The following is a 40,516-nucleotide window of genomic DNA, read 5'->3' as shown; positions in this document are numbered from 1 at the left end:
TCGCCGCCGTCAAATTGGCAGCAGTAAGAATTTGGATCAGATCGTTATGAGTCCACGGCCTAGGCAGCCCGCAGCAATCGGCGCGCCAAAAACCCGACTCCAGCCACCATTCCGACCAAAACAGCTAGACCGATGATTTCGTTCGGGACGAAGCGCCGTGGTTGTCCAAGGCCGCGGCTCGAGAGTTCCGCCACCTTCCCACGAAGGTGTGTAACATAAGCAGTTAGCCGACGGGCTTGTTCCATCTCGCTCAGCCGGGACGTACCGTTTTTTGGTCCATCGACTTGATCAGAATCAAGTTCCCCGGCTTCTAGCTCAGCAAAATATTCCTCCAGCTCATTTTCAGAGCCTGAGAGATTTCTCGTTCCCGTTTTTTTGAATGTGCCGCGCATTGTGATTCTGGCTCCCATGTGTTGCAGGCACTCAACGCAACCAGCAGCCAAAAGATGCAGAGGGCCGAACAAAAAGCCGCCACCCTTGGGATGACGGCTTGCGATCGGCTGCGCTGGTGCGCCGAGGTGGTGACTGATCGTACTGGGGCTGGTGAAGCCGCCTCGTAAAAGCCCCGCCACCATGAGGAGACAGCGACGGGGGGAACCTGCCGGACATGCGGGAACGACAGGCGGAACGCGGTAGGGCTAAGCCGCTACCCTCATAATGTCCTGGCCAATCGCGTTCCGGATAGTGACGTCAGCAATGACGAGTGCGAGCGGGCTGGGATTGAAGCGATCAACGTCCACGCTGTAATCCGTCTGCGTCGGATTATCGCGCCAGACATGGATGTTCCTGCACGGCGCCCGCAGCATCTTCGAACTGGATGAGATCGACGGCTTTGAACAATGTGGCCGGCGCGTTATGGATCGCAGGGAGAGGTCGGCAACAGCGCTTACCTGTCTTCTCGGAAGTGCAAGATGGCTCACGTTGCTATCGATCTTGATTTCCGTGATCTCGCAAAGTTAGCCAAGTTAGCTCCCGGAACCGTATCCCGCTTTGAGGTAGAGGAAGAATTGAAGGAGACCGTGGATGCGCTTCAGGCAGCCCTTGCGGCAGCGGGCGTTACATCGACGCGCACGGGAACGGCCCCGGAGTGCGCTTGCGGGTCGAACGCCGTGACCGACCTTCTAAATAAGTTGCCCCTCTTCGCCACCGACAAGGAGATCGCTTTAGCGGTGGTTGGCAAAGAGCGTGCCCAAATGTGGATTAAGAATGCAGATTTCCGCACCGACACACGAGCCAGGAGAGATGCAGCGCACCATGGAGTCCGAAGAAATTATCCATCCTCTGATCGACATGATCGTCTCTGCTGCCGTAGCTTCTGGCTGGGCCATCGATGATGGCGCTGATTGCTCTTGAAGACGCCGTCAAAGATATCAGGGCGGCTAAGCCGGCCAGCTAGCCAAAAAAAATGCCGCCACTCCCGGCAGGAAATGGCGGCGTAATATGGCTCACAATATAAAACCTGCAATATGGAATGCACTGCCTCACTCTCCCAAGAGTGTTCATATACCACTACTAATTTAGGGGGTTTGCAAGTACTATTACAGGGTTCTTGGCCTCTGCGAGCATGATGTCACGGCCATGTCACGTCATAGTCACGTAACCTTCTAGTTTCCTCATGGTGTCTGCGGCTAGGTAAGCCCTATCTACAAAATAGTGGGCGTCGAGAACTGCGTCCACGTCGGAGAGCTTAAGGTCTGTTAGAGAACCGATCTCAGCTGTAGTGCAGCCAGTGAGGCCTCTCCGAGTTCCTGCAGTTCCTCTTGGATTATGAAATGTCAGCCCGACGATGTCGGCCTTTTGGCAATCCGCCAAGATGCTCTGAACCCTTCTAAGGCCCACGGCTTCCCACGCGCATTTACCAAAATAGTCGGGGCGACTCTAACTGTCCTGGCCAATGGCTCACGAAGTGGCTGCCCGATGGCACTGCTACCCTCACGCCAGTCTTATCTTGTCGCAGCTTCAGCTTCTCACCATCATAGGCGTTCCATAGGGCGTGCAGGGGCGCCCTGGCGCTGTCCGGTCCAAAACGCCATCCTCAACGCGAGACGGAGTTCTTTCGGAGCAGCTGCCTCAAACTTGGCAATTCGCGGAGATCGAGTTTAGCGCTTGGACGAATGACGGGAAGCTAAGACACGCCTCTTTTTAGAGGGCTAGAGATAAGGCGACGCTACCCGAATCTAATCCACCGAATGACCAGAAAATCGCCCGGAACAAACATGCGCCGTCAAGTTGACCGCTGCTGGCACTGTTGCCAATCCCCAGCCAGCACAAGCCAACTTGGCCCGCGGTGCGCGGTCATTTGGACCGGTTGGAGGCACTGCATGCCGCACTACTTTTTCCACCTGATTACCGCCGACGGCACTGAACGGGATGATGAAGGCATAAACTTCCCCGATCTGGAAAAAGCGAAGGCCGACGCACAGTCAAGCCTTTCGGAAATGGCGTCTGACGATATGGCCGGCGGTCGTGCCACCAAGTACAAGGGCGTTGAGATTGCCGACAGCCAAGGCAACGTTGTCGCCAAGGTGAACGTCAACAACTCCGTTAACTGACCGCATTCATTTGGACGGCCAACCTGGCGACGATTCCCAACCTATTAAAATATTTTATTGCCAAAAATCGGATCCGGTAGTTCGATAGTCTCCTGCGATACATCCTACGGTGTTGGAAGGAGGCGCTATGAGCACCAGCGTAAGTAAATCAATCCTCATACTCGAAGACGAGCCGCTCATCGCGATGGACCATGAGCATTACGCTGAGCGGGCTGGGTTTACGCAGATTACAGTTATATCAAGCCGTGCCGCCGCTGAGGAATGGCTTCAATCGCAAACCCCTGCCGTTGCCCTTTTAGATATTCAGTTAAAGGACGGACCGTCTTCAAGTGTGGCAACGCTTCTGAGGAACAAAGGTGTGCCGTTCGTCATTTGCTCTGGCTCAGGCAAGGAGGACGCCGATCCCAACTTCCACGATGGTATCTGGTTGCCAAAGCCCTGCATCCCAGAAGAACTAATCACTGCACTCACACAGGCCAAAGCGAAGGTGGCCAAATAAAGCACAGGAGGCATGAAATGGAAGAATCGAGACAGAGACGCAAGCGCGGACCATCGGCACTCGGAAACTTCGACCAATCAAAAGCTGTAGCCCAGGAAGCGATTAGGGAGCGTCGCGAAGCCGATCAGCAGAAAACTCAGCGCCTGCGGGAGTTGCGCATGGCTGAGAAGCCAGATTCTCCGCCAAAGAGATAGCCGGATCAATCCAAACCCGGTCAGGGTCTCCATGTTGGAGGAGCCTGCGATGGTCGACAAACAGAAATATCCAGTATCTAACAAGGACCGTCATCTGGTCTGCCAGGAAGAAGTTGACGGTCCTTTGCAAATGATCTTGGAGGAAGCGACCGCGACGGCTGGGAAACGCTTGAAACAATCAGAGGTTTTGAGAAATCTGCGGGTGTGTACGCCCATGCGCATGACGACCCGAAAGACAGGAACGAAGAGCGCCTTTATTCACGAGCGCGTAGGCAAGGAGAATCCGAGACCATCTACGCTTGGACGATTAACGTGCGTGGGCGCCAGGACGTTCAGCACGTCACCACTTTGGATGAGCTTCGAGACTATTCGCGCGTCATGGATTTGCCCGGCATGGCCCGCCCGAATTTACCACTCTGGAGGCCAAAGTGCATAACCACGGCCTCTATACCCACACCGAGGGCAGCGAGCATGAATGGTCGCTAACTTGGATGAAGGTTGACGGGGCAGCGAGGTGAAATGACTAGGCGTCAGGTCGCTGTCCCATCAGATCGCGCACTTATGTCATGGTCGGAGCTGTTCGATTCTGGCCGCTAACCAAGAGATCGGTCCCGGTCTGACTGCCCGGATCTCGTTCGTTAGGTAAGGCTCTTCCGGACCCGATGTCGTGGCCGCCATCGACTACTCGCGGGAGCGATCTCTTTCCGTTTCGTCGAAATTGACGTCCCAATCTTTGTCTGGTGCCGTTTCGCCCGGCGGAGTGCGATGGCCGGTTACGTCTTCTGATCCTGTCACCACAGTCGGCTTGGCACTGGCAACTCCCGTGCTATCTCCATCAGCGCGAGATTTCGCGTATTGGCCCTTGGCGTCTTCCTTGATCTTGAGGGCATCGGAGGGGGTATTGCGCTCGGGGTCCTGATTGTTTTCGCCCAAAGCATCCCGATCCACATCGGGATTATCTTTCGCGGGAAGATAGCCCCGTGGCCGCGTTTCCTCCGGACCTTCCCAACGTGGTGACTGATCGGTTGTTCCGGGTGCGCCGTCTGTCGGTAGGGTATTGCCCATGGTCTTTCTCCGTTGAATGGAGGAAGAACCAGTCAGGAGGGCAGAAGTTCCTTGTTAAACTTGCCTAGCCAGAGCTTGGTCGAATGAACACCGTTGCGGAACTGCTGTAGGCGTAACCAAGTATTTTCGGATAAGCCAGGATACTCCAACCTTGTTCAAACCTCGACCGGCCATAAGCGACGTGCCAAAGAACCCAGAAATCTCTGGTTACGTGTTTCACTTAATTTCGGGACAGCGATTCCGCTAATTCCGGGACAGTCTTGGATGTGGATTTAAGGTCGATTTTCGCAAGCGCCGTTCTGGCAGATTGGCTCCTCATCATCGTTTGAGAGGGGCCATGCCAAGACAAAAGCAATATGACGATCTGGCACATCCACCAGTCGTGAATTTGGCGGGTAACTCAATGCGTACTGAAGTCAATTCGGTTTGGTGCAAAAAATCTACACGAGCTGTATTGACTGGCTTCAGCCCTGCAACATCTCTCGGTCGAGAGGTGAAAAAATGCAAAACAAATCACTAAAAAACCGTCCGACGAGAGGCAGGTCGCTGACAATTGATGAGTTTGCGTTCAAGTACGGGCTATCATCAGCAGACGCACGCAGGCTTTTCGAGGTTTCTGGGCCATCCGAGAACGACCTTGACATCTTGATGGCCGCCAAAGGCATTCTACCGACACAGTGCAAAGATTAATCCCCTATAGAGTCACAAAATTAGGGCCAGCCAGTTCCTCAGCCGCTGGAACGACACGCCTGTGTCTCCCTCCCGCGCCATCAGGTGGCTGGCCGCGCTCCAGCGGGTCTTTTTCCCTCGGAGAAAGATCGTATGCCGGATTATGGACGTTCGACACCAAGAGCTCAGGTATAAGGACGCCGACGGCGCCAATCATGTAGCTCAATGCTCCGTTGGATCGGTCCTTTCTCGACTATCTTTGGCTGATGAATCAGGCAATTAATGTACCCGCCATAGGGAGATTTTAAACGCCCGAGCAAGGTCGCGCAATAAAGTCAAACATTCTTCCAGGGATGAACGGCGTGGCGGGTTCGACGTCCCTTTTGTTGCCGTCTGATTTATGTTTGGTTTTCACATTTCAAAGCGCTGTGGGTTTCCTCACTGACGTTTCCGCCATTGCCAGATATGCGCCAATCAGCATGACGATGATGCCGACCACGTCGAAGACGGTAACCTGTTCGGAAAAGAAGAGCACACCGAGTGCGACGGCGATCACCGGCGACACGAAGGCATAGCTGCCGGCACGCGATGCGCCGATATCCCTCAGCAGCCGCATATAGGTCGTATAGCCGATGAGCGAGCCGAAGATGACCAGGAAGAACCAGCCGGTCCAGGCGATCTTGCCCCAGTTGCCTGAAAGCGCGGAAAGTGCACCAGGCTCTGACAGCAGTGCTGCGGCCAGCAAGGCGATGCCGCCGACCAACGTCGTGATGCCCGCCACGAACAGGGCCGGATAGGATCGCAGCAGTGGCCGTGCCAGCACTGAGCCGTATCCATAAGTGAACGCCGCCGATGCGACCGCCAATCCGCCCCAGAGGCTCGCGCCAGCAAAGGCCTCCGGCTTCGATACATGTTCATCTGGCGCCGATGGCCAGAAGAGAATGATCAGCCCCGAGACCCCAAGCAAGATCGCCAGAATCCTCCTTACGTCGAGACTCTCCTCGCGCAACAACAGAGCGAAGCACAAAAGAGCGATAGGCGTCAGCGACATCTCGAGGACGGCGGCAGTGCCAGTATCGATATACTGCATGCCCCAAAACAACGGAGCGTAACACAGGGTGATCATCAACATACTGACGGCGACGAAACGGATGCTGTCCCCAACTTTGAAGGTCGCTGCCTCGCCCCGGGCCCACCCATATAGCAGCAGCAATACGCCTGCCGCAGTGAAACGGGTCCCGGCAAATAAGAGGGGCGGCACAATTTCGATGCCTGCCTTGGTTCCGATCCATGTGCTTCCCCAGATAATGCACAGCATCAGAAAGCGAAGCTGGTTTTTGTTGAGGTCCAGGGTCATGGCAGTTCCAATCTTTGTAACGGATAAATAGTATATAGACCGTTACAACCCCCTCTTGCCCAAATCGTTCCCTCATCCGATATTGAAGAAATGACAAATCAGAAGACCATCGCCGATATCAGTCTACTTGGCGGCCACCCAGCCCTCGACTTCGTCAACACGGTCGACTGCCGCAGTGAGCGCTGGGGTCCCGATTTCTTGAACACTCCCAATGATCTGGTCACCTGGGCGCGGCGCGTCGATCTGATCGACGAGGACGAGCGCACCGTTCTGCGGTCGAACGCAATGAAATCGCCCTCCAAAGCTCAAAAAGAACTGATCCACGCAAGAGCACTGCGAGAGGCCCTGCATCGCATTTTTCTGACGGAATCGGAGGAGAGCTCGGTCGGCGAGGCAGATCTGGCACTCCTCAACAATGTGGTACAGAGCGCTCAGACGAAACGAAAATTGTTCAGTGTGGCAGGCAGGATCGAATGGCAGCATTCACCTGCAGAGCATTTGGATGCGACCGCCGACCGTATCGGCTGGGTAGCCGCAGAGTTGCTGACATCCAAGGGTGAGCGTCGCCCCATCCGGGCATGTCAGGGTCCAAATTGCGGATGGCTGTTTCTGGACCTTTCCCGCAATGGCCATCGGCGGTGGTGTTCCGATCAGACATGTGGATCGCACGCAAGAGTGAGAAAGTTCCGCGCCGTGCGATCCGCGTGACAGGCGCTTAACAGATCGCTTTACGCCGCCGCGGCTGCAGTGTCATGATCGGCTCCAAATCGCGTCAATAGTGCATGCGGACATCATCAATGGGGATCTTGCCGAATTTCATTTGAAGCTGATGTAGCGTTGAATTTCGATACTTTATCGCCGTGCATCGAGAAAGCAACAGTCGCTCTCGGTGCACACGGGACAAAATCATTTCCGAAACGGAGGTTAAGAACTGATTCAGCGACCCCAAAGGTATTAAAACGGCCGTTTTTTCACACAACGGAATGGTCACACCCAAAGGCATTGTGAAGGCGACGTACGCTTCGAAATCGCAAGGGGAATGCGGCGAGAATGCGTTTACTTTTTGAGCGAAGCATCGATCATAAGCTGGGGTATAAAGGCGGGAATCTCACGAGCCAAGAATCCAAGCGGGGCAACCGACTTGGCGAGCTTTGAGCCTGCTTCGCCATGAAGGAAAACGCCCCATATGGCCGCAGCTGCGGGTTTGGTTCCGCGCGCTAATAATCCTGCAATAATGCCAGCAAGGACATCGCCTGAGCCAGACGTGGCCAGCCCGACGCCACCGCCCGTGTAACGCCAGTTCCCGTCCGGTGCAGTGACGATGGTCTGGCTACCTTTCATCACAACCACCAATCCAAACTCTTGCGTCAATCGTAAAGCAGCTGAGGCGGGATCGGCTTCGACGACCTCTTTGTCTAAACTTAGCAGGTTCGCCATCTCTCCGGCATGCGGGGTGATGATGATGCGCCCCACCCTTTTGCACAGACTGTCGCCGAGTTCGGTGATTCGGGGAAAAGCCCCGGCATCCACGACAATGTTGGCTGCGTTGGCAGTGTCAAGCAGACATTTCAGTATCTCGTGACAATCAGGCTCCTCTACCATTCCAGGGCCCACAAGCAGCGCATTCGCGTCGGCCCACCTGGAAGCGCTGGACTGGAAGGGCGCACACTGGAGACCCCCATTTGGCGTTTCTGGCAGGCTGATGACCAACGCTTCAGGCATAGCAACTGCGAGAGCTCCGGCCCGACTTTCTGCGGAGACGATCTGAAGTTTTCCAGCCCCGGCGCGCATTGCGCCCAGGGCAGCCAAAAGGACAGCTCCCGGCACTTCCGTGCTTCCACCGATAATGCAGACCCGACCGCGCTCTTCCTTGCTTCCTTCCGCTGGTTGCGGCAGCGGAAGGGACGTGAGCATGTTGGAGTCGATGATTTGAAAGTTCATCATCGAGCAGCCACGTTAGCATCTGTCTCAGCCGTTACCGGCGCTCCAGCCTCGATCAGCGGCGCCACGAAATTGTAGCGCTTCAAGATCAGGCTCCCCCCGACTTCCTTGCCGGTTTCAGCGACATATTCGGTAACCCCGCAATTCGACACGTCGCCTTGCCTATCAATCTCCAGAATTTGCTCTTCAGACAGATTCTCAATGATATAACGCATGCACAAAACGACCACCTGATGAGCGACGATCAAGACGCGTTGATCGGCGTAATGCAAGCTGATCGTATCGAGCATGCTTCGTAGTCGAAGAATCACATCACACCAACTCTCGCCCGCCGGCGGCCTGTGATAGAATTTTCCCATGATCCGCCGAAACTCAGCCTGATCTGGATGAAGCTCTTCGATCCCACGACGTGTCAATCGATCGAGGATGCCGAACTCCTTCTCCTGCAGCCGCTCGTCCAGGCTCACGGCGAGCTTTGCCGGCTCTGAAAGCTGCTGGGCGATGGTTTCGGCGGTCCGCAGTGCCCGTTTATAGGGTGATGCCAATATAACATCTGGCTGTTCTGATATCTTTAGGCCGCCGAACCATGCTGCTAGCGCGTCAGATTGCTGTTGGCCAAGCGTACTTAGCGGTACATCGACATCCCGTTCGGTGATATCGATGTGTGCATGTCCAGCAAAATCTGCGGCGTCGCGGGCAACATTCCCGGCACTTTCACCATGACGAACAATCCAGATTTGTTTCGGCCAATTCTGTTTCATGTCGCTCCGGTTTATCTATCTGTTACGAATATCCCTGCCACCCGCACTCATGCTCTACAAATGCTAGGCTCAAACCCGAGAGCCGGTTTTATTGGAAATGGTTCCACAGCAAAGGTAACGCCGTGGGTAAGACACTGCGGCCTCGAAAGCTGCCAGTTCACCTGGTAGACCGGCCTCCTCGACAGCCAACTTGCGCAGCGGGTAACCAGACAAGCTAAACGGCCATTCTGCGGATTTTAAGGACCAGCCCCTAGTCGGGAAGCTCACAGCTAACCATGGCGGTAGGAGTGGCCATTGGCGCGGCACATCGCCACACTCATGATGGGTAAGACACAGCTATGATGCACAAGTTTTTCCGGTTTCCAAGTTTGTACTGTCGCTGCCTCCCCACCTGAAACTACGTGCAGGTCTGGCGGTTCCGAGGGGAACAATTTTACGCAAGCGTGGTTGAGTCCTGCATTTCAAGCTCGCCGCTAAAAGGAGATCCACATGGCTGAGAAGACACTTGACGATCTGTTCCTCGACACGCTCAAGGACATTTACTTCGCTGAAAAGCAGATCCTGAAAGCACTTCCGAAAATGGCTCGCGCCGCGCAGTCGGAAGAAGGCAAGGCCGCGTTCTTGAAGCATCGCGACGAAACCGACGGCCAAATCCAACGCCTGCAGCAGGTGTTCGAAATCATCGGCAAGGCTGCCCGCGGCAAGACCTGCGAAGCCATCCAGGGCATCATCGCCGAAGGCGAGGAAATTATGGAAGAATACAAGGGCTCGGTCGCCCTCGATGCTGGGCTGATCTCGTCAGCACAAGCTGTCGAGCATTACGAGATCGCGCGTTACGGTACCCTGAAGTCCTGGGCTGAACAGCTTGGATACACAGAAGCCGTTGCCTTGCTCGACGCCAATCTCCAAGAGGAAATCACCACCGACGAGCTGCTCACCCAGCTTGGTGAGGCTTCGGCAAACCCTAAGGCTGGCAAGAAGAAGGTTGCTTGATAACCCTCCGCATGATGAAATACGAGGCCCGCTCCGGCGGGCCTTCCAGTGCTAACAGAGTTACGGATGACAATCGAAAGCCGCCGGGCCAAAATTCAGAACCTGATCGACTTTAAAAGCGTCGCGGGCCGATCCATCGCGGACGATGCAGACTTCTTAGCGCTGGCCGAACGCTGGGTAAATCACGAGATAGACATGGCTGAAATGCGTCGGCTCTATCAGGCAGTCCGGGAGGAGCGGCGCAGGCAAAAACTGAAGCCGAATTCAGCCCTCACGGCAGGATCCGTCCGCGAAGAGCCGACCACGTCGTCCGACGAGTTCCTCGCCGAAATGGCCCGAATGACACGATCTGATTTCAACGATTAAATATCTAAATCGTAGCTTTTTTCAGAGTGACGGCATCTATGCCAAAATAGATACACTTCACCGGTGCATGGACAATACGCCCGGCATAAACCCGCGCATCGACCAAAATCGGGACTATTTTGCTTTCTATTGTTGCCCCTTTTTTCGAGGAGCGCCTTGGGGTCCGTGCTGCTACAAACGCGCGACATCTGAATAGCCCCGAGATTTGTAGACGCCTTCTTTCCTAATTTTGAGGCAAGAGGATCACCATGAGCAAATCGAATTTCAGCGAAGAGTTTAAGCGCGACGCGGTGCGTCAGATCACGGAACGGGGCTATCCGGTTGCGGAGGTTTCGCAGCGGCTGGGTGTGAGCCCGCACTCGCTTTATGAGTGGAAGAAGAAGTTCTCCTTGGCGTCTGGCAACCCGGGCAACGACCATGCCGAGGAGATCAGGCAGCTCAAAAAGGAGCTGGCGCGTGTCACCGAGGAGCGCGACATATTAAAAAAAGCGACCGCGTATTTCGCCAGGGATGCAAAGTGAAGTACGCGTTCGTTGCAAAGCATCAGGCGCTGTTTTCGGTGCGCACGATGTGCCGCCTGTTGCGCATCCATCCCAACGGGTTTTATGCTTGGCTTCGGATGCCCTTGAGCAAGCGTGCCTTTGAGGACAAGCGGCAGATCGATCTGCTCCAGACGGCTTGGGAAGAGAGCGGCAAGGTCTACGGGTATCGCAAGCTTCATGACGACCTGCTCCATCACGGCGAGACATGCTGCCCCAACCGGGTTGCGCGTCTGACGCGGATTGCCGGGATAAAAGCTCAGATCGGCTACAAGCGCCGTCCCGGAGTTTACGGCGGCAGGCCTTCCATTGTCATCGACAACACTCTGGACCGTCAATTCGACGTTGCTGCTCCCGACAAGGCGTCGGTCACCGACATCACCTACATCCGGACCAACGAAGGCTTCGCCTATCTCGCGGTGGTGATCGATCTCTATTCCCGCCGTGTTATCGGCTGGTCGATGCAGAGCCGTCAGACAACGGATGTCGTGCTTCAGGCACTGCTGATGGCTGTCTGGAGGCGAAAGCCAAAGGAAAAGGTTCTGGTGCATTCGGATCAGGGATCGCAGTTCACCAGCATGGACTGGGCATCGTTCCTGAAGCACCACAGCCTGGTTCACTCGATGAGCCGACGCGGTAATTGCCATGATAATGCGGTAGCAGAAAGCTTCTTCAATCTGCTGAAGCGCGAGCGGATACGGCGAAAAGTCTATCGGTCACGAGACGAAGCCAGGCAGGACGTGTTCGACTACATCGAGATGTTCTACAACCCGAAACGCAAACATGTCAGAAACGGAATGCTGTCACCTGTTGAGTTCGAAAAACAGCAGAAAACCTAACCCGAGGGTGTCCACGAAACTCGGGGCTATTCAATCGCTATCGCAGCGGGGTCCCGTCATATTCAGGTGGTAAAGCTTAGATTCGCATCCGAGCGGTGAAATCGAGCCATTACTTTATTTCAACGTTACCCCCGCGACATTGTCCTGTAGTCCTGGTTTGGAACCGAACCCGAGTAGCATCTGATCCCAGCCTACATACTGGAACCGGACAGGGGAACGGATAAGCGCAGTTCCAATCCGTTGTCTGTCCATGTCCTGTGCACGCGACCCTTCAACTGTGTCTCTATCATCGCCGTGACAAGAATAGACCCAAAACCGGGTCTGCGCTCCGCCGACTCCAAAGGCGGCCCAGCCTCCACCCATTCGAGTTCGAAGCCAGACTCGTCCGGCAACGGCTCCCACTGGATGGCGACGGTACCTTCCTGCGCCCGTAAGCACCCGTGACGGGTCGCGTTGACAGCAAGTTCGTGCAAAACAAGGCCAAGTGGCTGAACCAACGGCGACGGCAGCATGACAGGTGGACCAAAAACCGTCAGCCTCTTTTCGGCGAACGGTGCTACTTGCTGACGAACAACTTCTTCCAGCCTGACCGCGCTCCAGCCAGACTCCGCGAGCATAGTGTGAACCTGCGCCAGCGCTTGGACGCGCATCTGTATGGCGGCGGCATACCTCTTGGGATCTTCAGCATTGCTGAGTCTGACGATGCTATCGACGATTGCCATGACGTTCTTGGCGCGATGGTCCACTTCTTTCAGAAGCCGGTGTTCGGACGCCTCCAGCCGCTCGATGCGGCGGCGCTCCGTGACGTCGATCTGCGATGCAAAGATGTAGTCGACCGTTCCATCATCGGCCCGCAGAGGGCTGGTGTGTAGTTGATTCCAGAACGGTGCCCCGCCTTTTCTGTAGTTGAGAATTTCAACAGTGACCTCCCGCTCCTCCCGAATGGCGGAGCGTATCGCTGCAATGGCAAGGGGCGATGTGCCCTGTCCCTGCAAAAAGCGGCAGTTTCGACCGATCACCTCGTCGGCCGTGTATCCAGTCAGTTTGAGAAACGCAGAGTTGGCGAGTACAATCGGTTGGTCCGGCGCTCTGGCATCCACAACCACCATCGGCATTCGGGTTCGCTCAAATGCAAACGACGCAAGTTCTTTGCGGTCCGCGAACCCCTTAGTTGAAAAGGCAGATGGGGTATCCCCGTGAAGATCCGCGGTCGATTGGTCGTGCAATGCCATTTGCGCTCCTCGCTGTGTGCGACACAACGCGGAGAAAAGTCTTTAGTTCAATATGAGAATATTATCGAACCCCGGAAACCGCCGATCAGGCCAAAGCAAGCTTTGGAAGTGTTTCAAAGCTTAGGCGCGCCAGCACGTAGCCTGGATGTATCGTGCCCCGAGTTCCTTAAGCGTGGCAAGCTCGCGTTTTCTCGACGCCTTCGCAGGTGGCCGCGACGCCAAGTTCGTCCAGCATGGCAAGGCACGGCGAGCTTCGCTTGATCCTGGTCAATGCCCCGGATAACTCCATCTCTAGCTGGACGATATCAGGCTGAAACTTCGCATACAGATTGAGCCGCGCGTGGCCTACCCCAAAACCGTCGATTGCCGATTTGAATAAATCGCCTGGTAAGTGTTCAAAAGGGTTAGGACATGACCAATGTCCAGTTTTTCATCTTGTGAAATCGAAGATGATGCGGCCGGCCGGGACACCGTGCGCGCACGCGGCGAAAAGCGTCCTTCGTATGAAAGTGCGTAGCTCGTAGACGGCGTGTCGGGATGATCAGATGCCTTCAAACAGTTCCTCGAAAAAGGCTATCCTTTCCAGACTACTGTTCGTTTTCAGTGTGTAAATCAGACGGCCTTCCCGAAGCACTGCCGGATGTGACCGCGTTAGCAACTTGAACATCTTCTGAGTGGGCCGTTGGACAAAGCTTATCGCCATCGCCAGCGGTCCTCCATCAAGCTTGCCCATATGAAAACCGTTCGCGCCAATCCGCAGCTTGGTCAGGCGAAACAGAATCGATACCTCCTCAGGTAGTTCACCGAAACGATCCTCGAACTCCTCCGCAAATCCATCTACCTCGCTAGTTTGCGAGGCTCGGAGCAGTCTAGCGTAAAGATTGAGCCTCACTTCCCCATCCGCCACATAGTCGGCCGGGATTACTCCGGCGATGCCGAGATTGAGAACAACCGGCCTCGCGGTAATCACTGTTTCTTTCCTTGCTGCATTCATCGCCCGTTCTAACAGCTTTTGATACAGACTAACGCCGATCAACTTCATGTGGCCTGCTTGGTCGGAACCAGCAATGTCTCCAGCTCCGCGAAGGTCAAGATCTTGCATGCTGATCGCCAACCCAGCGCCGAGACGATCGTTTTCCACCATGGTCGATAGCCGCAGTCTTGTTTGCTCGGAAATGTCGTCATTATTCGCCGTAAGAAAATACGCCATTCCTTGGGCCTTACCTCTCCCAACACGTCCGCGGAGTTGATGCAGTTGCGCCAGCCCGAATCTATCGGCGCGCCAGATGAAGATCGTGTTCGCCCGGGGAACGTCGAGACCGCTCTCGATGATGTTCGTGGACAGAAGGACATCGCCAATGCCATTGGCAAACCCGACCATTACCTCATCCATTAACTCGGCTTTCATCTTGCCATGAGCAACACGTATAGAAAGTTCCGGAGCGATCTCACCCAGCATCTCCTCGACCGGCCCAATGTCCTCAATTTGTGGAACGACGAGAAAACTCTGACCGCCCCGGCGATATTCCCGCATCAGGGTGACCCGCATCGAGGCTCGATCAGCCGTGCTTAGGGTTGTCCGGACTGGCCGGCGTTTGGAAGGAGGCGTCGCAAGAATGCTGACATCCTGAACGCCGATCATCGCAGCCTGCAATGTCCGGGGGATCGGCGTCGCTGACATGGTGAGCGTGTGCAATAGCGGTGCCATCTCCTTCATTATTTGCTTTTCTCGGGCCCCGAACCGGTGTTCCTCGTCGACAATCAAAAGCCCGAGATGTCTGAAGGAAATATCTTTGGCCAGTATTGCTTGCGTCGCGACAATGATTCCGATGTCACCATCAGCGATGCCTGCTTTCACCTGCTCGGCTTTTTTCGGCTCAACCACTCGGGACAACATTGCCACCTGGATTCCAGTACCAGCGAACCGGCGCTCGAATGTGGTAAAATGCTGTCGGACGAGCACTGTGGTCGGTGCAATGATGACGACCTGGCCGGCAGCCAGTGCCACTGCCGCTGCAGCACGTAGCGCTATTTCTGTTTTTCCAAATCCAACATCACCGCAAATCAACCGGCTCATGACGGTCCCGGAGGCCAGATCCTTGAGAACGGCTTCGATCGCCGCAGCTTGATCAACTGTCTCCGCATACGGAAAGCGGCGAACGAATTTGCTATAGTCTCCCCGAGGCGGCACGAATAGCTCCGCCTTCTCCTCCTGCCGCTTCTTCGCAAGTTTCAATAGGTGCCGGCCGACAGCGCGAATGTGCTTGTCAATGACAGCCCGTCTCTTAGACCATGCTTCAGTATGTAACCGGTCGAGAGTCACGGCGTCCGGCTCTGATCCATACCGCCAAAGTTTTCCAAACTCGTCGATCGGTACGAGAAGTGAGGCGCCGCCGCGATATTCGAGCCGGGCAGCGTCTCGCGTGATCCCGTCGACTGTGACGCTTTCCAAGGACTTGAAGATGCCAATTCCATGCTCTTCATGCACGACAACATCGTCCAGCCGCAGTTGGGGCTCCGTAAGCCGTGCCACGCTATCGGTGGTCCCGGCGAGGGCACCAAGGACGTCCTTCACGGTAACGACGTTGAGAGTGGCTGATGCGAAACCATTATCCAAAGGGCAATCCAGCACCAACAGCGCACCGGGTTCGGCAACCTGGACATCTGTCCAGGTGCTGATCCGCCTAAAAATGGTCTCTGTCTCACGTTCTAGCCGACGCTTGATACCGTCAAACGTTTGGCCGCCCCCGGCGAAAACAAAGGAGCGGCCCGCTCGTTTTTCTGATTTCACAAAATCGATCAACGCTCTATGGGGATTTGAAGCGTCAGCAAACCTTGGAAGCGAGCGCGCCTGTCCCAGATCAAGTTCTATCCTAGCAATGGTTTCCAACGCATCAGCCCATTCGGACGGCCCAAGATAAAGTGAGTGCACTCGTTCAACGGCCTCGCCATCAAAACGCTGGCGCGCTTGGCGGGCGTCCTCGATAATATCGAGGTAGCTGCTTAACCGCTCGTCAGCCCCGTCTTCAAAGGCGATGTCAACTTTACCCAACATTTCAAAGACTGACTGCAATTTTCCGTAAAGCTGAAGAAGGTTCTGCTCCGAAACTTCGGGCTGTGGATCTTGGCTATTGAGGTGATCGTCTCGGGAAATCGCTTCCGTCGCCGGGCCGAAGACCATTTCCTCGACAGTGCTCGTGGTTCTTTGCGTGATGGGATCATACCACCGAAGTTCGGCCACTTTCGAATCTTCTGTGAGAGCGATACGCATAGGTTTCGATGCGCCTGCAGGGAAAATGTCGATCACATCATCCCGGAATACAAGTTCGCCGGGTTCATCGACAATGCCGTCTTCTAGATATCCAGTTTGGCGGACGAAACGTTCGAACGAGTCCCGATCGAAAGCGCCTCCGGCTGCAAGCTTGAACGAGCTGTTCTGTATGAAGGGCATGGGTGGAACGCGCTGAAGCACAGAATCTAATGAAGTGATAAATAGCCTGGGGTTTTCGGATGGCTGTAACCAGACTCTAAGCGCGTCCATGCGCCGTCCCATTGCTTGCCTGGATGGAGGCACGCGGTCGTAAGGAAGGCAATCCCAGGGGGGAAGAACCACGATTTCGAGTTCGGGATCGAGACAGCGAACAGCGGCGGCAACCTTAGTGGCGCCGTTTTCACTCAATGAAACATATCCGCGAGATCTGTTCGAATGCACAATTAGGTCGATGAGTGCGGCTGCTGTCTGTGCTGCAGTAGGTCGGAGGACTGGGTTTACATCATCGGCATCGACCGAACTTGTGTACTCAATGACACGCAACGCAATCTCCAACTATCTCGCCTGAGAGAAGGCCTCAATAGGCGTCGGCTGATCCGCCGCGCCAATAAACCCGAGTTGTAGCAGATAGTTCCAGCGACATCCGGTGCTTCCGTCTTAAGCGATCCGGGATCGGAACATAAAGTAAATTGAGGCCCGTTATATCATTGGCTTAATCTGAATTCGAAACTCTGGCACGCGCGGTGGAGGAAAATTTCTCCGCGCCGTGCCGTCACATATCAGTGTTCTCGAAGGGATACGAACCGGCGAGTGAGACTTCGATGAACACTGGTACATTGAAATTTGAAATCTTTAAGGTGACGGCATAGCCCAATTATGGACGAGGCTTGCGATTGTAATGGCGTGTCGAATGATTTGCGCGTGTGCGAACGCCGGGGAACCTCTTTTGGTTTGGGTCGTTCTCCGATGCCAATCAATCAGGAGATCGCCATGCCTCAAGACAATCGCCCAATGCCGCCTCAGCCCAAACAAGAGCAGGCACCTCCAGGCGAGACCAAGCTCATGCAGCCGGTGCCTGATCATGGCGAGCAATCATACAAAGGATCAGGGCGTCTTGAAGGCAAAGTGGCGTTGATCACAGGTGGAGATTCCGGTATCGGCCGAGCGGTAGCGATCGCTTTTGCCCGCGAGGGCGCAGATATCCTGGTGTCGTATCTGAGCGAGCACGAAGACGCGGAAGAGACGGCCCGCTGGGTACGGAAGGCTGGTCGCCAAGCTGCGGTCGCCCCTGGTGATATCAAGAGCGAGGCCTTCTGCAATGCCTTGGTGGAGAGGGCCGTCGAAGAACTGGGAAGCATTGACGTCCTCGTTAACAATGCCGCCTTTCAACGAACCTATAATTCCATCGAGGACATCCCTGCCGACGAATGGGATGAGACCTTCCGGACGAATATCTACGCCCCCTTTTATCTCTCAAGGGCCGCAGTACGCCACATGAAGCCAGGCAGCTCCATTATCAACACGACATCGATCCAATCACGGCAGCCTTCATCATCCTTGCTTGCCTATGCTTCAACAAAAGGGGCCGTTTCAAATTTCACAGCCGGCCTCGCGGAAATGGTTGCCGACAAGGGGATCCGGGTCAATGCGGTTGCCCCTGGCCCGATTTGGACGCCGCTTATCCCATCAACGATGCCGCCCGAAAAGTCTGCATCGTTCGGCAAGCAGACGCTCATCGGCCGTGCCGGACAGCCAGCGGAACTTGCAGGGGCTTATGTACTCCTCGCATCCGATCTTGGTAGCTATATGACGGGCGCTGTCATCCCAGTGACAGGGGGGGAGATCATGATCTAGATCGGCCGACTGTATACCAAATGACGCCTGTTCATCGGCAAGGCCGCCGCTAGTTTCCTGAAGTTCAATGCATGCAAGTCTTGTCAGCCGCATCGGAAGTTTATCCGCTCATGAAAACTGGCTGATTGGCAGACGTGACTGGTGCGCTTCCGAAAGCGTTGACCTCGTACGGCATCTACACCCGGACAATCATGCCCGGCTATGCGGGTACTCTCGAAAAACTGGTCGACGTGCGCAACGAGGCTGACGTGGAGCTGCTAGGCGAGACTGCAAGGTTTTATTCAGGTCGCCATGACGGGATGGCTGTGATCATTGTGACTGCCCGGTTCTCTTCTACCGCGATGGCGGCCCCTATTTGGATCGCGAAGGAGCGGACTACAGTGACAACTGGAGACGCTTTGCCGCCCTGTCGTCTGCGACGGCACAGATCGCCGCGAATGGCCTTGGTGGTTGGCGGCCGGACGTCGTGCACATGATTGGCAAAGTGGCCTTGCGGCTGCGTATTTGAAGGCGATCGGGGCAGTGCCTGTCGTGCTTTCAATCCACAACCTCGCGTTTCAAGGTCAATTTTCGCAAGAAATCTTCGGCGAGCTTCAGCTGCCGAGTGAATTCTTCTCGACAGAAATAATTGAATCCTATGGGGCATCGGCTTTCTCAAAGCTGGCGTCACCTTGGCCGACGCGGTCACGACGGTAAGCCCCACCTACGCGCGCGAAATCCTTACCGAGGATTTGGGGATGGGCCTCCAGGGTATCTTATCGGCGCGGCGTGACAATTTAATAGGTATAGTCAACGGGATTGACATGGATGTTTGGAATCCGGAAACGGATCCTTACATTCCGGCGAACTACGATACCCGCAGTCTCGGCCGCCGCGCCGCCAATCGTGCTAAGCTGGAAGAGCGCTTCGGGGTGGAAGAAGGAAGTGGGCCGGTCATGTCAGTGGTCAGCCGCCTGGGAACAAAAATCAAATGACTCAGTTTTATGCCCCGTCACGTCTTACAAAATGTACGGAGAATTCCATGTCGGCCAAATGGCACGAGCCCGTAAATATCCAAGTCCCAAAAAGCGGCGATGTCCGGGTCGACGGCCCGTTCGAGGCACTGGTAGTAATGATGGACGAATGGCCAAACCTGCGTGGAGCAGGTTATGTAAAAGCTCGCAGTCTATGCCGCGCTGCGATCGCAGGTCGCAAGGATGCGGAAGAGGCCCGGGAGATTTTCGTGGTCGCAGCGAAGGAAGCAAACCTGTTGCATTGAAAGCGCGACAATAATCTGGTGTCGTTACAGATGCGGTGGAGAATCGATGAGTATTTCCTGGAACATACCCGTTGAGCTGCAGTTCCCTAGCAGCGGCAGGGTATCCGTGAGCGGGCCGCAAGAAGCATTGGATTATCTTTTGGCAATTTGGCCCACGGAAGACGGTGAGCTCTACATGAAGTGTAAGGCGGCCTGCATGGAAGCTCTGGAGGGCGTCACGCCGGTTGAAGAGGCCCGTACGATTTTCCAATCCGCCGCAGCAGAAGTTGGGATTGGTCTTGGACCCAATCAGGTTAGACCTTCATAGAGCGAAAGTGTGATGTGAAAAAAAATCGCGTAGGATCTGCAAATGCACCCAGTGAAACCCCCAGTTTTTGATGGCCAGTATGCAGCGCGCGACTCAGACTGCGTGGAGGCGTTGGACGGTAAGGTGCAACAACTATTTGAAGAAGCGTTTCGTGCAAGTTGGGCAAGAGAAGAAACGGCGGCGGCCTTGTTTGAGATTGCCGAGCGTCATGCAAAGATCGTGTCACGTCAAAATGAGGCGTAGCGGCCTGACGCGTTAGTTCCATATTGGATAGATCCGCACTCAACAAGTCGTGGAATAGCCACAGTCACGGGCATCGCTGTTGACCGCCACGAAAATAATGGCAGAGTCGATTGCCGCCTCCAATCCGGACACCAATATTCCCCTGGAATTCTTTGGGTCGGGGATGGCCTTCTGCGATGGGGTGATCGATTCAAACCCCCAACCTCCCGCAGCCCCTGTCTAGGCTCGGATCGTAGCCCGACGTGTCGGTTTTGCGATCGTAATCGTGCCCTCGTTGGGTCAATCGTCAGCTCTTGTTTAACTCTGTCTGATTTTTCTCATTGACGACTTTCCGGAGCATTTCAAGTGCGTGATGGCAAGAACCCATTGCTCGTCAGCCCCCAGGTGCTTTGTGTTCCTCAATGCTCCAGCGGACGCTCCAAGCTCCGATCTGCTCACGATCAACTTCGCCTTGGTTAAAAAGAGCAACTCCCTGCTCCCCTACGGAATTCGTCACCGGAGTGGAAGAGAGGTTAGCAAGAAGGTGCAGTATGTTGTCTCGGAACCGCCAGCTTACCGCGATCGCATGGCCAACCGTCTGATAGGATGCCTGTCGACCCGCACCATGGGCTAGCAACGGAACAATCGATTTCCGCCTTATCGATAGCAAGTCGCGGTACAATTCCAGGTACTCGTTCACACCGCTGGTTTCTTCCCAGTTCAATTTGGCATTGCGGAAGGTGGCTTCATCCGTCGGATCCAGTGCGTCATCGCCGTCGAAACACGGCAGCCGCGAAAGCTCCTCTCGCCTTCCTTGCCGAACCTTTTCGTTCAGCTCAGGAGCAAAGTCGCAAAAATACGGAAATGGTGCGCGAGCACCCCACTCCTCTCCCATGAAGATCATCGGGATCTGAGGCGCAAGCAAGTAGACCGCGGCGAGCGCTTTAAGCCTTTCGCGAGACTGAGCGGCGACGACCCTGTCCCCCTCTGCGCGGTTGCCAATCTGGTCGTGGTTCTGAATAAAGGAAATAAATGCCGTCGGGGGCAAATCGGCACTCGGCGTGCCCCTCTCTTTCCCCCGGTAATTCATGTGCTGCCCCTGGAAGACAAAACCCTCGGCCAAAGCCTTGCCCAGTTTGGCAGGGTCGTCCTTTGCGTAGTCCTTGTAGTACCCAAAGGTCTCCCCGGTACCATCAACGTGCAGCACGTGATGAATGTCGTCGTTCCACTGCGCCGTATAGAGGAAGGGGCGTCCATCGTCGTTTCTTTCGAGCAGCGTCGCGTCGTTGTCCTCATTTTCCACGATCAGATGAATGTGCCGTTCGGGCGCTGCTGCCCTCGCGCGATCTGCGATCTCATGAAGAATGTGCCGCGCGCTGTCATCGTCGATCGCGTGTACCGCATCGAGCCGTAAGCCATCCATCTTGAACTCTCGAATCCAGTATTCTGCGTTCTGGACGATGAATTCACGCACCAATTTCGATTGCTCTCCGTCAAAGTTGAGCCCATTGCCCCACGGTGTCCGATGCTTGTTCGTGAACAGCGGCGCATAGGAAGGCATGTAGTTTCCATCTGGACCGAAGTGATTATAGACCACGTCCAGGAAAACACAGATGCCGCGCAGGTGCGCCTCGTCGATCAGCTGCTGCAGATCTTCCGGTCGGCCGTACGCGCTGTCGGGAGCGTAGGGTAAAACGCCGTCGTAGCCCCAGTTCAAGCGGCCAGGAAAATCGCTGATGGGCATTATCTGGATCGCCGTGACGCCGAGATCCCTGAGATGGTCGAGACGATCGATCGCGGAGAGGAAGGTCCCCTCCTGCGTAAACGTACCTACGTGCAATTCATAGATGACCGTTTCTTCCCATGGACGACCATACCACTGGGTACATTTCCACTGATAATGGAGATCGGCCAGTTCGCTCGGGCCATGAACGTCGTCAGGCTGATGGCGAGACCCCGGATCCGGAACGACGAGGCCGTCGGCCAGGACGAAGCCGTACTGTGTGCCCGGTCCCGCATCTGACACCTGTACGATATGCCATCCTTCGTAGCGCTGGTTCATGACAAGGTCACCGCGGTCCACGATGCGCAAAGTTACCTGCTCCTGAAGTGGTGCCCACAGCCTAAAAACGGTTGTGTTTTCTGTTGTGACCGGCCCGAAGTCGAACCTTGCCATGTCGGCCTCCTGGAAAGTTTCGAGATAAGGTGCGCCCATGAACTATCGCGTCGTCGATCTGTTCCACTGCTCATAACGGCTCCGGAACAGATATCGATGCCAAGAGTTACAGGGCGGCACGGCCCCCCCCAGGAGAAACATATGATCCCTTCCGCCACTTATCGCCTGCAGTTTCGAAACGGTGTGACATTCGATACAGCGATTGATCTCATCCCGCATCTACAGAACCTCGGCATCAGCCACCTTTATGCCTCGCCGATTTTTGCCGCGGTTGAAGGCTCGACACATGGTTACGACGTCGTGGACCCCAATGTGATTGATCCGGCAATAGGCGGTCGCGAAGGATTCGAGCGGATGTCGAGCAGGCTGAAGGAAGCCGGCCTGGATTTGATCCTGGACATTGTGCCCAATCACATGGCGGCATCGGTTGAGAACGCATGGTGGCGCGATGTACTTCGTCATGGAGAGCACAGCCTGTACGCACGACATTTCGACATCGATTGGTCGAATAAGTTGACGCTACCTGTCCTTGGCAAAGATCTCGGGCCGGCGATCGCCGCCAACGAGGTTCGACTCGTTCGCGATCCTCGAGATCGCTCGCTGGCCGTCGCGTATTTCGAGACCATGTTTCCCATAAGCGACGAAACCGCAGCCATGGTCTCTGCAATGGTGAACCGAGACGACTCCAAACTGGATGAGATTTCGAGCCGCCCCGAGAAAATGCAAGCGCTTCTTGCAGCACAACACTGGATGCTGATGAACTACAAAGAGGCGGCATCGAACCTGAGCTACAGACGGTTTTTTGAAGTCGCGGGCCTCGTTGGAATGAAGGTCGAAGACGAACGGGTGTTTCAGGATACCCACCGCCTGATTCTGGATCTAGTAGAAGCTGGGCGAGTACAAGGGCTGCGGATCGACCACGTGGATGGCCTTGCCGACCCGACCGGTTATCTCGACACTCTTCGAGACGCGGTCGGACCGCAGACATACATCACGGTCGAGAAAATTTTGGGACCTAGCGAGTGGCTACCCACATCGTGGCCAGTTTCGGGAACGACGGGATATGAATTCATCTCCGCCCTATCGGACCTCTACATTGATGACGATGGCGTGAAAACGCTGCAAAATGCCTATGCAGCGATCGCGCCTGAAAGAGCAGACTTCCAGCGTGAACTACGCAAAGCCAAGCGAGAAATGGTCGAGCGAAACTTCGCAGGCGAAGTCGACAGGCTGGTTAATCTGGCTTCTGCAACTGGTACGGGGATCGACCCAGCCGCTTTGCTAGAAGCTATCCGCGAAATGCTGATCGCATTTCCGGTCTACCGCACGTACGGTTTCGAAGGCATTCTTCCAGCTGAGGACAGCCAAGTCCTGCACAAAGTCGTTGATGACGCACGCCGAATGACGCGCCATGGGAACGGCGTCGACCTCATCGAGAAGATTGTTCTGGGAGAGCTTAAAGGCGATGCAGCCTTCGAGTTCCGCGTCCGCTTCCAGCAATTGAGCGGTCCGATCATGGCAAAAGCTCTGGAAGACACGCTATTCTATCGGTTCAACAGACTGATCGCCGCAAACGAGGTGGGTGGAGAGCCAGAAAAGGCCCCAGGCGGCGTCTCAGCTTTCCATTCCAAAATGACGATCCGCTCAAAAACGCAGGCCACCGCGCTTTCCGCCACAGCGACACACGACACCAAACGAGGCGAAGACGCGCGTGCACGGCTCTATACTCTTTCGGAAGCGCCGTCTCGGTGGATCGAAGGGGTCAGCCGATGGCGCGAGATGAACCGATCCGCTCTTGCCACTCTGCCTGATGGGAGCGCTCCAGAGTCCAACATCGAATGGATGTTGTACCAGGCGCTGGCAGGCGTCTGGATGGAGGGAGGCGCTGACGGGCAGCCGACCAATCTGCGGGAACGGTTTGTGGGTTACGTGGAGAAAGCGGTCAGGGAAGCAAAGCTTCGCACGGAATGGGCAGGGCCAAACGAAAATTACGAGAAGGCTGTGCTGGCTTACGCGGACCGATTGGTTTCGCCGGAAAACAAGGTCTTTCTCGATGATTTCAGCCGCACGATAGGGCCGTTTATCGACGCAGGGTTCATCAACAGTCTTTCCCAGACTCTCATCAAACTGACCGCGCCCGGCGTCCCGGATATCTACCAGGGAACAGAAGGTCTGGATTTCAGCTTGGTTGACCCGGACAACCGCAGACCCGTTGATTTTGCGGCGCTTGCCGCCCTCGCCGCTAACGACGGTGATAAACTGGACGCCGAAACCAAGCGGATCGACATACGGCATCAAAAGGCTCAGCTGATACGAAAGGTGGTGAACTTTCGTAGGCAAAATGCTGAGCTTTTCAACTTGGGCATTTATCTCCCTATAGAGGCTTTCGGCCGACGTAGGGAAAACCTCATGGCCTTCGCGCGCATTTTGGATGGAAAATTGGCAATCACCGCTGCGCCACGAATGGTCTACGGGCATGTCTTACCGCAGACCTTACAGATACCTCAAGAATTTTGGGAAGATACGGTTTTGCGAATACCCGCATTGTTCAGATCGCCCGTTCAAGACATCTTATCCAACCGGGTCTGGACGGCAGATGAAATACCGCTTTGGGAGATTTTTAAGGAATGTCCTGTTGGGTTAATCATCAATAAGTCGGACAAATGGGATACGTGATGGATTTACTTGGGTGAACGAAGGCAAATCCCATGGTTGAAAGAGGACCGTTGGATACAGCAGAAGGGGAAATGGCGCGCTACTGGAACTCTTGCCGTTGACACACAACCCTCGAAATATTCTCGGACGCGATACCGCAGCCCCATTAGACCGCTCCAGTTACAACGAGGCTTGCCGCCCGTAAGGACCGGCCGCTCATGAGGAAGTGCGCCTAGGGCGCGCACGTTGACAATCCGGTTTCGGTTTTAAACTTTGATTACTTTTTCCGACACCCAACATCAGCCAAGGTGTGGGGAACTGACACGATCTGTCCAATCGCTTGCCAACTTCCCTTTTTTTAAATTCTATATCAGCAATTGGCGCAATACCGTGCCGGCAAGCCGCTTTGCATTCTTTTAGTCCGCCGGCGAGTAAATCATGTGCGCGGTTCTAGCCAGTTATTTTCATCCGAACCGCACGCCACGTCGTAACATAAATACGTCCGATAATGTTGCATTATCGGACATTATGCTCATTATAGAGAAATGGCCCAAATCATCGAGCAAAACACCGAAATTCACGTCGAGAAGACCTCGGCGCTGTCTCTCAGCACGGCGTCTGGGCGTGATGTTTCCTCGCCGGAGGTGTCGGGCGACAGCCCCCTCCCCTCTCTCGCCGGTCCGGATCAGACGCTGGCCCATCTCGCAGGCCTGGCTGACCGCGCCCGGGGGTATGTCGAGGCGGCGAGTTCCGCCAATACCCGCAAGGCTTACGCCTCGGACTGGAAGCATTTTTCTGCCTGGTGCCGGCGATCCGGCCTCTCTCCCCTCCCCCCGCATCCACACACCGTCGGGCTTTACATCACTGCCTGCGCTTCGGGGGCGGCAGAGCGAGGTGTAAAGCCGAACTCCGTTTCCACAATCGAACGTCGCCTCTCGTCACTATCCTGGAACTACGCGCAGCGCGGGCTGACGCTTGACCGCAAAGACCGGCATATCGCCACCGTGATGGCCGGCATTCGCAACAGCCACGCCCGCCCTCCTGTTCAGAAGGAAGCAGTCATGGCCGAAGATATCATCTCCATGGTCGAGACGCTCGACCGCGGTTCGCTGCGCGGCCTGCGCGACCGCGCCATGTTGCTGGTCGGCTTTGCCGGCGGTCTTCGTCGCTCCGAAATCGTCGGTCTTGATCTGAAGGCGGAGCAAACCGAAGACGGCCGCGGTTGGATCGAGATTCTCAACAAGGGTATGCTTGTGACCCTGCGCGGTAAAACGGGCTGGCGGGAGGTCGAAATTGGCCGTGGCTCTTCAAACTCCACGTGTCCGATTGTGGCCGTCGAAACCTGGATCAAGTTTGCCAAGCTGGCGCATGGCCCCCTCTTTCGCCGCGTGACGGGGCAAGGAAAGGCTGTTGGCTCGGAGCGACTGAACGGCAAGGAAGTCGCCCGGCTGGTGAAGCGGACTGCGATGGCGGCCGGTGTTCGCGGCGATCTCAGCGAGATCGAGCGCGCCTTCAAGTTCTCCGGGCATTCCCTGCGGGCGGGTCTCGCGTCCTCGGCGGACGTTGACGAACGTTATGTGCAGAAACAGCTTGGCCACGCCAGTGCCGAAATGACCCGACGATATCAGCGCCGGCGCGACCGCTTCCGGGTCAATCTCACCAAGGCGTCCGGACTTTGATTTTCAGCATGAAATAACACTCCGGGAATCTGTTGCAGAAATAAGGCTTTTGCGGCATCGCAGATGTCAGGCGAAAAATCGAACAACGCCTCGGAGTTCCGCGACAAGGTAGGAAAGTATGGCGGTCCCCACAAACAAAGACGAATTGCTTAAAGCGATAAATACAAACTTCGATAAGCTTATCATCGACTTGCGCGGCGTCCCGCTGTCAGTGGTCGGCGAATGCAGCTTGGAGGGCCATGCCAAGGGAACGCAGATGAGCGTTGCAAATCTGGTCGCCTATCTGGTCGGATGGAATGAGCTGGTCCTGAAATGGCTCGACCGGGAAGCGGAAGGCAAGTCGGTGGATTTCCCCGAAACCGGCTTCAAATGGGACGAGTTGGGCCGCCTCGCTCAGAAGTTCTATCGCGACTATGAGGGCATTCCCTATCTCGATCTCATTGAGCGTATGGGAGTGGCAAAGGCACGGATCGTGTCGTTGGTCGAAGCCCGTAGTAACGACAATCTATACAGCCGTTCTTGGTATGAGAAATGGACGATGGGTCGAATGATCTAGTTCAACACAGCATCGCCCTATGCCAATGCACGCAGGCGCCTGCGAAAGTGGCTCATTGTAAAAGTGAAGGATATATGATGGAATCGACGCGTATCAGTGACGCCTTTCAGGTGTTCATGAAGGAAGCGCCTGCCTATCAGGAGGCGTGGTTAGACGCTGTAAAGAAAGTGGGAGCGGCCTCGCAGCTGGACCCGAAAACTGAGGCGCTTGTGTATATTGGGATACTCGCAGCCGCACGGCTGGACAGCGGTCTCCCGTTTCATGTGTCGGAGGCGAAAAAACATGGCGCTAGTCGTGATGAGGTGATCAGCGCCATTCTCACTGGGCCTCCGAGTGGATCGAGATGCTGGTGGCGCTGCAAGGTGTGACCATAATCCCGGACTATCGCAACGCCATCTCCAGGCAGTTGGCGCTGATGGCAGAATCGCGGGGCCGCTCGCTCTCAGACTTTGTCTCCGGCGTGCAGATGCGCGAGTTCAAGGACGCGCTGCATCATTACACCGTCGATGGTCCGATGGGCCAGTTGCTCGATGCCGAGCAGGACGGTCTGACTCTTGGCGCGTTCCAGTGCTTCGAGATCGAGGAGCTGATGAACATGGGCGAGCGCAATCTCGTCCCCGTTCTCACCTACCTGTTTCGGCGCATCGAGAAACGACTTACCGGCGCACCCAGCCTGATCATCCTCGATGAGGCTTGGCTGATGCTCGGTCACCCGGTGTTTCGGGACAAGATCCGCGAATGGTTGAAGGTGCTGAGAAAGGCCAACTGCGCCGTTGTTCTTGCCACCCAATCGATCTCGGACGCGGAGCGCTCCGGGATCGTCGACGTCCTGAAGGAATCCTGCCCGACCAAGATCTGCCTGCCGAACGGCGCCGCAATCGGATATAACGTCCCGATTGCGATACATAATCCCTGTGGCGCCACCAGCCCGTCATCGTGATGAAAGCCCGGAAACTCTAATCCCCGGCGATCCAAGGTTTGGGCTCAGAGCAAGAAAACTCGAGACTCTTCCGACAGTTGGAGGGAACAAGGGTCTCAGGTCAAGAGCAATCGTTTTTTTGGTCGCTATTCAACTTAGCTATGAGCTATTTGTCAGGTCGGCTTGTATAACCAGTATCGGGCTGCCATCGCGCACACGCCCTTTGGCATCCGCGACCGGAGAATTTGCAGACCGACGGCTCCGATCTTTGTAGAGAATCGTCCTGCGTGGTGACGCGTCTTTGAAGATGCAAATGGTAGTGACCATAACTTCGCAACATGGCCGGATAACCTGCTACGGAAACAGGTTTACGAACCGAATAGGATCAGCGTTGTACATGTACAACTTTGCGCATGAGCTTGCGGAAAAAGGCGATGAGTGGAGGCGTCAGAACCTGCGCTGCCAAGACCGCGAAAACTGATACCCATTTAGTAGTCTATGGCATTTCGCAAACGATGCACTCAAAATACGTCAGCTAGCTTTGCGCGCAGTCTGCCAGACACGACATCGGTAAATCGCCGATTTGACCATGATACTATCGTTATCTGATTCCGCCCCTCACCTGCTAACTTTACCACCCTGAGCTAAGCCCTATTCACGCAACGCGCGGACTGAAAATTACAGGCCACAAAATGTCTGCTTATTACGCTGATCGCCGCTCTCGCAAACGGCCTGTGGCGCACCATTCACGCCATGGCCGTGAAACCGAAGGTATCGGTCAGCGCGCGATGAAGGGAGGGATAAAGAGCAGCTGTTTCGGAGGTAACGGATTACCAAAAATAGCAAAACCGTTCGGAGGCTGGACGCTTAAGTCGAGTTGACCCTGAACTGGTCACGCCCACACTAATAATTGCGTGTCATTTCGTCGGACGAATACTCAAGTTGTTTTGCACATAACGCTCGTCGACCTCCGCAGAAGACGCAAGTCCTGCGCGCAGCGACTGACCCGAAAATTTGAGCGCGCGCTCGCGTTCCGTCAGATCTCCACGCACACCGGCCGCAAGGGCGGTCCGTTTGACCAGGCGCATAACCTCCTGATCATTCAGCCTGTCGGCTCCTACAGATTTGCCTTGTCCCGTCACGCGCCGGAATAAGGGGCCATGCGTAATCCGGGCCAGCGTCAGCCATGTATCCAATGCTGCGACAGGACAGGTGGTCTCCGACGAACCCCGGCCGATCTCGACCTCACGCCATCCGGTTTTCCCTCGCAAGGTGACAACCAGCCCCTGGTCCAGCACGTCGATCCACCCAAGGCCATCCTCCGTCTGGTCCTTCTTGACATCGAGCCCGACAATCTCCGAGCGGCGCAGACCACCGGCAAAGCCGATCAGCAACATCGCCCGATCCCGCAAGCCGCGCAGCGTCCCCCGGTCGAGCGTCTCCAGCATGGCAATGATGTCCTGCGGCATCACAGCTTCTTTCTGCACAGGTGGCCTCGCGTGACTGTTGCGGATACCGGCCATGACCGCGGCAATGTGCCGGTCCTTGCGATCGAGCGGCAGCCCGCGCTGGGCGTAGTTCCAGCTCAGCGACGAAAGCCGGCGCTCAATGGTGGAAACCGAGTTCGGTTTTTTATCGCCGCCAACAGCGCCAGACGCGCAGGCCGTCACATAAAGCCCGACAATCTGCGGCTCCGGGGGGAGGGGAGAGAGAGCTTGGCGCCGGCACCAGGCGGTAAAATGTTTCCAGTCGCTCTCATAGGCCCGCCGGGTGTTGGCGGAACTGGCGGCCTTTACACCACCACGTGCACGACTGGCAAGGCTATCGCGATGCGCAGGAAGATTGCCTGCCTGTTCAGCCTGATCGGTATCAGCGACTTCAGGCAGCGAGGAGGGGACAACGTCCGGCAGAGGTGAAGTTCGATCTTTATCGACAGTCATATCCAACATCTTCCGCTTCATCCGATGGCCTATGAGTTAACGCCGATAAGCCCATGCCGGAAAACACACCACTATTGCGTGGGGCAACCATACGTTCATGAACAATAGCCGTCGTGTAAACCCGTTAATGGGCATCTGTCGGACGTCCAAGATATCAGACGTTTACACTCTGGAAGCGCTCCAGTCGAAATAATACGCGAACGCTTGAAAGGGTCAGTTAACGCGACGGTCGTCTAGGCTCAACCAATGGCGATACACGTGTGTAGCTGAAAAATTATCAATCGTAATGCAACGTTGGTTAAATGTGCGGTTTTAAGCTAACGTAAGCGGTTTAACTGCACGTGTGATTCAGGCTTCCATATCATGGAGCGGTTCGCGGCCGCACGCTTTAAGGCTGGATCCGGCCAACTCCCCGACCGGACCACGTAAACGTCATCCAGTGAGGCTGCCGCACTTCTAATGCGGCTACTCTTATGAAATTGCTGGACGATCTGAAGCTCGCCATCTGCCCTGTGGTGAATTATAAAGCGGTGGGTGCCACGTATTCCGACGCAAAAAGCGCTCTCGGTGCGGAGCTTTCACAGTGTCGCGGCTCCCCAACGAGGTGATGGCGCTCTATCCCTATCAGGTTTCAGGGGGAATGCAGCAACGCGTTACGATCGCGACGGAGCTCGCCTTGAGACCCGCACTTGTTATCCTGGTCGAGCCGCCCACAGCGGTGGATGCCAGAGTGAAACGGGAGATCGTCTCCATCCTGCAAACGATGCGCAACAAAGCACAACACAAGTTATCTGCTCATAAGTCACGACATCCACCTTGTACGCAGCCTTGCCGACCGGGTGGGGGTCCTGCAGGCGGGTAGAATTGGGGAAACCGGAGAGACTGAGCGGGTCCTTGTACGGCCCTCACACGCCTGTACCCGCAGCCTAATGGACAGCATTCCGCGCCCGCACGCTCCAACCGCTAAAAAAGCCTGTCCGTCAGGAAAGCCCTGTCTCGGCCCTGCGCTGAGCCGATATCGGGCGGAAAATACAGGACGAAAACGATTCTGCATGACATTGTGCTCGAGATTGGCCCAGGAGAGACGTTCGGGCTAATCGGGGAGTCGGGGTTGGGGAAATCCACACTGACCAAAATCATCGCCGGATTGCAAACAGCCAATAGCGGCACAATCGAACTTCCGGCAAGCTTTTGTCTTGCGCGGCCGAACGCCGCTCCGCCGCAGAAAAACGTCCATTGCAAATGGTCTTCCAGTCTCCGGACATGACCCTCAACTCGCGCCACCTTATTCGCCGTATCCTCGCTGGACCGCTTCGCCGCGCCGGCGGACTATCTACAAAGGGAGCCGAAACGAAGATCGAACAGCTTCTGCAAGAGGTTGGGCTCTACGCGGATTATGCAGATCGTTTTCCAGGCCAGCTTTCCGGCGGACAACGGCAGCGCATCGCTATTGCCTGCGCCTTTGCCACCAATCCGCGCCTGATCGTGCTGGATGAGCCGACGTCAGAGTGCAGGCTCGCATCCTGGCCTTGCTCGATACGCTGCAATGGAAGAACGGCACCGTATATTTGTTCATCAGCCATGATTTACAGGTCATCCGGAACATGGCCCATCGCGTGGGCGTCAACTACCGGGCCGAACTGGTTCAAGCCGGTTCCACAAAGCATGTCTTCGCGCATCCGCGCCATGCGTATACCAAGCAACTTCTGGGCGCGATGCACCTGCCGGTAGCCCTAGCGGATTATGCTGCCAAAGCTGGCGAATGATACGTCGATGATATCGAGCGCTTCCCCCCTTGAAGCGGCAGCCCGGAGAGGGCGGGCCACTCCGGAGGAGCGTGTCATACGGCTTGCGCCCAAAACCAACCTTTACTGCACCTAAGGTTGAGTTTCCCGACCCTCGTCATTGCAACCGTCATTGTAAAGCTGTCCGCCCTCATCACATCGGAGGATAGGATAACCCTCACGGATACTCCCGATTGGTGCGGTTCGCAGCGGCGAGAAAGTTGGCAAGATGGGGTTTCCATAAGTCAGTCTCACACGGCGATCGGGGCGGTGCCAAATGCTGAGAATTAATATTAAGAATGACGAATTTCTAAGCGTGTCTGGTGGTGTGACCACCGTTTACAGTCCGTTGTCCGGGGCAAGTGCGGAAAATGCGGTGACGTCGAACGTCATCGCTACGCCGCTTCAGGCTGGGGTTACCGCCGCTTACCTGCCATCGGCGGGTTTTTCGCCAAGCGCCGGCGCCGATATTTCAAACGATGCAGCTGCCGCCGTTACAAAGTCAATGTCGCTGATCAGCACGGGTTCGCCGGTGCTTGATCCGGCCCCTGCAGGGAAAGCAGCGGGTATTGGTGAACCAAGCACCGCATCCGTCGTTCTTCCCAGCGAAACGTCTTTCATCGCAAACAGCACCCAGCCGCTGACATCGGCGGTTCAAAGCGATCCTGTCCGGTCAGAGACGGCTTTGCCTGTCTTTTCGACCGTGGCTTCTGTCACCAAAACTGTGTTTGCCTCAGAGACAAGCTTTTCGACGGAAACGGCGCCGGCGCCCGCCGCTGCTGAGACCGCCGCTGCACCGGAGACGGCCATGACCCCGCAGACCGCTTCTTCGGCAGCCGCCGCTCCAAATAAAATCGCGCTTGAAAACCTGAAGCAGGGCAATCCTCGTAGCGAGTGGGGTATCGATGGCGACGGGGATGCGAATATCCAGGGTTTTGCCACGCAGATCAGCACGAATATCGGCCAGACGGTTGATTTCAAGATTGCCACCGATTCGACGCATTACCGCCTCGACATCTACCGCTTGGGTTATTACGGCGGCGATGGGGCCCGCAAGGTCGCGACCATCGACAAATCGTTGACCACGGCACAGATCCAGCCGCATCCGATTGTCGATATGTCCCTCGGATTGATTGATGCCGGTAACTGGTCGGTCTCGGCAAGCTGGGCCGTACCGGCAGATGCCGTTTCCGGCGTCTATTTTGCAAAGCTGGTCCGCGAGGACGGGACCGCCGGCCAGAGCATGGTGCCATTCATCGTCCGCGACGATGGATCGACCAGCGATATCGTCTTTCAGACATCGGATACGACCTGGCAGGCCTATAATGAATGGGGGGGCGCCAGCCTCTATTTCGGCGAGGTTCCGGTCGATCCCAACGACATGATCGGCTACCTGCCACCCAATTGCAGCTGCGGCATCACCGCCATCGGCCGCGCTTCGGCGATCAGCTATAACCGCCCGATCGTGACCAATACCAGCGGCAAGGGGGGCACCCATGACTTCATCTTCGGGGCCGAACATTCCGCCATTCAGTGGATCGAACAGAACGGCTACGACGTCTCCTACATTTCCGGGGTCGATGCGACGCGCAACGGAAGCCAGCTGCTCAATCATAAGGCCTTTCTCTCGGTCGGCCATGACGAATACTGGTCGGCGGAACAGCGGACCAATGTCGAGGCGGCGCGCGACGCCGGTGTGAACCTCGCCTTCTGGAGCGGCAACGAGTGCTACTGGAAGGTCCGTTGGGAAAACAGCATCGACGGCAACGGCACTGCGTATCGCACCATGGTCTGCTACAAGGAAACATGGGGCACCAGCACGGATCCGAGCAATATCGGCACAGGCACCTGGCGCGATCCCCGCTATGCGGATCCGGGGCAAAAGCCGGAAAATGCGCTGACCGGCACCATGTTCACCGTGGACAGCTACCGGCAGGACGCGATCTCCGTGCCTTACGACTATTCCAACCTTCGCTTCTGGCGCAATACGGATGTGGCGAACATCCTGCCGGGGCAAACCTTCGAGCTTGTCAAAAACCTTCTTGGCTACGAATGGGATTCCGACGTCGAGAACGGCTTCCGGCCGGCCGGCCTGGTCAATCTGTCGCTCTCAAACATTTCGGTGGATACGTATCTGCGCGATTATGGCTCCTCGGTTGGGCCGGGCGAAGCGACGCATAGTTTAACCATGTACCGCGCAGAAAGCGGAGCCCTCGTGTTCGGCGCCGGCACCGTCTTCTGGTCCTGGGGGTTGAATGCCGCCCATGAGGGGGCAGTAACCCCCACCGACAAGAACGTGCAGCAGGCGATGATCAACATGTTCGCCGATATGGGCATTCAGCCCACGACGATCGATGCCAGCCTGATCCTTGCGACGCAATCGCCCGATCATATCAAGCCGACATCGACGATCACGTCGCCGATCATCGGCGCGAGTTTCGTCGAGGGGCAGCATGTGACCGTGACCGGCACGGCGCAGGATTCCGGCGGCGGCATCATTGCCGGCATCGAAGTCTCCACCGATGGAGGCCTCTCCTGGTTCAAGGCCACTGGCCGCGAAAACTGGAGCTACAATTGGGTCGTGCAGGCAAGCGGCACCTATACGATCAAGTCACGGGCCGTCGATGACAGCGTCAATCTGGAAACGCCATCGACCGGCAAACAGGTCACCGTCACCCTGCCCACGGCCTCGACCCTGTGGACGCAGGCCACAAAGCCCGCCGTTGAGACGACAGTGGACCGCGACGGCGTGGAACTGGGTGTGCGTTTTCAAGCCAGTACCAGCGGTGCGGTGGAGGGCGTGCGGTTCTTCAAGGGGCTCTATAATATCGGTGCGCACAAAGTCAGCCTTTGGAAGGCCGATGGGACGCTGCTTGCGACCGGCACATCGACCGGGGAATCGATTTCAGGCTGGCAGACGGTCAATTTTTCCAGTGCCATCCAGATCACGGCGGGCACTTCCTATGTCGCCTCCTATCATACCAACGGCTTTTATTCGTCGTCGTCGGGATATTTCAATTCCGCCTACATCAAAGGGCCCTTGAGCGTCGGCCAGAACGGCGGCGTCTATGCCTATGGCACGAACACGACATTCCCCGGCAACAGTTTCGGCGGTGCCAACTATTGGGTGGATGTTCTGTTTACCCCCTCGACGGTGAATACGGCTCCGACAGCGAGCAACGACAATGGCTATATCACTGAGCAAAACACGGCGCTGACGATCAACGGCTCGCTTGTGCTCGCCAACGATTCGGATCCGGATGGCGACGCGCTCAGCATTACCGGCGCAAACGGCGCGGTCAACGGAACAGTCAATTTCAACAGCCAGACCAATGCCTTAACGTTTACACCGTCGGCCGGATACACCGGTGCGGCAAGTTTTAGCTACACCATCGCGGATGGCCGCGGGGGGACGGCGTCTGCCACCGTCAGTTTGACGGTGAAACCGCCATCGACGGCAACAAGTCTGTTCAGCCTTTCGGATACGCCAGCTGTCACGTCCACGACCGATGCAAGCTCCGTCGAACTGGGCATGAAGTTCAGTTCATCTGCTGCGGGCACGATCACCGGGTTGCGGTATTACAAGGGCGCGCAGGATACCGGCACGCATACCGGCTCGATCTGGAGCAGTTCGGGCACCCGGCTGGCCACAGCCACGTTCACAAGCGAAACCGCGAGCGGCTGGCAGACAGTGAGCTTTTCGCAACCGCTGGCGATTACCGCCGGAACGACCTATGTGGCGAGCTATCATTCCAATGGCCGTTACGCTGTGACGTCGAACTATTTCACGACAAGCCGTACCAATGGCGCGCTGACTGCCCCGTCCAGTTCGACAAGCGGCGGCAATGGCGTCTACGCCTACGGGACGAACAGCCTGTTTCCCACAGGAAGCTACAACGCGGCGAACTACTGGGTTGATGTGCTCTTTGAGCGGTCGCAGCAGAATGCGTCTCCGGTCGCCGTCAACGATCCCGGTCTTGCCGCAAGCACCAATACGCCCTTTACCATTCAGGCGTCAGCTCTGCTTGCCAATGACAGCGATCCCGATAACGATCCGATTTCGCTCACGGGTGTCAGCGATGCGGTCAATGGTACGGTCGCGTTCAACAGTCAGTCGAACACTGTGACGTTTACTGCGGCCAATGGCCATACCGGACCGGCCAGCTTCAAATATTCCATCTCGGATGGGCGAGGCGGCACCGCAACGGCAACGGCGTCGATGACCTTCACCAACCCGGCTGCGACACAAAGCCTGTTCAGTGCCAGCACGGTCCCGACGATCGTCTCGGTCAACGACAACAACCCGGTCAATCTCGGGATGAAGTTTCAGGCGGATACGGGGGGATGGATATCCCAAATCCGCTTCTACAAGGGAGCGGCCAATACAGGGTCTCATACCGGCTATCTCTGGAACTCGGCCGGAACGCTGCTTGCGAGTGCCACCTTTACCGGCGAAAGCGCCAGCGGCTGGCAAGCCGTCTCCCTGTCGCAGGAGATCCAGATCCAGGCGAACACGACTTATGTCGTCTCCTACAGCACCAATGGCAATTACTCGGCCGCAAACAACTTCTTCAATTCGGAAGTCACTCACGGCAACCTGCATGCGTTGTCATCGGCCTTGAGCGGTGGCAACGGCGTCTATGCCTATGGCGCCAGCGGGCTGTTTCCGACCAGCAGTTTCAGCAGCTCCAACTACTATGTGGATGTGGCGTTCCGGCCGCAGCTGGCAGCGTAGCGATGACAGAGTGGGCGGGCGTGCAAGGCGGCAAAAGATTGCCAGTGACAGTGCTTGCGGGTTTTCTGGGCGCGGGAAAAACCACGATCCTGAACCATGTGCTGCGCAACCGCGAGGGTCTTCGCGTCGCTGTCCTGGTCAACGATATGAGCGAGATCAACATTGATGCGGATCTCGTTCGCGATGGCGGCGCGCAATTGTCGCGTACCGACGAAACGCTGGTGGAGCTGACGAATGGCTGCATTTGCTGCACCCTGCGCGACGATTTGCTGAACGAAGTCCGCAGGCTGGCTGCGGAGGGGCGGTTCGACTATCTGCTGATCGAGGCAACCGGGATTGCCGAACCTCTGCCAATCGCGGCGACATTTTCTTTCCGGGATGAAACGGGCGCTGCGCTGTGCGATATCGCCCGGCTCGATACGATGGTTTCAGTCGTCGATGCCGTCAATCTGCTGACTGACTATACCAGCACCGACCTGTTGAGCGATCGTGGCGAGGCAAGGGCGGATGACGATCATCGCACCCTGGTCGATCTGCTGGTTGAGCAGATCGAATTTGCCGATGTCGTCGTCATCAACAAGATATCGGAGGTGACGCCGCAGATGCGCGATGCGTTGCGCCGAATCGTTGCAGCGCTTAATCCCGGCGCGCGCGTGATCGAAACGGATTTCGGCCATGTTCCGCTATCCGGCATTCTCGATACCGGCCTGTTCAGCGAAGCAAAATCGGCCCGGCATCCACTCTGGCATAAGGAATTATACGGCTGGGGAGACCATGTGCCCGAAACGGAAGAATATGGCATATCCAGCTTCGTTTACCGTGCGCGGCAGCCCTTCGATCCCGCCAAACTTCAAAACTTCCTGAACAGGCAATGGCCGGGTCTCATCCGGGCAAAGGGCCATTTCTGGCTGGCAACCCGGCCGGACTGGATCGGGCTTCTGTCGATTGCCGGCGTGCAGCATCGGGTCGAATCCAAAGGTATGTGGTGGGTCACCGTTCCGAAGGGACATTGGCCCCGGCATCCGCAATTTGCAGCGTTGCTTGAGCGGAATTGGAGCCCAGTCTGGGGCGACCGGCGCCAGGAGCTGGTCTTTATCGGAGCAGGCTTTGTGGAAAAAGCCATCCGCGCCGCGCTCGACGACTGTCTGATCGGGTCCGAAACCGGATTTGATCCTCGCCTCGCCGACGCTCTGAACGATCCTTTCCCGCCCTGGGAGCACGTGCATGCCGCATGACCGGCCTCACCATCAACCAATGGAGACGATAATGAACAATGAGCTTTATGCCGATGGAATCGGTGAGATCACCGTGACGGGCACGATCGTGCGGATCGACATGATGTCGCTTTCGCCGACCGAGCGCGATGCCAGCAACAATCCGCGACCCGTCTTTCGCCAGCGGATCATCATGCCGGTGGATGCTTTCGCCAATGCGGTGGACCTCATGCAGAAAGCCTTAAACGGCCTGGTCGAGGCGGGCGCGGTGCGCCGCATCGGGGACATTGCGCAAATGCCGGCTGCAGATTCAGGCCAGCAGCCGCCGCTTTCGGTGAACGCTTCGCCGAATTTCAACTGACCGGCCACGCAAGCCCTTTGTTCCAAGTGAGGCCATGAGTACACTCGCGCACACAAACCTCCAGTGTCTGGCCCTGGTCGGCCGTCACCATGGTGTTGATCTGTCACCCGAACGGCTTTTGCACGACTATGCGGTCGGCGAGCAGGCGGTGCCGATGCGGCAACTCCTGCGCATGGCAAAGGACGCGGGGCTGAAGGCCAAAAACCTGACGCTGACCTGGCGGTCTCTGTTTCAGCTCGGCGACGCCTTTCCGTTGCTCGCCGAGCTTGAAAACGGCAATTGGGTTGTCATCGCCGGTGCGGCAGGCAGCGGTGAGGGCGAGATGATCCGGGTGCTCGATCCCCTGGCCCAGCGTCCGGAATTCATCCTGCTCAACCAGGAGCAATTTGCAAAACATTGGCGCGGATCGGTCATCCTCGTCAAACGCAGCTATCGTCTTTCCGACACCGATCAGCCATTCGGTTTTCGCTGGTTCATTCCAGAAATTGTCCGCCAGCGCAGCTTACTTCGCGACGTGGCGCTCGCTGCCTTCGTCCTCTACGGGCTGGGGCTCGCAACGCCGATCTTTTTCCAGCTTGTGATCGACAAGGTCCTTGTCCACCAGAGCTATTCTACACTTGCGGTTCTCACCATCGGCATTGCTATTGCGCTCCTTTTCGATGCGGCCTTTACTTTCCTGAGGCGCTACCTGCTGCTTTACGCGACCAACAAGATCGACATCAGGATCGCCACGCGCACGTTCGGGCACCTTCTCAATCTGCCGATCGCCTTGTTCGAGCAGGCCTCGGCCGGTGTGCTGGTCAAGCATATGCAACAGACGGGCCGTATCCGCGAGTTCCTGACGGGCCGGCTGTTCCTTACCCTTCTGGATGCGGTTTCGCTCCTGGTCTTCATACCGATCCTGGTTCTCTACAGCGTCAAGCTGACCTTTGTCGTCCTGGGCTTTGCAGCCCTTGTCGGCCTGGTGGTCATGGTTCTGGTGGGGCCGTTTCAGCGGCGGCTCCAGGCCCTCTATCAGGCCGAAGGCGAGCGTCAGGCGCTGCTGGTCGAGACGGTGCATGGCATGCGCACCGTCAAGTCACTGGCGCTCGAGCCGCGTCAGCGCCAGGTCTGGGACGATCGTTCCGCGCAAGCCATCTCCGTGCGCTTTCGCGTCGATAAGATCTCGACCGTTGCCCAGGCATTGACCGGGCTTTTGGAAAAACTGATGAGCGTTGCGATCATCGGGCTCGGAGCGCTAGATGTATTCAGCGGTTCCATGACTATCGGTGCGCTGGTCGCCTTCAACATGCTGGCAGGCCGCGTGTCCGGCCCGCTCGTGCAGATCGTCACCATGGTTCACGAATATCAGGAAGTGGCCCTGTCCGTGCGCATGCTCGGCGAGATCATGAACCAGCGTCCGGAACAGTTCGGCCGTGGGCGGGGGATCCGGCCGCAGTTGAAGGGCCGCATCGAATTCGACAAGGTCACGTTCCGCTATGGGCCCGACGGTGCGCCGGCGCTCGACGACGTGTCCTTCACGGTTCCCGCCGGGTCTGTCTTTGGAATTGTCGGCAAGAGCGGATCGGGAAAGACGACCGTGACCCGTCTCATCCAGGGGCTCTACCAGAACCAGCAGGGGCTGGTCCGGATCGACGGCTATGACAGCCGGGAAATCGATCTGGTCCATCTGCGCTCCAGCATCGGCGTCGTTCTGCAGGACAATTTTCTGTTCCGCGGCTCGGTGCGCGACAATATCGCCGCCGCCAAGCCCGATGCCAGCATCGAGGAGATCATCGAAGTCGCCCGCATTGCCGGCGCCGAAGAGTTCATCGAGCGGCTGCCGCGCGGTTTTGAATCCATGCTGGAGGAAAATGCCTCGAACCTTTCCGGCGGCCAGAAGCAGCGCCTGGCCATTGCCCGTGCGCTGATCACCAATCCGAAACTGCTGATCCTGGATGAAGCCACCAGCGCACTTGATCCCGACAGCGAAGCCATCCTGCGGCAGAACCTGAGCAAGATTGCCGAGGGGCGTACCGTGATCATCGTGTCCCATCGCCTGACCACGCTGGTCGATGCCGATGCGATCCTCGTCGTCGATCGCGGCAAGATCGCCGATATCGGCCGCCACGATCAGCTCGTCTCGCGCTGCATTACCTACCGTCATCTCTGGACGCAGCAAACGAGGCAATCGGCATGAACGCGCGTCCGGAAAAACTCCACCAAAACCTGCCGGTTCCCGCCGCAAAGCGGGACACGGAAATTATCGTCAAGCCGAAGCTGCCGCCGGCCTTTGCCGAATTCCAATCCGATGCGGTCGAACTGGAAGAGCGCGTTCCGCCCAGAATTGCCCGGATGACGCTCTACGGGATCACCGCGCTGATTGGCACGGCCATCGTCTGGGCATCGCTCTCCAAGATCGACGAGGTGGTCATTGCACCTGGCAAGCTGATCACCACCCGGCCGACCATTATCGTTCAACCGCTGGAAACATCGATCATCCGCACGATCGACGTGACCACGGGCGAGATCGTCAAGGCCGGGCAGACATTGGCAACGCTTGACGCGACCTTCAGCCAATCTGATGTCGATCAGCAGC

32 protein-coding genes and 2 pseudogenes (1 of these 34 cut by a window edge) are annotated in these 40,516 nt (G+C 56.5%); 24 read left to right on the top strand and 10 right to left on the bottom strand.

Translation table 11 applies throughout. The annotated features are described in order from the left end of the window. Positions 1–59: 59 nt before the first annotated feature. Complete coding sequence (locus tag ASD32_RS29505; RefSeq protein WP_156383122.1) at positions 60–392, bottom strand: hypothetical protein; 333 nt, start codon at positions 390–392, stop codon at positions 60–62. An 814-nt stretch (positions 393–1,206) separates the two neighbouring features. Between ASD32_RS29505 and ASD32_RS29500 the strand changes: the two genes are divergently transcribed. The 3 genes from ASD32_RS29500 (at position 1,207) to ASD32_RS09485 (ending at position 3,051) form a co-directional block, all read left to right on the top strand. Then, a complete protein-coding gene (locus ASD32_RS29500) occupies positions 1,207–1,353 on the top strand; it encodes a hypothetical protein (protein ID WP_156383121.1) in 147 nt (48 codons plus the stop codon). A 968-nt stretch (positions 1,354–2,321) separates the two neighbouring features. Next, positions 2,322–2,552 (top strand): hypothetical protein, encoded by a 231-nt coding sequence (locus ASD32_RS09490; protein WP_060637785.1) that lies wholly within the window; start codon positions 2,322–2,324, stop codon positions 2,550–2,552. A 127-nt stretch (positions 2,553–2,679) separates the two neighbouring features. Next, the gene (locus ASD32_RS09485; protein WP_060637784.1) at positions 2,680–3,051 is read left to right on the top strand and encodes a response regulator; all 372 of its coding nucleotides are present in this window, start codon (positions 2,680–2,682) and stop codon (positions 3,049–3,051) included. Between the two features lie 77 nt (positions 3,052–3,128). Here ASD32_RS09485 and ASD32_RS29495 read toward each other — a convergent pair whose 3' ends face one another. The 3 genes from ASD32_RS29495 to ASD32_RS09465 all read right to left on the bottom strand — a co-directional run bounded on the left by ASD32_RS29495 (position 3,129) and on the right by ASD32_RS09465 (position 6,336). Continuing rightward, entirely contained in the window at positions 3,129–3,305 is a 177-nt protein-coding gene (locus ASD32_RS29495) for a hypothetical protein (protein ID WP_156383120.1), read from the bottom strand. Positions 3,306–3,926: 621 nt separating this feature from the next. Beyond that, positions 3,927–4,124 (bottom strand): hypothetical protein, encoded by a 198-nt coding sequence (locus tag ASD32_RS30010; RefSeq protein WP_162252656.1) that lies wholly within the window; start codon positions 4,122–4,124, stop codon positions 3,927–3,929. A gap of 1,273 nt (positions 4,125–5,397) precedes the next feature. Next, on the bottom strand, positions 5,398–6,336 hold the full coding sequence (locus ASD32_RS09465) for an EamA family transporter (protein ID WP_060637782.1): 939 nt from the start codon (positions 6,334–6,336) through the stop codon (positions 5,398–5,400). A gap of 90 nt (positions 6,337–6,426) precedes the next feature. Between ASD32_RS09465 and ASD32_RS09460 the strand changes: the two genes are divergently transcribed. Then, complete coding sequence (locus ASD32_RS09460) at positions 6,427–7,044, top strand: ABATE domain-containing protein (protein WP_060637781.1); 618 nt, start codon at positions 6,427–6,429, stop codon at positions 7,042–7,044. 348 nt (positions 7,045–7,392) lie between these two features. Here ASD32_RS09460 and ASD32_RS09455 read toward each other — a convergent pair whose 3' ends face one another. Both ASD32_RS09455 and ASD32_RS09450 read right to left on the bottom strand, forming a co-directional pair. Continuing rightward, on the bottom strand, positions 7,393–8,280 hold the full coding sequence (locus ASD32_RS09455; RefSeq protein ID WP_060637780.1) for an NAD(P)H-hydrate dehydratase: 888 nt from the start codon (positions 8,278–8,280) through the stop codon (positions 7,393–7,395). After that, positions 8,277–9,038, bottom strand: a complete 762-nt coding sequence (locus ASD32_RS09450; RefSeq protein WP_060637779.1) for a histidine phosphatase family protein — start codon at positions 9,036–9,038, stop codon at positions 8,277–8,279. Before ASD32_RS09450 ends, ASD32_RS09455 begins: the two co-directional genes overlap by 4 nt. A 489-nt stretch (positions 9,039–9,527) precedes the next feature. On the opposite strand from ASD32_RS09450, the gene ASD32_RS09445 reads away from it, so the two are divergent. The 3 genes from ASD32_RS09445 to ASD32_RS09430 all read left to right on the top strand — a co-directional run bounded on the left by ASD32_RS09445 (position 9,528) and on the right by ASD32_RS09430 (position 11,775). Next, on the top strand, positions 9,528–10,031 hold the full coding sequence (locus ASD32_RS09445) for a ferritin-like domain-containing protein (RefSeq protein WP_060637778.1): 504 nt from the start codon (positions 9,528–9,530) through the stop codon (positions 10,029–10,031). A gap of 66 nt (positions 10,032–10,097) precedes the next feature. Beyond that, the gene (locus ASD32_RS09440; RefSeq protein ID WP_156383119.1) at positions 10,098–10,397 is read left to right on the top strand and encodes a hypothetical protein; all 300 of its coding nucleotides are present in this window, start codon (positions 10,098–10,100) and stop codon (positions 10,395–10,397) included. 248 nt (positions 10,398–10,645) lie between these two features. Next, positions 10,646–11,775, top strand: a protein-coding gene (locus ASD32_RS09430) for an IS3 family transposase (RefSeq protein WP_156383118.1) whose coding sequence is annotated in 2 segments (ribosomal slippage) — positions 10,646–10,889 and positions 10,889–11,775 — 1,131 coding nt in all. Because the reading frame shifts where the segments join, the coding sequence is not laid out codon by codon here. A 191-nt stretch (positions 11,776–11,966) separates the two neighbouring features. Here the strand turns inward: ASD32_RS09430 and ASD32_RS09425 are convergent. Continuing rightward, positions 11,967–13,007 carry a PAS domain-containing protein gene (locus tag ASD32_RS09425; protein ID WP_060637774.1) on the bottom strand — a complete coding sequence of 347 codons (1,041 nt, stop codon included), beginning with the start codon at positions 13,005–13,007 and terminating at the stop codon, positions 11,967–11,969. A 541-nt stretch (positions 13,008–13,548) separates the two neighbouring features. Further along, a complete protein-coding gene (locus tag ASD32_RS09420; RefSeq protein WP_060637773.1) occupies positions 13,549–16,686 on the bottom strand; it encodes a DEAD/DEAH box helicase in 3,138 nt (1,045 codons plus the stop codon). 582 nt (positions 16,687–17,268) lie between these two features. Between ASD32_RS09420 and ASD32_RS09415 the strand changes: the two genes are divergently transcribed. From ASD32_RS09415 to ASD32_RS09390, 6 genes are all read left to right on the top strand, one after another. After that, a complete protein-coding gene (locus tag ASD32_RS09415) occupies positions 17,269–18,132 on the top strand; it encodes an SDR family oxidoreductase (protein WP_200953588.1) in 864 nt (287 codons plus the stop codon). Positions 18,133–18,266: 134 nt separating this feature from the next. Beyond that, complete coding sequence (locus ASD32_RS30935; protein WP_280139422.1) at positions 18,267–18,608, top strand: hypothetical protein; 342 nt, start codon at positions 18,267–18,269, stop codon at positions 18,606–18,608. A 156-nt stretch (positions 18,609–18,764) separates the two neighbouring features. Then, a complete protein-coding gene (locus ASD32_RS09405; protein WP_082546716.1) occupies positions 18,765–19,106 on the top strand; it encodes a glycogen/starch synthase in 342 nt (113 codons plus the stop codon). A 47-nt stretch (positions 19,107–19,153) separates the two neighbouring features. Then, entirely contained in the window at positions 19,154–19,390 is a 237-nt protein-coding gene (locus tag ASD32_RS09400; protein WP_060637770.1) for a DUF982 domain-containing protein, read from the top strand. A 46-nt stretch (positions 19,391–19,436) separates the two neighbouring features. Continuing rightward, positions 19,437–19,697: a DUF982 domain-containing protein gene (locus ASD32_RS09395; protein ID WP_060637769.1), complete on the top strand. Its 261-nt coding sequence runs from the start codon at positions 19,437–19,439 to the stop codon at positions 19,695–19,697. A gap of 42 nt (positions 19,698–19,739) precedes the next feature. Then, the gene (locus ASD32_RS09390; protein ID WP_060637768.1) at positions 19,740–19,940 is read left to right on the top strand and encodes a hypothetical protein; all 201 of its coding nucleotides are present in this window, start codon (positions 19,740–19,742) and stop codon (positions 19,938–19,940) included. A gap of 373 nt (positions 19,941–20,313) precedes the next feature. Here ASD32_RS09390 and treZ read toward each other — a convergent pair whose 3' ends face one another. Then, positions 20,314–22,095, bottom strand: a complete 1,782-nt coding sequence (treZ, locus tag ASD32_RS09385; protein WP_060637796.1) for a malto-oligosyltrehalose trehalohydrolase — start codon at positions 22,093–22,095, stop codon at positions 20,314–20,316. A gap of 141 nt (positions 22,096–22,236) precedes the next feature. Here treZ and treY point away from each other — a divergent pair, with 141 nt between their 5' ends. The 5 genes and pseudogenes from treY to ASD32_RS09360 all read left to right on the top strand — a co-directional run. Continuing rightward, on the top strand, positions 22,237–24,771 hold the full coding sequence (treY, locus tag ASD32_RS09380) for a malto-oligosyltrehalose synthase (protein WP_060637767.1): 2,535 nt from the start codon (positions 22,237–22,239) through the stop codon (positions 24,769–24,771). A 524-nt stretch (positions 24,772–25,295) separates the two neighbouring features. Then, positions 25,296–26,429 (top strand): tyrosine-type recombinase/integrase, encoded by a 1,134-nt coding sequence (locus tag ASD32_RS09375; protein WP_060637766.1) that lies wholly within the window; start codon positions 25,296–25,298, stop codon positions 26,427–26,429. Between the two features lie 118 nt (positions 26,430–26,547). After that, positions 26,548–26,985, top strand: a complete 438-nt coding sequence (locus ASD32_RS09370) for a ClbS/DfsB family four-helix bundle protein (protein WP_060637765.1) — start codon at positions 26,548–26,550, stop codon at positions 26,983–26,985. A 74-nt stretch (positions 26,986–27,059) separates the two neighbouring features. Next, positions 27,060–27,353, top strand: coding sequence for a carboxymuconolactone decarboxylase family protein (locus ASD32_RS09365; RefSeq protein ID WP_060637764.1), 294 nt, complete (start codon positions 27,060–27,062; stop codon positions 27,351–27,353). Further along, positions 27,308–27,862: pseudogene (locus ASD32_RS09360) on the top strand (conjugal transfer protein TrbE); the annotation flags it as partial. The gene ASD32_RS09365 and the pseudogene ASD32_RS09360, both read left to right, overlap by 46 nt. Before the next feature lie 945 nt (positions 27,863–28,807). Here the strand turns inward: ASD32_RS09360 and ASD32_RS09355 are convergent. Next, a pseudogene (locus ASD32_RS09355) lies at positions 28,808–29,865 on the bottom strand (tyrosine-type recombinase/integrase). Positions 29,866–31,352: 1,487 nt separating this feature from the next. Here ASD32_RS09355 and ASD32_RS30650 point away from each other — a divergent pair. The 6 genes from ASD32_RS30650 to ASD32_RS09325 form a co-directional block, all read left to right on the top strand. After that, positions 31,353–31,610, top strand: a complete 258-nt coding sequence (locus tag ASD32_RS30650; RefSeq protein WP_060637762.1) for a hypothetical protein — start codon at positions 31,353–31,355, stop codon at positions 31,608–31,610. Between the two features lie 295 nt (positions 31,611–31,905). Continuing rightward, on the top strand, positions 31,906–36,363 hold the full coding sequence (locus ASD32_RS09345) for a DUF4082 domain-containing protein (protein ID WP_060637761.1): 4,458 nt from the start codon (positions 31,906–31,908) through the stop codon (positions 36,361–36,363). 2 nt (positions 36,364–36,365) lie between these two features. Then, a complete protein-coding gene (locus tag ASD32_RS09340) occupies positions 36,366–37,598 on the top strand; it encodes a GTP-binding protein (RefSeq protein ID WP_200953587.1) in 1,233 nt (410 codons plus the stop codon). A gap of 31 nt (positions 37,599–37,629) precedes the next feature. Beyond that, positions 37,630–37,938 carry a hypothetical protein gene (locus ASD32_RS09335; RefSeq protein ID WP_060637760.1) on the top strand — a complete coding sequence of 103 codons (309 nt, stop codon included), beginning with the start codon at positions 37,630–37,632 and terminating at the stop codon, positions 37,936–37,938. 34 nt (positions 37,939–37,972) lie between these two features. Continuing rightward, positions 37,973–40,117, top strand: coding sequence for a peptidase domain-containing ABC transporter (locus ASD32_RS09330; RefSeq protein WP_060637759.1), 2,145 nt, complete (start codon positions 37,973–37,975; stop codon positions 40,115–40,117). Beyond that, positions 40,114–40,516, top strand: partial view of an HlyD family type I secretion periplasmic adaptor subunit gene (locus ASD32_RS09325; RefSeq protein ID WP_060637758.1) — the beginning only. 1,007 nt of this gene lie beyond the right edge of the window; the window shows 403 of its 1,410 coding nt (coding positions 1–403); it begins with the start codon at positions 40,114–40,116; its stop codon lies beyond the right edge, outside the window. Before ASD32_RS09330 ends, ASD32_RS09325 begins: the two co-directional genes overlap by 4 nt.

This window comes from Rhizobium sp. Root483D2, assembly GCF_001426685.1.
Classification (GTDB): Bacteria; Pseudomonadota; Alphaproteobacteria; order Rhizobiales; family Rhizobiaceae; genus Pararhizobium; species Pararhizobium qamdonense.
The sequence above is the reverse complement of the archived record's forward strand: the minus strand, read 5'-3'. Positions and strand labels throughout refer to the sequence as shown.

Coding starts and splice junctions, on each gene's coding strand:
- ASD32_RS09440 (WP_156383119.1), top strand. CDS start 10,098: ATGACAATCGAAAGCCGCCGGGCCAAAATTCAGAACCTGATCGACTTT.
- ASD32_RS09450 (WP_060637779.1), bottom strand. CDS start 9,038: ATGAAACAGAATTGGCCGAAACAAATCTGGATTGTTCGTCATGGTGAA.
- ASD32_RS09415 (WP_200953588.1), top strand. CDS start 17,269: ATGCCTCAAGACAATCGCCCAATGCCGCCTCAGCCCAAACAAGAGCAG.
- ASD32_RS09390 (WP_060637768.1), top strand. CDS start 19,740: ATGCACCCAGTGAAACCCCCAGTTTTTGATGGCCAGTATGCAGCGCGC.
- ASD32_RS09455 (WP_060637780.1), bottom strand. CDS start 8,280: ATGATGAACTTTCAAATCATCGACTCCAACATGCTCACGTCCCTTCCG.
- ASD32_RS09395 (WP_060637769.1), top strand. CDS start 19,437: ATGAGTATTTCCTGGAACATACCCGTTGAGCTGCAGTTCCCTAGCAGC.
- ASD32_RS09365 (WP_060637764.1), top strand. CDS start 27,060: ATGATGGAATCGACGCGTATCAGTGACGCCTTTCAGGTGTTCATGAAG.
- ASD32_RS09425 (WP_060637774.1), bottom strand. CDS start 13,007: ATGGCATTGCACGACCAATCGACCGCGGATCTTCACGGGGATACCCCA.
- ASD32_RS09400 (WP_060637770.1), top strand. CDS start 19,154: ATGTCGGCCAAATGGCACGAGCCCGTAAATATCCAAGTCCCAAAAAGC.
- treZ (WP_060637796.1), bottom strand. CDS start 22,095: ATGGCAAGGTTCGACTTCGGGCCGGTCACAACAGAAAACACAACCGTT.
- ASD32_RS09490 (WP_060637785.1), top strand. CDS start 2,322: ATGCCGCACTACTTTTTCCACCTGATTACCGCCGACGGCACTGAACGG.
- treY (WP_060637767.1), top strand. CDS start 22,237: ATGATCCCTTCCGCCACTTATCGCCTGCAGTTTCGAAACGGTGTGACA.
- ASD32_RS09345 (WP_060637761.1), top strand. CDS start 31,906: ATGCTGAGAATTAATATTAAGAATGACGAATTTCTAAGCGTGTCTGGT.
- ASD32_RS09465 (WP_060637782.1), bottom strand. CDS start 6,336: ATGACCCTGGACCTCAACAAAAACCAGCTTCGCTTTCTGATGCTGTGC.
- ASD32_RS09460 (WP_060637781.1), top strand. CDS start 6,427: ATGACAAATCAGAAGACCATCGCCGATATCAGTCTACTTGGCGGCCAC.
- ASD32_RS09445 (WP_060637778.1), top strand. CDS start 9,528: ATGGCTGAGAAGACACTTGACGATCTGTTCCTCGACACGCTCAAGGAC.
- ASD32_RS09375 (WP_060637766.1), top strand. CDS start 25,296: ATGGCCCAAATCATCGAGCAAAACACCGAAATTCACGTCGAGAAGACC.
- ASD32_RS29505 (WP_156383122.1), bottom strand. CDS start 392: ATGCGCGGCACATTCAAAAAAACGGGAACGAGAAATCTCTCAGGCTCT.
- ASD32_RS09335 (WP_060637760.1), top strand. CDS start 37,630: ATGAACAATGAGCTTTATGCCGATGGAATCGGTGAGATCACCGTGACG.
- ASD32_RS29500 (WP_156383121.1), top strand. CDS start 1,207: ATGCAGATTTCCGCACCGACACACGAGCCAGGAGAGATGCAGCGCACC.
- ASD32_RS09370 (WP_060637765.1), top strand. CDS start 26,548: ATGGCGGTCCCCACAAACAAAGACGAATTGCTTAAAGCGATAAATACA.
- ASD32_RS09340 (WP_200953587.1), top strand. CDS start 36,366: ATGACAGAGTGGGCGGGCGTGCAAGGCGGCAAAAGATTGCCAGTGACA.
- ASD32_RS09485 (WP_060637784.1), top strand. CDS start 2,680: ATGAGCACCAGCGTAAGTAAATCAATCCTCATACTCGAAGACGAGCCG.
- ASD32_RS09330 (WP_060637759.1), top strand. CDS start 37,973: ATGAGTACACTCGCGCACACAAACCTCCAGTGTCTGGCCCTGGTCGGC.